This is a genomic window from Vibrio sp. Vb1554 (genome assembly GCF_033344235.1).
The window spans coordinates 57,672-115,342 of sequence record NZ_JAWPOJ010000005.1 but is presented as its reverse complement, the minus strand read 5'-3'; the positions used below and the strand labels follow the sequence as shown (position 1 = coordinate 115,342).

General features: G+C 44.4%; 45 protein-coding genes (2 of these 45 cut by a window edge). 23 read left to right on the top strand and 22 right to left on the bottom strand.

Annotation, left to right across the window (positions count from 1 at the left end):
• A protein-coding gene (locus R8N28_RS06485) for a phosphoribosylaminoimidazolesuccinocarboxamide synthase (protein WP_065274403.1) crosses the window boundary here: on the top strand, positions 1–118 show its 3' portion. The gene continues 986 nt to the left of window position 1, outside the view; the window shows 118 of its 1,104 coding nt (coding positions 987–1,104); its start codon lies off the left edge, out of view; the stop codon is at positions 116–118.
• Positions 119–196: 78 nt separating this feature from the next.
• Here R8N28_RS06485 and R8N28_RS06480 read toward each other — a convergent pair whose 3' ends face one another.
• The 3 genes from R8N28_RS06480 to R8N28_RS06470 all read right to left on the bottom strand — a co-directional run bounded on the left by R8N28_RS06480 (position 197) and on the right by R8N28_RS06470 (position 5,220).
• On the bottom strand, positions 197–1,870 hold the full coding sequence (locus R8N28_RS06480) for an alkaline phosphatase D family protein (protein WP_065274402.1): 1,674 nt from the start codon (positions 1,868–1,870) through the stop codon (positions 197–199).
• Positions 1,871–2,199: 329 nt separating this feature from the next.
• Positions 2,200–2,577 (bottom strand): hypothetical protein, encoded by a 378-nt coding sequence (locus R8N28_RS06475; protein WP_005388859.1) that lies wholly within the window; start codon positions 2,575–2,577, stop codon positions 2,200–2,202.
• A gap of 288 nt (positions 2,578–2,865) precedes the next feature.
• The gene (locus tag R8N28_RS06470; RefSeq protein WP_065275067.1) at positions 2,866–5,220 is read right to left on the bottom strand and encodes a helicase-related protein; all 2,355 of its coding nucleotides are present in this window, start codon (positions 5,218–5,220) and stop codon (positions 2,866–2,868) included.
• Between the two features lie 213 nt (positions 5,221–5,433).
• On the opposite strand from R8N28_RS06470, the gene R8N28_RS06465 reads away from it, so the two are divergent.
• The 3 genes from R8N28_RS06465 (at position 5,434) to R8N28_RS06455 (ending at position 9,601) form a co-directional block, all read left to right on the top strand.
• Positions 5,434–7,122 carry an NAD-dependent malic enzyme gene (locus tag R8N28_RS06465; RefSeq protein ID WP_005377977.1) on the top strand — a complete coding sequence of 563 codons (1,689 nt, stop codon included), beginning with the start codon at positions 5,434–5,436 and terminating at the stop codon, positions 7,120–7,122.
• Between the two features lie 154 nt (positions 7,123–7,276).
• Positions 7,277–8,011, top strand: a complete 735-nt coding sequence (locus tag R8N28_RS06460; RefSeq protein WP_005388862.1) for a vancomycin high temperature exclusion protein — start codon at positions 7,277–7,279, stop codon at positions 8,009–8,011.
• A 219-nt stretch (positions 8,012–8,230) separates the two neighbouring features.
• The gene (locus R8N28_RS06455; protein WP_065274401.1) at positions 8,231–9,601 is read left to right on the top strand and encodes an SLC13 family permease; all 1,371 of its coding nucleotides are present in this window, start codon (positions 8,231–8,233) and stop codon (positions 9,599–9,601) included.
• Positions 9,602–9,744: 143 nt separating this feature from the next.
• On the opposite strand, the gene R8N28_RS06450 is transcribed toward R8N28_RS06455, so the two are convergent.
• Positions 9,745–11,082 carry a GGDEF domain-containing protein gene (locus tag R8N28_RS06450; RefSeq protein ID WP_065275066.1) on the bottom strand — a complete coding sequence of 446 codons (1,338 nt, stop codon included), beginning with the start codon at positions 11,080–11,082 and terminating at the stop codon, positions 9,745–9,747.
• A gap of 336 nt (positions 11,083–11,418) precedes the next feature.
• On the opposite strand from R8N28_RS06450, the gene R8N28_RS06445 reads away from it, so the two are divergent.
• Positions 11,419–12,261, top strand: coding sequence for a DUF2797 domain-containing protein (locus tag R8N28_RS06445; RefSeq protein ID WP_262635300.1), 843 nt, complete (start codon positions 11,419–11,421; stop codon positions 12,259–12,261).
• A gap of 90 nt (positions 12,262–12,351) precedes the next feature.
• Here the strand turns inward: R8N28_RS06445 and R8N28_RS06440 are convergent, their stop codons facing one another.
• Positions 12,352–13,587, bottom strand: a complete 1,236-nt coding sequence (locus R8N28_RS06440) for a cysteine desulfurase-like protein (protein WP_065274399.1) — start codon at positions 13,585–13,587, stop codon at positions 12,352–12,354.
• A complete protein-coding gene (locus R8N28_RS06435; RefSeq protein ID WP_005377989.1) occupies positions 13,571–14,227 on the bottom strand; it encodes a 2OG-Fe dioxygenase family protein in 657 nt (218 codons plus the stop codon). The genes R8N28_RS06440 and R8N28_RS06435 overlap by 17 nt, the downstream gene beginning before the upstream one ends.
• Positions 14,228–14,586: 359 nt before the next feature.
• Between R8N28_RS06435 and trxB the strand changes: the two genes are divergently transcribed.
• The 3 genes from trxB to cydC all read left to right on the top strand — a co-directional run bounded on the left by trxB (position 14,587) and on the right by cydC (position 19,151).
• Positions 14,587–15,546, top strand: a complete 960-nt coding sequence (gene trxB / locus R8N28_RS06430) for a thioredoxin-disulfide reductase (RefSeq protein ID WP_005377991.1) — start codon at positions 14,587–14,589, stop codon at positions 15,544–15,546.
• 103 nt (positions 15,547–15,649) lie between these two features.
• Positions 15,650–17,437 (top strand): heme ABC transporter permease/ATP-binding protein CydD, encoded by a 1,788-nt coding sequence (gene cydD, locus R8N28_RS06425; RefSeq protein WP_065274398.1) that lies wholly within the window; start codon positions 15,650–15,652, stop codon positions 17,435–17,437.
• Positions 17,430–19,151 carry a heme ABC transporter ATP-binding protein/permease CydC gene (gene cydC / locus R8N28_RS06420; RefSeq protein WP_065274397.1) on the top strand — a complete coding sequence of 574 codons (1,722 nt, stop codon included), beginning with the start codon at positions 17,430–17,432 and terminating at the stop codon, positions 19,149–19,151. Before cydD ends, cydC begins: the two co-directional genes overlap by 8 nt.
• 98 nt (positions 19,152–19,249) lie before the next feature.
• On the opposite strand, the gene R8N28_RS06415 is transcribed toward cydC, so the two are convergent.
• From R8N28_RS06415 to R8N28_RS06405, 3 genes are all read right to left on the bottom strand, one after another.
• Positions 19,250–20,581, bottom strand: a complete 1,332-nt coding sequence (locus R8N28_RS06415; protein WP_064353825.1) for a D-serine ammonia-lyase — start codon at positions 20,579–20,581, stop codon at positions 19,250–19,252.
• A gap of 90 nt (positions 20,582–20,671) precedes the next feature.
• Positions 20,672–21,766 (bottom strand): 3-phosphoserine/phosphohydroxythreonine transaminase, encoded by a 1,095-nt coding sequence (gene serC, locus R8N28_RS06410; RefSeq protein WP_005378000.1) that lies wholly within the window; start codon positions 21,764–21,766, stop codon positions 20,672–20,674.
• A 137-nt stretch (positions 21,767–21,903) separates the two neighbouring features.
• Positions 21,904–23,172, bottom strand: a complete 1,269-nt coding sequence (locus R8N28_RS06405) for a DUF945 family protein (protein ID WP_005378002.1) — start codon at positions 23,170–23,172, stop codon at positions 21,904–21,906.
• A 186-nt stretch (positions 23,173–23,358) separates the two neighbouring features.
• Between R8N28_RS06405 and R8N28_RS06400 the strand changes: the two genes are divergently transcribed.
• The 3 genes from R8N28_RS06400 to R8N28_RS06390 all read left to right on the top strand — a co-directional run bounded on the left by R8N28_RS06400 (position 23,359) and on the right by R8N28_RS06390 (position 26,633).
• Positions 23,359–25,299 (top strand): ATP-binding protein, encoded by a 1,941-nt coding sequence (locus tag R8N28_RS06400; protein ID WP_065275065.1) that lies wholly within the window; start codon positions 23,359–23,361, stop codon positions 25,297–25,299.
• Positions 25,296–25,793, top strand: coding sequence for a response regulator (locus tag R8N28_RS06395; RefSeq protein ID WP_017820839.1), 498 nt, complete (start codon positions 25,296–25,298; stop codon positions 25,791–25,793). Before R8N28_RS06400 ends, R8N28_RS06395 begins: the two co-directional genes overlap by 4 nt.
• Positions 25,794–26,084: 291 nt before the next feature.
• Positions 26,085–26,633 carry a hypothetical protein gene (locus R8N28_RS06390; RefSeq protein WP_005378006.1) on the top strand — a complete coding sequence of 183 codons (549 nt, stop codon included), beginning with the start codon at positions 26,085–26,087 and terminating at the stop codon, positions 26,631–26,633.
• 192 nt (positions 26,634–26,825) lie between these two features.
• Here R8N28_RS06390 and R8N28_RS06385 read toward each other — a convergent pair whose 3' ends face one another.
• On the bottom strand, positions 26,826–27,413 hold the full coding sequence (locus tag R8N28_RS06385; protein ID WP_005378007.1) for a TfoX/Sxy family DNA transformation protein: 588 nt from the start codon (positions 27,411–27,413) through the stop codon (positions 26,826–26,828).
• A gap of 369 nt (positions 27,414–27,782) precedes the next feature.
• On the opposite strand from R8N28_RS06385, the gene R8N28_RS06380 reads away from it, so the two are divergent.
• From R8N28_RS06380 to R8N28_RS06360, 5 genes are all read left to right on the top strand, one after another.
• Positions 27,783–28,703, top strand: a complete 921-nt coding sequence (locus tag R8N28_RS06380) for an HDOD domain-containing protein (protein ID WP_005388643.1) — start codon at positions 27,783–27,785, stop codon at positions 28,701–28,703.
• Positions 28,704–28,849: 146 nt separating this feature from the next.
• Positions 28,850–29,755, top strand: a complete 906-nt coding sequence (locus R8N28_RS06375) for a lysine exporter LysO family protein (protein ID WP_033905125.1) — start codon at positions 28,850–28,852, stop codon at positions 29,753–29,755.
• Between the two features lie 208 nt (positions 29,756–29,963).
• A complete protein-coding gene (locus R8N28_RS06370; protein WP_017634875.1) occupies positions 29,964–30,476 on the top strand; it encodes a hypothetical protein in 513 nt (170 codons plus the stop codon).
• A 211-nt stretch (positions 30,477–30,687) separates the two neighbouring features.
• Positions 30,688–32,334: a pyridoxal-dependent aspartate 1-decarboxylase PanP gene (gene panP / locus R8N28_RS06365; RefSeq protein ID WP_025766849.1), complete on the top strand. Its 1,647-nt coding sequence runs from the start codon at positions 30,688–30,690 to the stop codon at positions 32,332–32,334.
• A gap of 311 nt (positions 32,335–32,645) precedes the next feature.
• The gene (locus tag R8N28_RS06360) at positions 32,646–33,500 is read left to right on the top strand and encodes a MurR/RpiR family transcriptional regulator (protein ID WP_005378021.1); all 855 of its coding nucleotides are present in this window, start codon (positions 32,646–32,648) and stop codon (positions 33,498–33,500) included.
• A gap of 76 nt (positions 33,501–33,576) precedes the next feature.
• Here the strand turns inward: R8N28_RS06360 and R8N28_RS06355 are convergent, their stop codons facing one another.
• A complete protein-coding gene (locus R8N28_RS06355; protein ID WP_054576427.1) occupies positions 33,577–34,821 on the bottom strand; it encodes an iron-containing alcohol dehydrogenase in 1,245 nt (414 codons plus the stop codon).
• A gap of 377 nt (positions 34,822–35,198) precedes the next feature.
• On the opposite strand from R8N28_RS06355, the gene R8N28_RS06350 reads away from it, so the two are divergent.
• A complete protein-coding gene (locus R8N28_RS06350; RefSeq protein WP_005378026.1) occupies positions 35,199–35,465 on the top strand; it encodes a GrxA family glutaredoxin in 267 nt (88 codons plus the stop codon).
• Positions 35,466–35,640: 175 nt separating this feature from the next.
• Positions 35,641–37,323, top strand: a complete 1,683-nt coding sequence (locus R8N28_RS06345) for an aspartate:alanine antiporter (protein ID WP_005378028.1) — start codon at positions 35,641–35,643, stop codon at positions 37,321–37,323.
• A gap of 78 nt (positions 37,324–37,401) precedes the next feature.
• Here R8N28_RS06345 and fabV read toward each other — a convergent pair whose 3' ends face one another.
• From fabV to R8N28_RS06305, 8 genes are all read right to left on the bottom strand, one after another.
• The gene (fabV, locus tag R8N28_RS06340; protein ID WP_005378029.1) at positions 37,402–38,604 is read right to left on the bottom strand and encodes an enoyl-ACP reductase FabV; all 1,203 of its coding nucleotides are present in this window, start codon (positions 38,602–38,604) and stop codon (positions 37,402–37,404) included.
• Between the two features lie 174 nt (positions 38,605–38,778).
• The gene (locus R8N28_RS06335) at positions 38,779–41,061 is read right to left on the bottom strand and encodes an acyl-CoA dehydrogenase (RefSeq protein ID WP_065274396.1); all 2,283 of its coding nucleotides are present in this window, start codon (positions 41,059–41,061) and stop codon (positions 38,779–38,781) included.
• A gap of 71 nt (positions 41,062–41,132) precedes the next feature.
• The gene (locus R8N28_RS06330) at positions 41,133–41,768 is read right to left on the bottom strand and encodes a TetR/AcrR family transcriptional regulator (protein ID WP_005378033.1); all 636 of its coding nucleotides are present in this window, start codon (positions 41,766–41,768) and stop codon (positions 41,133–41,135) included.
• Between the two features lie 717 nt (positions 41,769–42,485).
• Positions 42,486–43,637: a Na+/H+ antiporter NhaA gene (gene nhaA, locus R8N28_RS06325; protein WP_005378034.1), complete on the bottom strand. Its 1,152-nt coding sequence runs from the start codon at positions 43,635–43,637 to the stop codon at positions 42,486–42,488.
• Between the two features lie 330 nt (positions 43,638–43,967).
• Positions 43,968–45,092, bottom strand: coding sequence for a lipocalin-like domain-containing protein (locus tag R8N28_RS06320; RefSeq protein ID WP_042521997.1), 1,125 nt, complete (start codon positions 45,090–45,092; stop codon positions 43,968–43,970).
• Positions 45,092–47,545 (bottom strand): ABC transporter permease, encoded by a 2,454-nt coding sequence (locus tag R8N28_RS06315; RefSeq protein ID WP_065274395.1) that lies wholly within the window; start codon positions 47,543–47,545, stop codon positions 45,092–45,094. Before R8N28_RS06315 ends, R8N28_RS06320 begins: the two co-directional genes overlap by 1 nt.
• Positions 47,526–48,197, bottom strand: coding sequence for an ABC transporter ATP-binding protein (locus R8N28_RS06310; RefSeq protein WP_005378040.1), 672 nt, complete (start codon positions 48,195–48,197; stop codon positions 47,526–47,528). The genes R8N28_RS06315 and R8N28_RS06310 overlap by 20 nt, the downstream gene beginning before the upstream one ends.
• A gap of 187 nt (positions 48,198–48,384) precedes the next feature.
• Positions 48,385–49,761, bottom strand: a complete 1,377-nt coding sequence (locus tag R8N28_RS06305; RefSeq protein WP_065274394.1) for an MATE family efflux transporter — start codon at positions 49,759–49,761, stop codon at positions 48,385–48,387.
• A 94-nt stretch (positions 49,762–49,855) separates the two neighbouring features.
• Here R8N28_RS06305 and R8N28_RS06300 point away from each other — a divergent pair, with 94 nt between their 5' ends.
• Positions 49,856–51,307, top strand: a complete 1,452-nt coding sequence (locus R8N28_RS06300) for a DUF2867 domain-containing protein (RefSeq protein WP_065274393.1) — start codon at positions 49,856–49,858, stop codon at positions 51,305–51,307.
• Positions 51,308–51,337: 30 nt separating this feature from the next.
• Here the strand turns inward: R8N28_RS06300 and R8N28_RS06295 are convergent, their stop codons facing one another.
• From R8N28_RS06295 to rsuA, 3 genes are all read right to left on the bottom strand, one after another.
• A complete protein-coding gene (locus tag R8N28_RS06295; protein ID WP_017820847.1) occupies positions 51,338–52,000 on the bottom strand; it encodes a DUF2913 family protein in 663 nt (220 codons plus the stop codon).
• Positions 52,000–53,202, bottom strand: coding sequence for a Bcr/CflA family multidrug efflux MFS transporter (locus tag R8N28_RS06290; protein ID WP_065274392.1), 1,203 nt, complete (start codon positions 53,200–53,202; stop codon positions 52,000–52,002). The genes R8N28_RS06295 and R8N28_RS06290 overlap by 1 nt, the downstream gene beginning before the upstream one ends.
• Before the next feature lie 436 nt (positions 53,203–53,638).
• The gene (gene rsuA, locus R8N28_RS06285; RefSeq protein ID WP_065274391.1) at positions 53,639–54,340 is read right to left on the bottom strand and encodes a 16S rRNA pseudouridine(516) synthase RsuA; all 702 of its coding nucleotides are present in this window, start codon (positions 54,338–54,340) and stop codon (positions 53,639–53,641) included.
• A gap of 121 nt (positions 54,341–54,461) precedes the next feature.
• Between rsuA and R8N28_RS06280 the strand changes: the two genes are divergently transcribed.
• From R8N28_RS06280 to R8N28_RS06265, 4 genes are all read left to right on the top strand, one after another.
• Positions 54,462–56,213 (top strand): DEAD/DEAH box helicase, encoded by a 1,752-nt coding sequence (locus R8N28_RS06280; protein ID WP_065274390.1) that lies wholly within the window; start codon positions 54,462–54,464, stop codon positions 56,211–56,213.
• Positions 56,214–56,368: 155 nt separating this feature from the next.
• Positions 56,369–56,734 (top strand): PepSY domain-containing protein, encoded by a 366-nt coding sequence (locus tag R8N28_RS06275; protein ID WP_372036143.1) that lies wholly within the window; start codon positions 56,369–56,371, stop codon positions 56,732–56,734.
• Between the two features lie 76 nt (positions 56,735–56,810).
• Positions 56,811–57,470, top strand: a complete 660-nt coding sequence (locus R8N28_RS06270) for a response regulator transcription factor (RefSeq protein ID WP_005378073.1) — start codon at positions 56,811–56,813, stop codon at positions 57,468–57,470.
• Positions 57,460–57,671, top strand: partial view of an ATP-binding protein gene (locus R8N28_RS06265; protein ID WP_065274389.1) — the start only. The gene runs 1,138 nt beyond the window's last position; only the first 212 of its 1,350 coding nucleotides appear in the window; the start codon lies at positions 57,460–57,462; the stop codon falls past the right edge of the window. The genes R8N28_RS06270 and R8N28_RS06265 overlap by 11 nt, the downstream gene beginning before the upstream one ends.

Here is a 57,671-nt window from a genome sequence, read left to right as displayed (position 1 = left end):
TTCGAGCACTTACATTGGTATTGCCGAGAAGATTACAGGCAAGCCGATTCATTTGAGTGAGAATCCGAAAGCGGAAATCATCGAAGTTCTGAGCAAAGAATACGGATTGATTGACTAGCACTGTCGCTAGATTGCTAAACGCTTTCCAATAAAAAGTCCGCACTAGCTTGCGGACTTTTTTCGTATTAGGCTCAGTTTAGCCGATATTTAACGTAGTGCCATCTGTTGTAGAGGCTGACTTGGTCGTCACCTGATATGTTTTGTCTTTAATCGTTGATACGAAATACCAGGTCGACTCTGCCTTGCCGGGCGTAAAAGTAACGCGCATAAAGCCACGCTGTTTGATGTCTGCCCACTGTAATTCTGACACTAAGTGCGGCAGCGTGTATTCCATTTGAGCGATCGCGACAGGGTCTAACGCGAGGTAGGCCTCTAACCCAGGGGAACTCACAGAGCTAGTCGCAAACTCTACCCCGATAGGATGCTTAGATACGTCTTTAAGCTCACTTGCCCATGCGTTGTGCGTATCTCCGGCCAAGCAGACAAAGTTACCACTGCTGGCTTTGACCAGTTGATAAACTTTCTCTCGCTCAACGTAGTAGCCATCCCATGCATCTAGGTTATATGGCAAAGCAATGGTATCTAAACTTGGGTCAGAGAGATAACCCGTAATCGCAGAGTTTACCGCTAATAACGCCTCTGTTTTTTGTTCTTCAGTGGCAGTAAACAATTGAAACATCGCGGTCATAACCGAACTTGGCAACTCCATACGAGACATTAACACTTGTTGCCCTAGCACATTCCAAGTTGCGTCGTGCGTACTGAACGCATCCATCAGCCAAGCGAGTTGGTCACCGCCTAACAGCTCTCGGTCTTGACTGCGCGACTGGGCAACTAAACCGCCAATAGCTTCCATCGTTGGTGAGCTGAGCGAGAAATAATCCAACGGTTTATCACGCCCCACAAGTCGCGTGTCGAGCATCATCAAATTGACTAAACTTCCAAACGAAAACTGACGGTAAATCAGCATGTTTGAGAAAGTGTTTTCACGAACGGGCAACCATTCTGTCCACGCGGCAGCCGCAGCTGCACGACGATCATTAAAACTGCCTTCCTCTTCTTGATGGTTTTCCGCACCATTTTTCCAAGTATCATTTGCAAGCTCATGGTCATCCCAGACAGCAATCATTGGTAGGCTCGCATGTAACGCTTGCAGATCAGCATCTTGGCGATATTGCGCATACCGTTTTCGGTAATCATCTAAGGTAATGCATTCAGTGCCTTTGCTTGGCTCTCGCCCTAGTGCCTCAGCATCTTCATTAGCGTAGCCACCAGCACCATACTCATATATGTAATCACCGAGATGAAGCACCACATCAAACGGGTCTTGCTCATGTTGATTTAAAATCTCTCGGTACACATGGAAATAGCCAGCAGGATAGTTTGCACAAGAAACAACCGCCATGGATGCCTTTTCTACACCATCTTCTGGTAATGTTTGAGTTTGCCCGACTTCGCTAGTGACATCACCAACCATGAATCGATAGTAGTAACGAGAATTTGCGTTGAGATTTTGAACATCGACTTTTACCGTGAAATCTCGGCTCGTGTCTGTGGCAAAAGTGCCACTTTGCACGATATCAGTAAAATTTTCGTTAGATGAAACTTGCCAGCTTACATCTGCGTAGCTCGCTGAGGTTGTAACACGAGTCCAAATGATTACTTGTGTTTGAGTAGGATCTCCACTCGCCACTCCGTGCTCAAAGGTAACCGCAACAGATTCACTAGCATCGCTACCACAGCCCACCAGCCCGGTAACAATCGCCGTTGAAGAGGCAGCTTTCATAAAGTCTCGACGAGACAAAGACATATTGACTTCCTTTCTTATTGTGTTTGTTTTTATGCCCAAATGACGTGGTGACTCAATCATCCTTGTGTGCCAATAAGGGACGTTAATTCGAACTTACAGTACCAACCACTTAGTCGGTAATTTGTCCTAAAAACACAAAGTTAGAAGCTAGTTATGACAATTGCATTTCCAAACGTTACATTTTTGTTAATTTAAGTGCAAATACTCTATATTCATCACACTTCCAAGACCTGTGACAAAAACCTCAAAATAAAAAAGCGACCTACTTTGAGGTCGCTTTTCATTGCACTATTGTTAAGTGGTACATCGACGAAGTGGAAATGCTCAGCCTAAAACTTGATGTTAAGGACATCTTGTTCTGACGTGTCCACTTTCAACTGACTGCGAGATTCTATGTACTCGATTTGCTGAACATCGAGCGAATATGGCATAACGACTCGCAATTCATTGATCCCTTCATGTTTAGCTAACTGGGTTAAGCGGACCAAATTGGATTCATCACTTTTACGAGAAGACATCGATTTTAATGCGGCATCCCACAACCGATCTTCAGGCTTGCGCAATTCCGCAATGTTCTGTTTCCACATCAAACCGAAAATAGGCGCGATGGTGGCAAATGCCTCTAAAAAGGTCCATTTTTTACTACCTGTCGCTCCTAAAAAGCTAGTGTAGTCGAATTCAATGCACGTCTTTCCTTGTTGATCCATTCTATGCCCCCGACACTCGAAAATGAGATATACCAAATATCGTTCAACTGTTTTGATATAGCAATGGGATATAAAACATTCGTCTTTTATGCCCTAATTTACATACAAAAGGAAATATTAAAACCAGCTTTGTAACAACTGATGTACAGCTTCGCCATATATAAGCATTCAATTGATTAATATTTCAATTAAGAAACTAAAAACAACACGCAAGTAACGCTATCAATATGAAATCATTATAGATTCACCAAGAAAATATCAATTCTTGTCACAACGTCATCCGCCGACCTACTTTACATCAATCACTCGACTGGCCTTTTTATACTGTATCTTCCAACCAGCCCAACGTGGCAGCTCCCAACGCTTCGGGTCTCCCTTACGGTTTCCCTCTCGATAAACGACCTGTACTAGCTTGCGAGACGCGTAATACTCAACATCCAGTTGGAGTTCTGGCAGCGAAAGTTCTAAAGGGTACTGCTCCGTGAAATCGTCGTATTCCCATTCTGGAACACCGTTAAATGTTAAGTCTTCTGGTTCAAACAACGCCATATCATCGGTGTTTTCAACGCCTAATGTTTCCAACTGATCCTTTAACCAGCGAGAAAATGTCAAGGAGGCCAAGTCGTTAACCTCTTCTCCTTCGACATTAAGGCCCAATGCGTTGTAGAGTTTCCAGTGTTGGATTTGCTGTTTTCTTTGAGAAGCAAAACCTGGTAACAGTGTCTCGTCTTCTATCATTTCGACAATAGACTGAACAGCAACATCACCTTGTAACGCTTGGTGTTCAGTACAGATTGTTCGTCCGGCGTAGACAAAATGCATCGTTGCTCTTGGGGTCTCCTCTTCATAATTCGTCTCACCTTGTTGCCATACCCCTAGCTCAAGTTCGCGTAATAACGTCAGCGGGATAGGCATCATAACCGATGCGAGGTTTAGTGTTTGCTTAACGCCTCGTCCTGGCACGCTATGGCTATCTAGCACGATGGCCGCTTCTTCTTTATCAGGAAAGCGGCTGTTACGCCCAACCAGCATCTCGACTACGCCATTTCCTAGAGCATCTCTTCGACGAGCTCGTCGGACAAACACAAGCTCAGGGTGCAATGAGGCGATGGAGAAAAAGAGCGCTTCACGTTTATATCGAGAGGCAACGTCAAGTTCCGGTAATTCAAATACTTCTCGCATTTGTTTCGCTAAACCTTGCGCCTCTTCGAGTGCGCTGGCATCAATGACAATGCCCGGAAGTCGCTCCCCCCGAACCAAACGGATAAGCAAAGAGGCATCACACCCGTATGGCTCCTCTTGAGATAGAAGCTCAGCAACTTCACCACTTTGTCGCTGATAGAGCTGCGCAGGCACAGATAAGGCGGCAGCCAAATCAATCATTGCTTCCTTCTCTGGCTTCGCTTGAATTCTGGTAACGAGATCGGCAAACAGTGCATCAATGGGTAGTGGATATACTTTTCTCCCATGCTGCGTGACATTGCCATCCTCATCAATCGCTTCCATAGATAACAACGTCGAATGAGATGCCTCTAGCGACTTTGGGGGAATTGAGTCGAGAAAATCGAGTGTTGAGAGACGGTACCCACAACAAGCCGCTGCCAGCATGGGCTCGACGAGCTCTTCTCTGTGTAATTCTGGAGGTGTCACCAACTCTAAAGGCGCGTGCTCACCATATAGACGAATACAAGCCCCTTCGGTAACGCGACCTGCTCGCCCCATTCGCTGCGCGGCACTGGCCTTAGAAATGTTGGTTAATGTCAGTGCTGTACGTCCATTTCGTTGTACAGTTCTGCGCTCTAAACCACTATCGATTACCACACGGATATTAGGAATGGTCAGAGAGGTTTCCGCGACGTTGGTTGCCAATACGACTTTCCGTTGCTTTTGTACCGTCAGCGCACGATGTCGTTCTTCATCACTGACCGAGGCATGAAGTTTAACCACCATGACATCACTGCTGCTTTGTAGCATCTGCGCGCATTGGGCGATCTCTTTACGTCCTGGGAGAAAAACAAGAATATCGCCATCTTCATCTTCCAGTGCTTCTTTTACCGCTCCGACAACTTCCTGTTCACATCCCTTTTTGTTCGGTAAATAGCGGCTGTCTGTGGAACGATGTGTCACCGTGACTGGAAAGCAACGTCCTTCCGAACGCAGACGCTTAGCATCCAGGTAACGCGCTAGCTTTTCGCCTTCTAAGGTAGCGGAAGTGACGATCAATCGATGTTGATTTTCTTGCTTCAAAATGGCGGTTAATAGATCAATATCCCAGCGTCGCTCGTGAAATTCGTCCACTATCACGACATCAAAGTCTGCTAGCTTGTTTTCCGAAAACCAACGCAGTGCAACCCCCGGAGTCACAAATACAACTTCGGTTTTTTCATCAAAGTAGGCATGAAGCTTGATCGCGTAACCGACTTTGCGACCTATTGGCTCTCCAGATTGCTCCGCAAGAAATTCAGCCAGCGAGGTACAAGCAATTCGACGTGGTTCAATAACCAGAACGCGTCCGTGTTTTGCCGCCCACATGGGCAAGCGAGTAGATTTACCCGACCCGGTTTCGGCTTCCACCACAAGATGGTTAAGGCTTACATGATGGTCAAACTCAGCTTGCAGGCTGTCGATAGGTAGTTGAAACATAGAAATTGGATTTGATTTGATGATGCAAAACATTATACCCAAGTAAAAAAATCCTGCTTTAGGTATCTCTAAACAACCAATATTGCCGATATTTTCGTCGGTATCTGAATTTTTTTGCGACATTACATTGATGTGCATCAACGCATGTTTACAACTAAATAGTGAACCCGTTAAAATTTGGTGCGCATCCTTCAACCCTACATAAGGCACCCAATGAACAACGATAAACGCCCACTATATATTCCATATGCGGGTCCGGCTCTTTTAGCAACCCCTCTTTTGAACAAAGGCAGTGCATTCTCTGCTGAAGAACGTAGTTCATTCAACTTAGAAGGTCTGCTTCCAGAGTCGACCGAAACTATCCAAGAGCAGGTGGAACGTGCCTACCAGCAATACAAAAGTTTCGAAAGCGATATGGATAAACACATTTATCTGCGTAATATCCAAGACACCAACGAAACATTGTATTACCGCCTAGTGCAAAATCACATTTCTGAGATGATGCCAATCATCTACACGCCGACTGTTGGCGCAGCATGTGAAAACTTCTCTAACATTTACCGTCGTGGTCGCGGTCTGTTCATTTCATACCCGAACCGTGACCGTATTGACGACTTGCTGAACAACGCAGCAAACCACAACGTTAAAGTGATTGTTGTGACAGATGGCGAACGTATCCTTGGCTTGGGTGACCAAGGTATCGGCGGCATGGGTATTCCTATCGGTAAACTGTCACTATATACCGCGTGTGGTGGTATCAGCCCTGCTTACACGCTACCAATCGTGCTTGATGTGGGTACCAATAACCCGCAACGCTTAGCTGATCCGATGTACATGGGTTGGCGTCATCCTCGTATTACGGGTGCAGAATACGATGCATTTGTAGAAGAGTTTATCCAAGCGGTACAGCGCCGTTGGCCTGATGCTTTGATCCAATTCGAAGACTTTGCTCAGAAAAATGCGATGCCTCTTCTTGAGCGTTACAAAGACCGCGTGTGTTGCTTCAATGATGATATTCAGGGTACTGCTGCTGTTACTGTTGGCTCTCTACTTGCAGCTTGTAAAGCAGCAGGAACTCAGCTTTCTAAACAACGTATTACCTTCCTAGGCGCAGGGTCTGCTGGTTGTGGTATCGCAGAAGCGATCATCGCACAAATGGTATCGGAAGGAATTTCTGACGAGCAAGCTCGCTCACAAGTTTACATGGTTGACCGTTGGGGTCTGTTACAAGAAGGCATGCCTAACCTTCTTGATTTCCAACAACGCTTGGTGCAAAAGCATACCAATACGAAAGAGTGGGAAAATGAAGGAAATGGCTTCTCACTACTCGATGTTATGCGTAACGCCAAGCCAACGGTACTAATTGGTGTTTCTGGTGCTCCTGGCCTATTTAGCCAAGAAGTCATCGAAGAAATGCATAAACACTGTAAGCGTCCGATTGTCTTCCCACTGTCGAACCCAACAAGCCGCGTGGAAGCGACACCGAACGACATCATTCGTTGGACAAATGGTGAAGCACTGGTTGCAACAGGTAGCCCATTTGAGCCAGTGGTTCATGAAGGTCGCACTTACCCTATTGCACAATGTAACAACAGCTACATCTTCCCAGGCATTGGCCTTGGTGTACTTGCTGTCAATGCAAAACGTGTCACTGACGAGATGCTAATGGAATCAAGCCGCGCGCTCGCAACATGTTCTCCTCTAGCAATCAACGGTCGTGGGGCACTACTTCCACCACTGGAAGAGATCCACTTAGTATCGAAAAAAATCGCATTTGCCGTTGGTAAAAAGGCAATTGAACAAGGTGTCGCATTAGAAATTACTGATGAAGCATTGAACGTGGCGATTGAACAGTCGTTCTGGCAACCTGTTTATCGCCGCTACAAGCGCACTGCGTTCTAAGCTTGAGACAATTCGTTTAATAATTAGCCCCTACCATGTAGGGGCTTTTATTTTTTTATCATCCTAACCAGATTTTGGCATAAATGGGCTTCTCTCTTTTTGTTTCTATCAGATATGATGAGAACTACATTTTTAGTTAAGGATATAAAACGTTTTGTTGTTTTCTCGCATAAGATCAAAGTGGAAGCTGAAATTTTCCTGGAAGCGATTTGCTTTGATTTTGTCGATCTCTGCACTTAGTCTGCTTGTTTCTGTTATTGCCATCGACCGGTGGGTGGTTTTACAAGCCAAAGAGAGCATTTTCACTGAATACGAGCAAATCCCTCAACATGAGGTTGCCGTAGTTCTTGGTACCAGTAAATACATCGGAAAGATCCTCAACACTTACTACACTCATCGCATTAATGCGGCGATTGAGCTTTACAACCAAGGCAAAGTAAAACAGTTTTTATTGAGTGGTGATAACGCCCACCGTTCATACAACGAACCGTGGACAATGAAACGCGACTTACTTAAAGCAGGCGTGCCTGAAGAAGTGATTCACCTTGATTATGCTGGCTTTCGTACCTTAGATTCGATTGTACGAGCAAAAAAAATTTTTGCTTCGGAGCGATTTCTGATTGTGACTCAGCGCTTTCACTGTGAACGCGCACTGTTCATCGCTGATGCTTACAGCATTGATGCGCAGTGTCTCGCGGTAGCAGGGCCGACGGCCAACAAGCAAAAAACATCGATGCGTGTTCGAGAACTGCTAGCCCGTGTGAAAGCGTTTTTAGACCTGTATATTATCAATACGCAGCCTAAGTTCCTTGGCCCTCAAGAACCTATCGTTGCAGTAAAAGAGCCAAATAAAGCAGCTAACGAGCCTCTTCAAGTCCCCGTCGAATAGAGGAATAACGTGGCTCACAAGCCTAGTAACATTTCTATAAAACAAATGGGTAGTTTTCTACCCATTTCCAATTCTCAACATCACACTTTCTAATTTGCTCTACGATTCAGGCAAAACTCTTTTTCGCATTCAAAGTAACATTTCATCAATAAATAACTACAAGTCAGTTACTTTGCCATAAAAAAACCGACAAAAGGCAATGCAAAAGGAGCACTACCCATGACCGCACTCGCTGTGACATTGAAGAATTGGTTCTTCACTCGCAACAGCATGATTTTGAACGCGAATATCCTATTGTTCATTATCTTGTTTAATACCTTACCCTTTGAACCACAAGTAGTAACCGGCCTGAGCATCTTAGTTTTTGTTGCTATTTTGTGGCTAACCGAAGCGATTCACGTCAGCATTACTGCGCTGCTCATACCACTACTTGCGGTATTTTTGGGTGTGTTCAACACTCAAGCCGCACTGAATAACTTTTCCAACTCCATCATTTTTCTATTTTTGGGTGGTTTTGCACTAGCTGCGGCTCTACATAAACAAAAGTTAGATCAAGCTATTGCAGATAAAGTACTATTGCTGGCAAGAGGAAAAATGTCTGTCGCTGTATTCATGCTATTTGGTGTGAGTGCTGGCCTGTCAATGTGGATTTCAAACACCGCCACCGCCGCGATGATGTTACCGCTTGTGCTGGGTGTGATGGCAAAGCTAGACGCCAAGAAAAACCACAACACCTTTTTGTTTGTTCTACTCGGTATAGCTTACAGTGCTTCAATTGGTGGTATTGCAACACTGGTTGGTAGCCCACCAAACGCAATTGCAGCAGCTGAAGTTGGCCTTAGCTTCACTGAATGGATGAAGTTTGGTGTACCTATTTCCCTAGTATTAATGCCAATCGCTATCCTCGTATTGTACACGATGACTAAGCCTGACCTTAGCCACAAGTTTGACCTTGACCATCAACCAGTCGAATGGACAAACGGCAAAATGATTACGTTGGCGATTTTCTTACTGACCGTGACGTTGTGGATATTCAGTAAGCCTATTAACGCTATGCTGGGTGGCTTCGCGAAGTTCGATACTCTTGTAGCTATTGGCGCCATCCTTCTACTTGGTGCTTCTCGCGCCGTCGAGTGGAAAGATATTGAGAAAACAACCGACTGGGGTGTGTTAATCCTATTTGGTGGTGGTATCTGTCTGAGTAACGTCCTAAAAACAACCGGAACAAGCGTATTTTTGGCTCATAGCTTGTCAGGCTTCCTTGAGCAAGCCGGTATTCTCTTAACGATTCTTGCAGTGGTTGCTTTTGTTGTCTTCTTGACTGAGTTTGCGAGTAACACCGCCAGTGCTGCGCTACTTGTCCCTGTATTTGCGACCATTGCAGAAGCCTTGGGTATGTCTCCGGTTATTCTTTCTGCACTGATTGCCGTCGCTGCATCTTGTGCATTTATGTTACCAGTTGCAACACCTCCAAACGCGATTGTGTTCGGTACGGGTCATATCAAGCAAAAAGAAATGATGCGAATTGGTTTCGTATTAAACATTGCCTGTATTGCTGCACTAACGCTTTTCGCTTGGTTGTTCTGGTAAAAATAGCAAGTTCGATTAGCATTACACTGCTGCTCACGGTAATCGTATCGATAACCCAAACTTCCCCCCCTAAGTGGTGTTCAGCAGTTTCCCTCTTGGTGGCCAGTTGGCCACCTTTTTTCTTTCCTTTTAGTGAACGACTATCAGGCTTGCTTCTTTTCGCAAGCAAGTAAACCATAATGAGCTTCCACTCGGTTGCGACCATTGCGCTTCGCCTGATACAACACTTCGTCAGCTCTCGCCATGGTTTCTGAGACGCGTTCATTCTGCATTTGGGCAACGCCAATACTGCAAGTTAATGATTCACCGTGCACCCACAAATGATCCTCCACATTTTTGCGAATCATTTCTGCCTTCTCTAGCGCTTGTTCAATATTGGTATCAGGGCAAAATACGACAAACTCTTCGCCGCCCCAACGAACGAGTCGATCGTCTGAGTAAATAGAAGTCGCTACCACCATGACAAATTCGCGCAATATGTCATCCCCCATTTGGTGCCCAAATTTGTCGTTCACCTTTTTAAACTTATCCAAGTCCAAATAGAGAATACTGAAGGTGTTATGCCCCCAGCGAACCTGACGAGATTGTTGTTCCAGCCAGTGTTGCACAGCATATCGGTTCATCGCGCCCGTCAAAGCATCTCGATGCGCTAACTCTGCAAACTCATAGTTTTGAGCTCGCAAAGTATCATTCACCTTTTCCAAATGACGGTGACGCTTTTGCGCTTTTTCATAAGCCACTCTATTTTTTCGTAACTCATGCAGTGAAAAAGCCAGTCCAAGCGCCATCCAAGAGAGTAATAATGCATACAACAATGTTTCTTGCGCAAGGTAAGCGCCTTCAAACTCAATTCTATCAATCACAATTCTATGTTTACCAAGTGCCGCACCAGACCCAGTTGCAATATCAATACGTGTGATGTTTGAAAATTCAGGTGCAGAGTGCTCAATCGCGACTCCGTTATCCGCTAACCACCAGGTCATCACCTGAAGATTTTTAATCGGAATTTCGACAATATCGCTCGAACCCGACGGAGAAAACTGCATGCCATTATATTTAATGGTGTACTCGTCGTCCGGCTTGGAATACTCAGAATTATAATTGCGAAGATACAAACGTAGGTCGTGGCTAGGGTTAGCCCCTATTCCTGCCTCTTCATATCGCACCTTCAATCGAATCGTATGGTAGTTGGAAAGGTCAATACCCTGTGTTGGCGTTGCTGAATCGGTATAAACCGAGATTCCGCAGTAAGGCCAAGCATACGAGCTCTGCTTTAGTTCACAGCTAAGAACTAGGCTTTGCCGATCGTATGTGATATCAGCCTCACTCACACCTCCTTCACTGGCATCTTTAGTTGCATAGATATTGAAATGCTCAGGTGTAATGGTCAGCTTTCGCGTATCGCCAAGCACACTATAAAGGGCAACCAAACTGATAGTGCAAATAGAAAGAGCAAAGATAAAGTTATGGATCCACTTCATGAGCAAGTGACCTGCTGAGATTATATGCAATACGTGAGGTTCAATAATTTCAAAAAATGAAATCAAGGTGATTCATCAAGAAATAAAATCACTTTCTCATTCAATTCTTAGTTTCGACACATAGTAACGGATTTTGAACCGTTATCACGTTTTAAAATTTCTAAAAAGTGCAGCTCAACTTCTATTTGCGAAGCATTTCACAGCCATAATTTTTAGAAAATAAAACACGATGCATAATAATTTAGTGCAAGACATTTACTTTAAAGCTCCTGTCAACCCTGCATCTCTTCTCCACTTCAGTATATACTGTGCAAAAACACAATAATGAGTAATGTCATGTCATTAATTGCAACTGGCACGCTAAACAAAATGCGTGCTTCTCTGGACGGTGCCGTCAACTACCGTCTTCCTGTCGGTGAGGAAGAAATCGACTTAACTCCGTTTCTGGGTAAAACGCTCACACTGACTCACACTGGCAATATTTTTTGTTGCTCATGTGGAAAGAAAACGAAAAAGAGTTATTCGCAAGGCCACTGTTTTGTATGCATGAAAAAGCTAGCAAGCTGCGACATGTGTATCATGAAGCCAGAGACCTGCCACTACGATCAAGGGACTTGTCGCGAACCACAATGGGGTGAAGAGAATTGCATGGTGGATCACTTTGTCTACCTGTCCAACACATCCAGCTTAAAAGTTGGTATTACTCGTCATACTCAAATCCCGACTCGTTGGATTGACCAAGGCGCGACTCAGGGCTTGCCAATTTTTAAAGTAAAAACTCGCCATATCTCCGGTTTAATTGAAGTTGAACTGGCGAAACATATCGCAGACAAGACCAATTGGCGCACACTGCTTAAAGGTGACGGTGAACCTATGGCATTGCAGGACCGTTTTGCTGAGCTATTGCCTTTAGTCGAAGAGAAAATTGCCGAGATAAAACAGCAATTCGGCGAAGATGCCATTGAAGTATTAAACGAAAGCATTACCGACCTTAGCTACCCGGTACAACAGCACCCAACGAAGATCACTTCGCATAACTTCGATAAAAACCCGGTTGTTACTGGCACTTTGCAAGGCATTAAAGGTCAATACCTCATCTTTGATACTGGCGTTATTAATGTAAGAAAATTCACTTCCTATGAAGTTGAAGTTGAAGTTGAAGTTGAAGTTAGTGAGTAATCGCTTGTAAAACGCGTTGATTCAAATAAAAACGAAAAAAGCTCGAGTTTGACTCGAGCTTTTGTTTTTCTATTAGGAAGAAATCGTTAGTTATGCGTCAAGGATGCTTTCTAGCACATCGAATAACATATCGACTTCTTCTATTGTGTTGTAATGCATACAACCAATTCGCACTACACCACCCGATTCTTCTAAACCAAGTTGACGAACTAAGCCCAACGCATAAAAGTGACCATTCCATACACAAATGTTATGTTCACCCAGTGTTTTCGCGATGAATTCTGGAGAATATCGGTCAAACGTTAGCGCAAAAGTTGGCGTGCGGAGTTGGCTATCTTCCTTTGCGATACCGAATAGATTGACACCATCTAATGCATTCAAACGCTGTAAGAAACGCTCACTCAAGCGCTGCTCATGTTGTTCATACAGTTGGTAGCTTTGCTCCAACCGTTGGCGAAGAGGTAAACCGACTTCACCAAATTGAGCCAGATACTCAACCGCAGAAACGACACCAGCAAGACCTTCAAAACTTTGCGTTCCTGTTTCAAATCGACCTGGACCTATATTAGTGGCAGGCTCGACTTTGTAAGGGCGAATACTGTGGAGCCACTGATCGGCTATGTAAGCAATACCAACGTGCGGTCCGAAAAACTTGTAAGCTGAGCAAGCTAAAAAGTCACAACCTAACGCTTGAACATCAACCAAATGATGAGGCGCATAATGGACGGCATCCACATAAACTTGTGCCCCAACATTGTGCGCCATGCTGACTACTTGCTGTACATCCACAATAGAGCCCGTCGTGTTCGATGCATAAGTCACAGCGACAAGGCGCGTTTTATCAGAAAGAAGGCGGCTTAAATGCTCCATATCCAGCGTACAATCTTCTTCGTTGATACGAACTTGATGAACCGTAACGCCTTTATCTTCTGCCGCTTGCTGCCAGCTGGATACATTTGAATAGTGATCCAAAGCGGAAACAATGATCTCATCTCCTACTTGCCAATCTCGACTAATCGCGCGACTAAGCTGAAAGGTTAGTGAGGTCATATTGGCACCGAAGACAATATTGCCAGATGAAGGGGCATTAAGTAGAGCCTGAGCCGACTCACGCGCATTTTGCATTACGTCAACGGTCACTTGGCTAGAAAAATAATGCCCGCCTAAGTTAGCGTTGAAACGACCTAAATACCCTACCATGCTGTCTAGTACTAATTGAGGCACTTGTGAGCCACCTGGACCATCAAAAAACGTCACGGGCTTGTCGTTGTGGTATTGAGCCAACGCCGGAAATTGCTCTCTGATCTGATTAAGATTGAAGTTCATTACGCTTATCCGTAGCCGTGAGTACAAATACATCCATATGGCCCGCTTCGTCATCAATAACAGAGCGGATTGGGCACGCGTTATGCCACAGCTTGCTATCAGCCAAGATTGCGACCTCTCCGGTTTCTAGCACTTTACGGAAAAATGGGGCTTGGTTATGGCTGCTGTACAGCATGATGTCGCCACCGATGATGTTATGGCGTCCCACACCAACCATTGCAATGTGATCAAAACCGTCTTGGTGCACACCTTCAGGTGCTACTTGGGTTTCTTCTTCCAGTGCCCTGATACGGATTTGGTGAATTTCTATTTCTTGACCGTTTGGCAGATGATTCGCATTGACAAACAATTCACACATTTCTCGAAATCCATCGCTGGTAAGAATATCCTTCTCAATTGGCTCGAATTGTCTTACAACATCACCTTGAAATCGGTTGATATCAGAGGATTGAACAAAGCTATTTTTATTTAAGTCGATGACTTTGCCGTTATCAAAACCAACCACAGAATAACGTCGTAGTCGATACTGACCATCTGCATGTTCGGTACGAGGCAGTTCTTCAAACGATGGGGAAAGCTGCTCAATTGCTGCCATGCTGAGCTGTGTTAAATGTAGAGTATTCTCACGTGAATGTAACATCATTTGCTCCTTTAATGAGGCACATTAATTAACATTTAATTTACACACTAGGTTACGCAAATATTCTGCAATTACCAGCTTTTAACGTTGATAGCTTCAACAAAACGACGAAAACAACATAACAAACCAAATCAAACCACAAAAACAGAGCCATGTTTCAGTTTTACGCTTTGACAATATTTGAAACTAGACTTCTCTACTACGAATAGAATTTTATGCTAGAAGTCAACGTTCTCTATCAATATTTAGTGGGTTCTAATCTATAACCAATTATTCGATCACAATCGTTGTTTATGCTTTTAAAGCACTAAGAATTTCCATACAATCGAGGGAAATGTTACGCCCTTTTTGGAGCCATAATGAGCGACGTAAAACACTGTAAATTATTAATTCTTGGTTCTGGTCCTGCAGGATACACAGCTGCCGTCTACGCAGCGCGTGCAAACTTAAACCCTGTGCTTGTGACGGGAATGCAACAAGGTGGTCAGCTAACCACCACAACTGAAGTTGAAAACTGGCCAGGCGATGCTGAGGGACTGACAGGTCCAGCATTGATGGATCGCATGAAAGAACACGCCGAGCGTTTTGAAACTGAAATCGTATTTGATCACATCAATGAAGTAGAGCTATCACAACGCCCATTTCGTTTAAAAGGCGACTCAGGTGAGTACACTTGTGATGCCTTAATCATATCTACCGGCGCATCAGCAAAATACCTTGGCCTTGAGTCTGAAGAAGCATTTAAAGGTCGCGGCGTTTCTGCTTGTGCAACCTGTGACGGTTTCTTCTACCGTAATCAGAAAGTTGCAGTTGTGGGCGGTGGTAACACGGCTGTTGAAGAAGCGCTATACCTATCTAACATTGCGTCAGAAGTTCACCTGATCCACCGCCGCGATTCATTCCGCGCAGAGAAGATCCTTGTGAAACGTCTGATGGATAAAGTTGAAAGCGGTAATATCGTTCTTCATACCGATCGCACTCTCGATGAAGTACTGGGCGACGATATGGGCGTAACGGGCGTCCGCATTAAAGACGTGAACAGCGGTGCGACAGAAGATATCGATGTAATGGGTGCATTCATCGCAATTGGCCACCAGCCAAACACACAAATCTTTGAAGGCCAAGTAGACATGAAAGATGGCTACATCATCGTTCAATCAGGTCTTGAAGGCAACGCAACACAAACTAGTATCGAAGGTGTATTTGCAGCTGGCGACGTAATGGACCACAACTACCGTCAAGCGATCACCTCTGCAGGTACAGGTTGTATGGCTGCATTAGATGCTGAACGTTTCTTAGACTCACTTGGTGACAAATAACTTTTCACATTTGTGTCATATCCTTAAAGCCCAGCGGTATTCCCGCTGGGTTTTCTTTTGTATACTACCGCCTCATTAAAACAATTATCATTAAGCCTTCACGATGGATAAGAAAAAGCAAAGCAGCTTGAATAAGTGGCTGAAGCAACAAAGTAAGTTAGCCAAGCGCTGGCTTATGATTGCGATAGGCCTAGGCGTACTTTCAAGCGTGTTTTTATTGGCTCAAGCAGCCCTGCTCGCCTCCATTCTGCACCAGTTAATCATTGACCAAGTCGACAAAGCCGACCTCATTTGGCATTTTGTTGGGCTCGGTGGCACGGTTATCGGTCGAGCTGCTTGTACCTGGGGTCGAGAGCTTGCCGGTTACCGTTGCGGGGAGCAAATTCGAGTTTATATTCGCCAACTCATTTTAGATAAAGTTCATAAACTTGGGCCAGCTTACATCAAAGGCAAACCTGCTGGCAGTTGGGCAACGCTCATCTTAGAGCAAGTAGAAGATATGCAAGATTTCTTCTCACGCTACTTGCCTCAAATGTCATTATCGGTACTAGTGCCTTTCATCATTTTGGTTGTCGTATTCCCAGTAAACTGGGCAGCAGGCTTGATCTTCCTGGTCACTGCACCACTAGTGCCTATTTTCATGGCACTGGTTGGGATGAAAGCCGCAGAAGCAAACCGTAAAAACTTTAAAGCGATGCAGCGTTTGTCGGGTCACTTTTATGACCGCTTGCAAGCAATGACAACCATTCGCTTATTCGATAGAACAAAATCTGAAACTGAGACGCTAAAGGGTGCTTCAGAAGTCTTTCGTACTCGTACCATGGACGTTCTGAAAATCGCGTTTCTGTCTTCCGCGGTGTTAGAGTTTTTCACTTCTATTTCTATCGCAATTACCGCTGTCTACTTTGGCTTTAGTTATATCGGGGAGCTGGACTTCGGCTACTACGGCACAGGTGTTACGCTCTTTGCTGGTTTGTTCATTCTGATTCTTGCTCCAGAGTTTTATCAGCCATTACGTGATTTGGGCACGTTCTATCATGCGAAACAGCAAGCGGTTGGGGCAGCAGAAAGCATTGTCGAGTTTCTGGATTTGGAAGTCGATCAAATCAAAGATGGTACCCAAGCGTTAGATAAAAACAGCCCTATCCATATTGAAGCGGACCAGTTAACCATTTTTAGTCCGGAAGGTAAGCAGCTCGCAGGTCCCCTATCCTTCTCTCTTGAAGCCAACAAAAGTACGGCTTTAGTTGGACCAAGTGGCGCAGGTAAAACAAGCTTGGTAAACACCATCCTCGGTTTCATGCCTTATCAAGGTAGCTTGAAGATTAATGGTTGTGAATTGTCGCAACTGGATCTAGCCACATGGCGAGAGGCAGTAAGCTGGATTGGTCAAAACCCGATGCTATTACACGGTAGCATTCGAGATAACATCACACTAGGTAAGCACAATATTCAGGATGCAGACGTACATTCTGTGTTGAATGACTCTCACGCTGCTGAATTTGTTGAAATGCATGGGTTGGATTATCCGATATCTGATCGTTCTGGTGGTTTATCTGTCGGCCAAGCGCAGCGTTTAGCACTGGCTCGCGCCATGCTACAAAATGGTCGTTTTTGGTTATTAGATGAACCAACCGCAAGCTTAGATGCTCGCAGTGAAAAACTCGTGATGGAAGGCATTAACAAGTATGCGCATGCCACAACGAATTTGATGATTACTCACCAACTTGCGCCTTTACAAAACGTATCGCAAATTCTTGTTATGCAGGACGGCCGGATTGTTCAACGTGGTGATTACGCCACACTGTCGACAGAAGATGGCTTATTTAAAGACATGTTGGAAGCGAACCTCGCACAACGTGAAACAGACAAGGGGAACTTAGATGCGTGATTTACTCCCTTATCTAAAACTCTATAAGAAACACTGGTTTGGTCTTTCGCTAGGTATGCTACTGGCATTTCTGACCTTAGCGGCATCTATTGGCTTATTAACGCTATCAGGTTGGTTTATTTCAGCCGCAGCGGTGGCAGGCTTGACGGTTGCTCGTGAGACCTTCAACTACATGTTACCAGGTGCCGGGGTACGCGGCGCTGCAATGGCTCGAACCGCAGGTCGATGGGGAGAACGTGTCGTTAGCCACAATGCAACGTTCAAGCTGCTTACCGATCTACGTATCTTCTTCTTTAAGAAACTTGCACCACTGATTCCGGGTCGTGTTTCTACGATGCGTGATGCCGATCTGCTCAACCGCCTAGTAGCGGACGTAGATGCGATGGATCACGTTTACCTTCGACTTATCAGCCCTGTCGTGATTGGTATTTTTGGCATATTGAGTTTAACGGCTATCCTGGCGTTCTTTGATTGGCATCTCGCCCTACTGCTTGGCTCGATTCTTACCGTCATGTTGTTTGTATGGCCAGTACTGTTCTATAAACTGGGTAAAAACAATGGCGAGAATCTCACTCATCATAAAGCGCAATTTCGAGTGGCGACACTGGACTGGCTTCAAGGCTACAGTGAACTGAGTATCTTTGGAGCAGAAGAACGTTATCGTAATCTCATTCTAGAGAAGCAGAAGCAGTTGCTGTCTAACCAATTTGTGAACGCGAATTTAACGGGCATGGCTTCAGGCCTGCTTATGCTGGTGAACGGCCTTACACTGGTTGTGATGCTTTGGTTTGCTGCAGACGGCGTAGGTGGTCGTGCTCCTGATCCTTGGATTGCGCTGTTTGCGTTTGCAACCATGGCGAGCTTTGAGATTCTGATGCCTATCGCGGGCGCATTCCAGTATCTCGGTCAAACGTTGACCTCTGCTCGTCGTTTAAATGAAGTAATTTTGGCTGAACCTGACGTTGTCTTCCCTGAGCAGTCGAAACATAAAGACACAACGTTAGACATTGAATTCGACAACATAGATTTTACTTACCCTGACGGTCAGCAAAAGGTACTGAAAGACTTGTCACTCTCACTACCGTTGGGCACTAAAACTGCAATTGTAGGTCAAACAGGTTCAGGTAAATCAACACTGATTCAGCTTCTTTGCCGCTACTGGGATGTTAACCAAGGTGAAGTTCGAATCGGTGGTGCAAAACTGCAAGATTGGAGCGAGTCTGACCTGCGAACAGCAATGACTGTGGTCAGTCAACGCGTAGATGTACTAAACGGGACACTACGTGACAACTTACTCATGGCCGCTCCGGACGCAAGTGATGAGCAACTGTCTACTATTTTACAAAAAGTCGAGCTTGGCGGACTTCTTGAAGAGCCGGGTTTAGACGCTTGGTTAGGCGACGGCGGTCGTCAGTTATCTGGTGGTGAGAAACGCCGAATCGGTATTGCTCGAGCATTGCTACGTGATGCCCCAATCCTACTCTTAGATGAACCGACTGAAGGCCTCGATAAGCGTACGGAACAAAAAGTGATGGCGCTTTTCAATGAACACTTTGCTAATAAGACAGTAGTATTCATTACACACCGACTGATAGAGTTAGAAAGTATGGATAGCATCTGTTTGATGGAACAAGGTGAGATCATCGAACAAGGCGACCATCCAACGCTACTCGCTCAAAAAGGTCGTTACTACCAGCTATTACAATCTCTATAATTCGATTTTCAGTGACGAGAAGGGCTCATCAAACGATGAGCCCTTTTGTTATTCCTGTATTAATTAGTTACCTAATTAAGCACGTATACAGTGCTGATTTACCGACCAGATTTTTTGAGATAAGCCGCCATTTCATCTTCCGGAACCATGCCCCCACCAGTTGCCCAAACAAGATGTGTTGCGTTTTTGAGTTTTTCTTCGTCAAATTTCATTTGAGACTGATAAGCATGGTTATTCGAGACGTGCACTGCCCCAATCATACCGGCTAATGCAGAAGGCTCTAGATTAATACCTTCCAGTTCACTTAACTCACCCAAGTGGTGATACATACGAGCGTCATCAATGGTGTAAAAACCATCAAGTAGCCTTTCCATCGCTCTTCCGACAAATCCCGAGGCACGCCCGACTGCCAAACCATCAGCGGCGGTGATGTTATCGATACCCAAATCTTGTACCGAAATATCGTCATGCAAGCCTGTATGTACGCCCAACAGCATGCACGGTGAGTGCGTTGGCTCTGCGAAAATACAGTGGACATGCTCGCCAAATGCTACCTTCAAACCAAATGCCACCCCACCAGGTCCACCGCCAACACCACAAGGAAGATAAACAAACAATGGATGATGCTCATCAACCACGATTCCCAAGTCATCAAATTGCTGCTTAAGACGCTCACCCGCAACAGAGTAACCTAGAAACAGCGTCCGTGAGTTTTCATCATCGATAAAGAAACAGTTGGGATCTTTTTCTGCCTCTTTACGACCTTGCGCGACAGCAATACCATAATCTTCTTGGTGCTCTACGACATTAACACCATGTGACCGGAGCTTATTTTTCTTCCATTCCCGCGCATCCGCAGACATGTGGACTGAAACTGAAAAACCCAGCTTCGCACTCATGATACCGATGGACATACCAAGATTGCCGGTTGAGCCAACTGCAATACTGTACTGCTTAAAAAACTGCCGAAACTCATTGCTGAACAATTTGCTGTAATCATCGCTTTCACAGAGCAAGCCGGCTTCAAACGCCAACTTTTCTGCATGAGTGAGCACTTCATAAATACCGCCTCTCGCTTTGATCGAACCAGAAATTGGCAAATGACTGTCTTTTTTGAGCATTAAATGGCCCAATATTGGTGTGTCGTATTGCTGCTCCAAACGCACTTTCATATTGGGAATATCCACCACTGCGGACTCAATAACGCCACGCGACGTTTCCGTTTCGGGAAACGCTTTCATCAAATAAGGCGCAAATCGTGCTAGCCGTTCACTCGCCGCTTGAATATCTTTTTCATCTAACCCGACATGAGGTAAGCCTTCCTCCAAGGAAGTGATATGGGGGTTAAACCAACAAACCTCTTCAAGATCAATAAGTGCTGCCAAGAGTGGGAACTGCTTAGTCAGCGCTTCAATATTTGCCTTGGTCATTTTACCTTCCTGGAATGATGTGAGTTGAGATAAACAAAAGCGCCGCAATAGCGACGCTTTGGAGAACAAATATCAGTTATCAGTTTGAGCTTACGCGTAGTTTTTCTCAAACTCTTGCATAAAATCGACTAACGCTTGAACGCCTTCAAGCGGCATTGCGTTATAAATGGATGCTCGCATACCACCAACTGCTCGGTGACCTTTTAGCGCTTTCAGCCCTTTAGAGTCTGCTAGCTCAAGGAAGGTTGCATCCAGTTCAGGCTTAGCAAGTTGAAATGGCACGTTCATCAAAGAACGGTTTGCTGAGTGCACGCCATTACGGTAGAAATCAGACTGATCGATGTAATCATACAGTAGCGCGGCTTTAGCGCGGTTCACTTGCTCAATCGCTTTTACTCCGCCCTGTGCCTTCAGCCATTTGAAAACAAGACCAGACAGGTACCATGCAAAGGTTGGTGGCGTGTTGAACATTGATTCTTTTTCTGCCAAAACAGTGTAATCCAAAATACTTGGTAGTACCTGCTTCGCCATACCTAATAAATCATCGCGCACGATAGCAATAGCAATGCCGGAAGGACCAATATTTTTCTGAGCGCCCGCGTAAATCACACCGTATTTCGACACATCAATTTCACGAGAAAGAATTGTCGAAGACATGTCAGCAACAATCGGTTTGTCGGTGATAGGAAGATCGTTAATCTCAATACCATCAATGGTCTCATTTGGACAGAAGTGAACGTAAGCCGCTTCTGGAGCAATTTTCCATTCACTTGCAGGTAGAACCGCGACTTTCCCGTTGATTTCTGTTTTTGCATCAAACACGTCTGGTTCGCAGTATTTTTTCGCTTCAGCTACCGCGCTTTCAGCCCAATAACCACCATCGATGTAAGTTGCCGTATCGGCATCACCAAGTAAGTTTAGAGGAACAGCAGCAAACTGAGCACGAGCACCACCTTGGCAGAACAGTACTTTATAGTTGTCCGGAATATTCAGAAGATCACGTAAATCCTGCTCGGCTTCTTCTGCAACTTTGATGAACTCTTTGCTTCGGTGGCTGATTTCCATGACCGAAGTACCAAGGCCTTGCCAATCGATTAGTTCCTGTTGTGCTTGCTGCATAACTGCTTTAGGCAGACCTGCTGGCCCTGCACTGAAGTTAAATACGTTGTCCGTATTTTGTTCCATGATGCTCATTGCTCCTGCTATGTAAATATTACGAAATTAATATCACGTTTTCGCAGTGATAAAAACAAGAAAAGAGGTCTTACGACCTCTTTTTAAAGACTAAGCGTTGAATTGGAACAAATTCGCAACAACACGAATTACTGTTGTTGCATCAAAGCAGGCATAAGTAGAGCCACCAATGGGAACTCATGCCCATTTTCGAACTTCAATTTGCCTTCACCAATTTCTGCTTTTAATTGATAACCGCCCTCTACTTTTTCGATCAACTCCATAATAAGGAGCTCATCAATCCCTTCTTGAATAAATGGGTAATGCGTTACTAATTCATCAGAGAAGTAAGTGCTAAGTTCACCAGTAGTGGCCGTCACCAACTTCATTGGATCTTGAGAAATATGCTCAGTACCTTCAGGGATGGATAGTTGCCACTCATTGTGGAACTTGCCGTCACCGAACGCGAGTGAAAGCTCGTTCACGGATAAATCAAAACCTTTGCTAAACAGCGTATCGACATGCGGCAATAAATTCGCAATTTCCTGTTCATCTAGCATAGGAGAGCTTTGATAGATAGACATAATTTGATCAAAAGACTGGCTATCCACATCTGCAATTGAGAAATCCAACTTAAAGTTATCGACATCCGTCCCATCAGTTAAACGTAGTTTCTTAGCATCTAGGTTTAATTGACTGTTCAGCTTATCACCAGACTCACTCATCGTAGTGTTACCACGGTAGCTCGCATTTTCAATCAAAAAGACAGGCGTCAAGTTCGCATCAACCACATCCAGCTTCTCTAGAGAAAAAGATTGCTCACCCAGCCAATAGCCTTTTGCTTGCTTTCCTTTACCTTGCCCTGTCAATGCATTCAAATGAAGCTCTTCACCGTTTTCAAAATCCACTTGAACAGAAGGAACGGAAACTTGGTAATTGAGATCACCCAATACCGTCACATCACCTGTTACTTTTGCAGGGCTTGTAGAAACAGAAACACCTTGCGCTTCGTTACGATAATGCCAACTGTCTAGGTCGAGGATAAATGCTGTATTGCCATTTAGTTGAGTCTGGCTATGCATCGTGAGAGGCAAAAAGTCATTGTCCACCAATTTTGAATCTGCTGTTAGGCTTGTTAGACCGTGGCTAACATCACTGGTTACGTCAAACGTCGTTGGCATACCATCACGCTCTAACTGCGTTTTAAGCTCAGGATCAACAACTGAATAACGAGTCAGCACGACTGAAGACAAATAGCCACGCTGATACTCGACCACTTCGCCTTTAATCATTTCATCATTCATATTGGTAATACCATCTTCAATGATGGACTGACCAATTTGTCCGACAGCCAATGGCCAACACAGTGCTAATGAGATAGCACCACCAATGGCGCCGATTTTTTTAAGATTTTGCATAACGTCACTTATTAGATATTTTCGGTCAGTCTACCCCAAACCACCTGCGGAGAAAACATTGAGACAAATCAGACTATTGATGCTTATTCTAGTCCATTAATCAGGAATCATACTTGGCTCCCACTCATCATGTCCTTTTATTGTTAAAGTTTGCGTGGCGAAGTTTTAACCGGAGCTAAAACATCTGTGAATCGTTATGCTGTGTTGTGTCTCGACAACAACCCAATCAGTGCTGAACAGTTTCGATTGGAGCTGTCTGCCTTCTCAAGTAAGTTTGATATTTTTTCTGTCGAATCGATAGAAGAGGCTCAAAGCGCTTTAGAGTATCTAGAAGAAAGAGAACAGACTGTTGCTTTAGTTATAGCGAGCCATCACGCTCATTTTAACGGCGTGGATTTTCTTATTGGTTTAGACCGGATGCCACATACCGAGCAAGCAAGAAAAATTCTTATTAGCTGCTCGTCTGATATAGAGGCAATTCTCACTGCCGTTAATGAGGGCAGGCTCGACCACTGCCTCACTAAACCTTTGCCAGATCACGTCTTATTTAACACAGTGCAAAAAGAGCTGACCCAATTTATCTTGCGAAATGGCAAAGAAGACCTGCTAAGTTACAGTCAGATATTGGATCATCACAGCTTGTTGCGAGCGCACATCAATAACCAGATGAGCCATTATCAAGCCGGATTCTTACACGACTACCACTCGATGTCTGATGCCGAGTTAGCCGAGCAAGTGATCTCCGCTCTCCAGCAATTTTTCAAAGATAATGACGAAACAAGAGCGTGCCGTACATACTCACCTGAACACTTATTAACCGTGGAAGGCGAGCCAAATTGCTTTTTGTGGTTTATCACCGAAGGTGAAGTGGCTCTGTACAAGCGCGATGAGCAAGGCATGCAGCGAGAGGTTGTACGCCATAACAAAGGGAATATTGTCGGAGGCATGTCGTTTGTTACTGGGGAATGTTCTTTCTCGACAGCTCTAACACTAACCAAAACAGAAGTTATCAAACTCGATCGCAACGTATTCAATAAAGTGATGCAAAGCGACTCAAACTTACTGCCTCTTTTTACAAACTTGCTTTTACGCCACTTCAACCGCCGATTGCAAAGAAGCATCAACACCAAACTGCAACTTCAAAAAACGCTCGAATCTTTAGAATCAGCCCACCAGCAGCTCATTGAAAGAGAAAAAATGGCGATGCTTGGTCAATTGGTTGCAGGAGTGGCACACGAACTAAACAATCCAGTAGCCGCGATATTGAGGGGCGTAGAGAATTTAACGCATACGCTAGAACGATTACTTAACGATGCGCCCAGTTCCGATATACAAACCAAAGGCATTGAATTACTGAGCAAAGCGCAAACCTCAAAACCCGCTTCAACCGCCGAGCTCAGATCACGCGTAAAAGCGCTTAGCCATACTTTTCCAGACCGAGCATTGGCAAAAAAAGTGGTGAGCCTTGGATTAGAGTCCGATCAAGAGCTACTTACCCAACTAATGAGAAAGCAGCAAGCGTCTTATCATGCTCTCAATACACTAGAGCAATACCACAAAGCAGGTTCTACACTTCGCTCAATTAATGTCTGTGCAGCACGAATTGCTGATATGGTAAAAAGCCTGAAAGGATATGCTCGGTCAGATGATGAAACCCTGCACTATGCCGATATTCATGAGGGTATTGAAGACACCTTGGTGATTTTCGAGAACAAATTAAAAATGCACCAAGTTTCAACCGACTATGCAAACTTGCCTTCCATCCTTTGTCAACCGATCGCACTCCAACAGGTGTGGACGAACTTGGTCTCTAACGCCATTGACGCATTTCCAGAGAAAGGTGTGTTAAACATACAAACACGCCTTGTAGAAAAAGAGCACACACATTATGCCGTTATCTCATTTGAAGATAATGGATGTGGCATTCCTGAATCGCAAAGAGACGCCATTTTCGAGCTGAACTTCACCACAAAAAAAGAAGGTAACTTTGGCTTAGGCATCGGGCTGTCCATCTGCCAGCAAATCGTAACAGCACACAGAGGGTGGATTGACGTCGAATCAGAGATCGGCCAGTTCACAAGAATGACCGTCTGGTTACCAGTCATCGAAGAAGGAGATGAAACATGACCAAGTATCTAATTTTATGTGTCGATGACGAACGAGAAGTCTTGGATAGCGTGCTCCAAGATCTTGCTCCCTTCGAGGAGAACTTTGTTGTCGAAGGAGCGGAATCAGTGACTGAAGCTCGGCAAGTGATTGAGGAGATGGCGGAAGAAGAAGTTCAGCTTGCTCTCATTTTATGTGACCACATTATGCCGGAACAAACTGGGATCAGCTTCTTAATCGAACTCAGTCAAAATGGTGACACAAAAGCAGCGCGCAAAGTTTTACTCACAGGACAAGCCGGTTTGGAAGACACCGTAGAAGCCGTAAATAACGCGAGTCTCGATTATTACATTGCCAAACCTTGGAAAGGCGAAGCGTTGAGAAAGGCAATCGTGTCTCAGCTTACCGCGTTTGTGATTGAGAATGATGATAACCTGCTATCCTGGACTCAAATCCTTGATTCTGAGGCAATCCTCAACGCCATGGCAGATAGAAGAGCAAGCTTTGGCGAGTAATAAAGTGTTTAGTTCTAACTTGAACTCAACGATGGTCATTGAACCACCTTACCTCGCATAGTAGAACGAGGTTAGAAAAACATCGTTACTTGTCCGAGTGAAATCCTCGGACACTACGTATATGGCGTAGTTTTTGCTTAAACCAAGGAACTATTAAGTTAATTGACAAAACATCGACACATTTTTGTTGGTCGTGGACCTTCCTTTTTATTATGATGTCGGACAAATCAGATTACGGTTCAAGTGGTTGCTTGAATCCATGGAAATAATGAACAAGGTTTATCGTTAGTTATGCGTAAAACACTATTAGCCGCTGCCTTACTAGTGGCATCAAGCCATGCCCTAGCTGCAAACGATCGCAATGCGCCAGCAACTATGAGCAACTTTAGCTACGACTATTTCGAAGCACGTATTGGCGCAAGTCCTGTGACATTTGGTGCTGGATTCAGCAAATCAATTCACCCGAACGCGCATGTTATTGCTCGTATTGACTCTGAGTTTGAAAGTGATTTTGACTCAGCTGCAGGCTTTGGCTTCCATTCTCCGCTAAACAACTGGGCAGATCTTACTGGTGAAATGCTAATGCGCGTTGTGCAACCTTCGAACGAGAGCAGCACAGATGTTGGTATGGAGCTGAACTTAGGTGTTCGCCAATGGTTGGGCCCTCAATTAGAAGTAGGCGGCAAAGTCGGCTACGTTTCTATCGATAACGATGACGATTGGACTGGCTCTGCCTACGCTCGATTCCACTCAACAGAGCTTTTCTCTTTGGGTGCTGAAGCACGTATCAACGATTTTTACGGTGATCAGGTAATGTTTACTACGCGTTTTAAGTTTTAAGATTTGTGCTGTAAGAAAAGAGCAAATTAAAAAAACAAAAACCGAGGTCTCTGCCTCGGTTTTTTGTCTAATTTAATGACTAACTCAATGAAGTGGTAAAAAACTTCAACGTCCTTTTTCCGCTTTTCACACTTGCCTTTACGACCCGCTAACTCCATCGAAACGAGTCAATCATTGTGCGATCAGCTTCGCTTAGTCACACAGTGCCAATAACTGTTTTTTACGCGGCTCTTGGATCAGTTTCCAATGTACGCCATCAGTTGCACCAGCAAATTTCCACAGTAGCTTTACATCAACATCATTACCGTAAGCCGTTTTAACTTTGTTGAAGACTTTTACAGGTCCAAGTTCTAAAAAGGTTTCTACGTCATCAACACCGGCTTTCTTGACCATACGTTCAAGGGTTAGTTGCATGTTGGGTAAGTCTCTTAAGCGTCTACTGGCAGAGGACTTTTGATATTTCCGTTCCTTAATTGAGTATTCAATTGATTTCTGTACCAGTTCATCAAGCCCTACATATCCGGATTCGAATAAATCGGTTACATCATAATAATTTACGGTTGCCGTCGTCTGTTTTTTGACGTGCTTATACTTCTCACAGCTCAGTTGAGTAAACACTTCATCTAGCCCATTACCACCACGTAAGTAGCAGCAATCATTGCTGACAAGCGCAAACATAGCATCATCGGTGAATAAACCAATACCACCGAACATAGAACGTTTTTGGTACTCACTGAAGGTGCGTACATATTTAAAAAAAGCTTGGTCTGTCATGTCCATTGACCTCTTTAATCTGAATAAATTACCCCGATTAGCGATGTCACCAGATAAACAGCAGCTTATAGCGAATTATAAATGTCGATTTGTTGGCGATATTTTTGTGAGTTGTGCTCACCAACTTGCTTAATCATACTTAACGTTGAAAAATAAATTAGGACATAGGTCACATATAAAAAAGTATAAATTCTGCATACGTGATTAGTTTCACACTTATTATTCGTGTGGTGATATTTTTTTGACGCATAGCATGCCTAAAACGCGCCATCATTATGATCTCGCTGGCAATTACGGGCACATAATACGCATTTAATTGATAAAGAATACGCTGTAAGGGTACACTGTACGAAAGATCTCAAGTACAGCGTCACAATGGAACATTTATCATTTTTTTGGCTGCCAAATAATAAAGATAAGCTTATAAACGCACTGGAATCCGAGTTTGCTCAGCTGGTAGAACAGTCCATCGCCACGGGTAAGATTTCGTTACCTCCTATTCCTGATGTCGTGCTTAAAATTCAGCAGTTATGTGTCGAAGAACACACCACGATTGCCGATGTTGCTACCTGTTTATTGGAAGATCCCGGATTAGCAGCGGTCGTTTTACGAGTCGCTAACTCGGTGATTTTCAATCGCAGAAATATCACCTGCAACGACTTAACTACAGCGGTATCTCGTCTCGGAATACTTCGTGTACGTGATATTGTTACCGCACAAGCGATCGAGCAACTTAAACACTCAGTTAATCTCACTAAAGAATGCAATGCCATCTTGGTGAAGAGTGCAGCGATATCGCGTGAGCTCGGTGCCGTCATGGTGATGTTGGTTCAATCGTTTCGTAGCCACGAGCCAGGCACTTATGGTCATCTAGAGCAAGAAAAGGCGTTATTGGTCGGTCTATTAGCCGATATTGGGTTATTTTGCCTAATTAATGAGTACCACTTGTACTTAGATAGGGGCAATTACTTAGACCCAGATATTGCATTGCAGATCTTCCAAACACGTTGTTCTGCCACAAGTAAACTGGTACTTGAGCGTTGGGGGTTTGACAACGACTTCAGAGAAGTATCCTCAAACGAAAAATACGAGTTAACGCGACCAGAAGTGAGTTATCTCGACATCGCTAGAATTGCGCATCATTTATTGATGTTCCGCAATCACGATGAACGCATTGACGAACATGAAGTTGAATTCAACTTAACTGGTGCAGAAGTCTTGTATGAACTTAGTAACATGAGTGATACTGACTTCAATGATCAAATCCGTGCTGTACTCAATGCTAGCGGTTTGTAATTTATCGCTTTCTGATAATACCTTATCCGCGATAAAACGATTCGCTCAAGGCTGAGCTGTATGTGGTGAAATGTCTCTAATTTCAACCGATAGATAATTTGATTTATGCGTGTTGATGTTATCTCAAAAAGGAATCATTGAGCTTTATGTTTTCAGGGATGCTATTTATTTTCGCTCCGCTTGTGGTGGGGTATCTAATTCCTATATCTCGATCTTCGTTATTGGAGAAGATCAATCAGTCAACGTCCTACCTTATTTACGTCATTTTGTCGTTGATGGGTCTTAGTTTGGCGGCGCTCGATAATTTAAGCAGCAACTTACAAAGTATTCTCCTCTATGCGAGTACGTTTTTTTTGTGTCTAAGTGCCTGCAACCTGTTGGCTCTGCCTATTATTGATAAAATTGTTCCACTCCAGACCAATCAGAATCAAAAGAAACTACCGTTATCTTCGATGGCTTTAGAGTCTGTTAAGCTTATCGTGGTCGTTGGCGGAGGGCTAGTGGTTGGCCTGCTGTTACCCATTGATTTGAGTTGGGTAGATACAGCAAGCGAATGGATACTCTTTCTACTTCTATTTTTTATTGGTATTCAGCTGCGCAATAGTGGACTTACTCTGCGTCAAATCCTATTAAATAAACAAGGAATGGCCATTGCGGCTGTTGTCATCGCAACATGTATGCTTGGTGGCGTTCTTGCAGCGGTGCTTTTGGATCTTCCTCTTTATCAAGCACTCGCAATGGCTTCAGGTTTTGGCTGGTATTCACTCGCAGGTATTTTAATGGGTGACGCTTTTGGTCCGGTATTTGGTGGCGCGTCGTTCTTGATTGAATTGATGAGAGAGTTAGTCGCACTGGTTGCCATTCCTCTCTTTATTCGTAGCTATCCGTGCACCGCAATTGGTTATGCCGGTGCAACAGCAATGGACTTCACCCTACCCGTTATTCAAACTACCGGTGGTGTGCGTTGTGTTCCTGTTGCTATCGTTAGCGGCTTTATTTTGAGTTTATTGGTACCAGTTATGATGCTTTTCTTTGTATCACTTGCTAGCTAGATCTCAGGTTTTCGCTTTAACATCCATTACAATACGGCAAAAATTTAAATACCCAGTTAACGTCAAAGTGGTCAATATTTTTTGGCAAGACCCCTCTTTCTTTTCGTCATTCAGCCCAACGATTTGTCACGACCAAATAGAAAGAAGGGAGAAACATCAACTGATGTGCATTGCGTTAATAAAGGGATAACAACCAGAAGGAAGAAGAATGAAACGCTTTGTCGTTGCAGCGCTCCTCGCTACAAGCTCAACTTTTACGCTTGCCGCAGATCAACAATGTCTTGCTAGCAAATACGATGGCTACGTCGATGCCTCACTACAGTGGTATCAAGATCTTGTTGATTTGACGGTTACCCAATATCCAGATCTGAAAGAAGTTAGTCAATGGTTCTTGGATGGACGTAAACATCACTTTGAATTAAACCGCGAAGCGGTTCACTACTTTCTAGAGAACGACCCTAGCCGCGTTGCGACGGAACAGCCAATCGAAGCATGGTTAAAACTAGAGCAACATGACGTTAAGCAGTTAGCGACCCGAAGCGATAAGTTAGGTGAAGTTGCAAAACAGACATTTAGCGACCGTCAATCAACTAACCACCCAAAAAACTACGAGCTTCGTTCAGCATTCGCTGATCTGCTTAGTCATCCCCAACAAATTGATACCGCACTTAATAAGTACAATCAGTCAATAGAAAAGATTGAAAAGCAGAAATGTGACTAAGATTGCTCGCATTAGTCGTTGATTAGCATTCGAAAACACTAGAATGTTTTAACGTACTCAATCTAGAATTTTTTAATGTGAATATCGTAACCTTCACCTAAAATTTTCATTTCTACAACTTGGGTTTCAACAATTAAAACGGGACTTTGCGCCCGTTTTAGTTTAGATTGTGCCGCTCGCATTACCAAAATAACTACAAAGATTCTTTGCTATGGTTAAGGAACAAAAAACCGCTGATGTTAGCTTTGAGAGCTTGCTAAAGATCTTCACTGTCCCAGAAGGTCCGGACTCAACGTTAACTAAAATTGACGAGAGCCTCTCGCGAAATCTAAATCAATTTCTTCGTGAACACATCGTGGCAGAAGAAAAGCCTTTACGCGAAATCGAAAAAGACTTTTCTTCTGCTCAGATTCCTGAGCAGCCAGAGTTCGTGTCAGATCATACAGAGCACTTACTCGACACTTTGGTGTCGCACTCAGTTCACACATCTTCACCAAGCTTCATTGGTCATATGACATCGGCACTGCCTTATTTCTTGATGCCACTGTCAAAGATCATGATCGCCTTAAACCAAAACCTGGTAAAAATAGAGACTTCCAAAGCCTTTACGCCACTTGAGCGTCAAGTTTTGGGTATGCTGCATCGCTTGATATATGGTCAGAATGATACGTTTTACAATCAGTGGATGCACAGTGCAAACCACTCATTAGGCGCATTTTGTTCCGGCGGCACCATTGCCAATATCACTGCGCTTTGGGTAGCACGTAACAAAGCGTTAAGAGCCAATGGCTCATTTAAAGGCGTTGAAAAGGAAGGCCTTTTTAAAGCCATGAAGCACTATGGCTATGATGGCTTAGCGGTGCTAGTGTCTGAGCGTGGTCACTACTCCCTTAAGAAAGCAGCCGATGTATTAGGGCTAGGCCAAGAGGGCTTGGTTGCGGTTAAAACCGATGCCAACAACCGTATTATTGTCAACGACCTGAAAGCGAAAATTGTTGAGCTCGAAAAACAAAACATCAAGCCTATTGCTGTTATTGGTGTGGCTGGCACAACAGAGACAGGTAATGTTGATCCATTGCCTGAAATCGCTGAAGTCTGCCAAGCTCACAGCTGTCACTTCCATGTGGATGCCGCATGGGGTGGCGCAACACTGATGTCTAACCATCACCGTCATCTTCTTAAAGGTGTGGAAATGGCAGACTCAGTAACTATTGATGCACACAAGCAGCTCTATATCCCGATGGGCGCTGGTATGGTTCTGTTCAAAGACCCTGACGCAATGAAATCCATAGAGCATCACGCTCAATATATATTGCGCAAAGGTTCAAAAGACCTAGGCAGCCATACACTAGAAGGCTCACGTTCGGGCATGGCGATGTTGGTCTACGCCGCAATGCACATCATAAGTCGCCCAGGTTACGAGCTTCTGATTGACCAAAGCATTGAAAAAGCTCGATACTTTGCGGATTTAATCAAACAGCAAGATGATTTCGAGTTAGTTTCTGAACCAGAGCTTTGTCTGCTCACATACCGTTATTTGCCGCCATTCATCCGTGAAGCATTAGCACAAGCAGAAGGCTCACAAAAAGAACAACTGAATGAGCTGATCAATGAGTTAACACAGTTTATTCAAAAGCGTCAGCGCGAAACGGGCAAATCGTTCGTTTCACGTACAAGACTGAACCCAGACCAATGGCAACGCATGAATACGATAGTGTTTCGAGTGGTTTTGGCAAATCCACTGACCACAAAAGAAATTTTGAGCTCAGTGCTTGATGAACAACGCGAAATCGCCAAGCAAGCACCAAATTTGATGAAAAGAATTCAACAGCTGGTTGTTGATATTCAATCGTCTTAACAGCCAGATCGAGTTACATCAATTTGAAATTTTTTTTCGTTTTGATGTAACTCAAACATCATTATCGTGCGACTAGCGCAACAAAACTTCGTTTACACATCCAATTCTGTAGTTTTTACAACATTTTGTTTGAGGCCTGTCAAATTCTCACTAAATAGTACCCGTTATTGGTTTAGACTGATTGAAGATCAGGTTTATACTGATTCTATGGCGCTGGTTGTTTTCGTTAACGCCCCACTCTACTCCGGAATCTTCGTGTTTCCTTTCGTTAGCAGAGCCAGCGAGTTGTTCTCTATACCCTCGTGAACACTATGAATACATTAGAAAAAATTCAAAAAAACCTGGAGAATTTCAGTAAGTCAGAGCGCAAAGTTGCGGAAGTAATTATGGCGTCTCCACAAACTGCAATTCATTCAAGCATTGCAACGCTGGCTAAAATGGCCGACGTTAGTGAGCCCACTGTAAACCGCTTCTGTCGTCGTCTGGACACCAAGGGCTTTCCAGATTTTAAGCTTCACTTGGCACAGAGCCTAGCCAACGGCACCCCTTACGTTAACCGTAATGTGGAAGAAGACGATGGCCCAGACGCGTACACCCATAAGATTTTCGAATCGACGATGGCGTGTTTAGATGTCGCGAAAAATAGCCTAGATCCAATGCAAGTGAACCGTGCGGTCGATTTGCTAACGCAAGCGAAGCGCATTTCATTCTTTGGCCTTGGTGCATCATCTTCTGTTGCCCGAGACGCACAAAACAAGTTTATTCGCTTTAATATTCCAATTACTTGTTTTGAAGATATTGTTATGCAGCGCATGAGTTGTATCAACTGCAGTGATAATGATGTTGTGGTTCTTATTTCTCATACCGGTCGAACAAAGAGTCAGGTAGAAATAGCGAACCTTGCTCGTGAAAATGGCGCAACGGTTATTGCGATTACAGCGAAGGATTCTCCTCTAGAAAAGGCAAGCTCGCTGGCCATCACGCTCGATATTCCAGAAGATACCGACGTTTACATGCCAATGGCAAGCCGAGTTGTACAAATGACAGTGATTGATGTGCTAGCAACTGGCTTCACTCTTCGCCGTGGTACAGGTTTCCGTGAGAACCTAAAACGCGTAAAAGATGCGTTGAAAGACAGTCGCTATGACAAACTAAGCCAGTACTAAGCACTAAAGCTTAGTCAATACTTTATCTAGGGGAGCTCAAGGCTCCCCTTTTGTTTTAATGCTGCTAAGGGAGCAATCACCCTAAGTCGTTGACACTCGATAAGTCCGTTCTTGATTCCAGTACTTCAACAGAACTGACATGTTGTGCACTCTCTGCTACACACTCTCCACTACAATCACAGACTTGCTGCAATATGTGTATCAAACGTTCCTGATTAAGAGGTAAAGGATTCCCTTTGATTGCCATTGATTTAAGCGCATCATTCGCCACTTGCTCAAAAGAGGTTTGGCATACTCCAAATTGAGCCAGTAGCGGTAACGCTAACTTATCTAGCACCATATTTACCCAAAGAATTCCATCGTGTTCGTTAGCATTTACTCGCTCAGTGACTAATTGGGCCAGCTTACGATAACGACTTATCACATCATTCCTACCCGCGAGTTTAGCAGCGTTAATGTTCTCCTGCATCACGTGCGGAGCTAGGCGAGCCGTAATAACGCTATGGGGGGCGTCTAACTTGCCTCCTAACGCCGATGCTAACCCATGAGCAGCACCTAATTTGGCATTAGTAATCGCCATACCACCAAGCAATGCAGCGAACGATAAATCAGAGCGCGCCTTATGATTATCTTGCTTACAAGCGGCAATCACTGAACGGCTTAAACGGCGTAGCCCCTCTTCGCAGACCATATCAGTAAGAGGGTTTGGCTCACCACACACATACGCTTCCATTAAATGAGTGAACGCATCCATTGCGCCACGTCCAGATGTGTATTGGTCGGTCCCGTAAGTAAGTGTCGGGTCTACAATGGCAACGTCTGCGAGCATATCAGGGCTTCGAAGACTCACTTTCACTTTATCTTGTCCAGATTTCAGCACAGCATTTCTGGTCACTTCTGAACCGGTGCTTGCTGTCGTAGGAATTGCAATAAAATGAAGAGGCTTTGCTTTTAAAGGGACGCTTCTTCCTACCACTTCTACGTAATCGTAAACATTGCCTTGATTGGGAATAATGGCAGCTAAGGCTTTGCCCATATCGATGACGCTGCCACCACCTATCGCAACCACCATATCAGGTTGGAATTTTCTACCGAGCACTGCGGTCTCTTCTACCATCGTGATGTATGGTTCACCAACGATAGCTACGTGCTGGTAACGCATATTTTGAGCTTTAAGATATTGGATAATGGGGGCGGCTCGTTGGGTATCCTGCCCAGTAACCAGCAAAACACTGTAGCCAAATTGGTTAATAACGGACAATGAAGATTGAAGTGCACCTTCACCAAATATAATCCTTGTTGCAGTCATAAACTGAAACATACACACCCTCCCAAAAGAATATACCCAAATAACCTCTCGCCCTCTGATTTAACACTTATGTAAGAGTTGAAGTTATTTGCGTATAGCCAAAATAGATTGCTATTTTTTTAAACAAAAAAAATTGACCAATTCCACCTTGCCATCATTAACCCTTTAGAATGTATGTTTTTTATGCGTCACTTCACATACTTCAGAGCCGTAAAATAAGCACGCGCGTTTAGTTTTTATTCGATAGATTTCACCTATAGAACCAAGAGGTAATTGCCGCTTTATTTCCGTATCTGGATCGGGCATAGTTACTCCAACAAAAGAAAGCGCACTCAGCCGCTATGTTTTGTACGCTTTCAAAAAAGAATAGATTTAGGAGAAATAAGATTATGTTCGTTGTTATCTTTGGTCGCCCTGCATGTCCTTTCTGTGTTCGTGCAAAAGAGCACGCAGAAACGCTAAAAGCAAAACGTGATGACTTCAACTACCGTTACGTTGATATTCACGCTGAGGGTATTTCTAAAGCAGATCTTGAGAAAACAGTTGGTAAACCAGTTGAAACCGTTCCTCAGATCTTTATCGACCAAGAGCACATCGGTGGCTGCGACGAATTCGAAGCATACGCGAAAGAGCACCTAGGTCTATTTGACGAGTAATAAAGACTGTTTTCAAAAAAGCCGCTTCATGCGGCTTTTTTATTATTTTTCAGCTGGTTATTACGTTAAGTCAACTAATGGTAAAACCTAAAAAAATTCACTTATCTTTTTGCTATATTTAGTTACAATTCACAGTTCTTAATCTTTTTTGGCACACACTCTACCGAGCCACACAGTGAACATAGACGTCGTATACCTTCTTGAGCAAAACCCTATCCTTCTAATCTTCGTCGTATTAGCCATTGGCCTTGCCATCGGAAAAATTCGATTTGGCAAATTACAATTAGGCAACTCTATTGGCGTTCTTATTACCTCTTTGGTAATGGGCCACCTTGGTTTCTCATTTAATGCAGAAGCTTTAACCATTGGCTTTATGCTGTTTATCTACTGCGTTGGCATTGAAGCTGGACCAAACTTTTTTGGTATATTCTTCAGAGATGGTAAGCATTATTTTATTTTAAGCATGACTGTTCTCGTGTCTGCGGTCAGCTTAACGTATGGTTTGAGTCACTATTTCGGCCTCGATTTTGGCTTATCCGCCGGTATGATGGCAGGCGCATTGACCGCAACGCCAGTACTGGTTGGTGCACAAGATGCTCTTAACTCTGGCCTTGCGACTATACCGCGGAATATGGAATTTTCTCTGGTATTAGAAAATCTATCCGTAGGCTACGCGATGGCTTATCTGGTCGGCTTAATTAGCATGATCATGTTTGCTAAATTGTTGCCAAAACTGCAAAAACAAAACCTTTCTGATTCCGCGCAGCAAATCGCACAAGAGCGTGGCCTTGGAAATTCAAGCCAGAGAAAAGTGTATTTACCCATTATTCGAGCTTACCGAGTGGGCCCAGAGCTAATTGACTGGACTGATGGTAAAAACTTACGAGAACTGGGTATTTATCGTCAAACTGGCTGTTACATTGAACGAATCCGCCGAAATGGTATTCTCGCCCACCCAGATGGTGATGCTATCTTGCAAGAGGGAGATGAAATTGCACTGGTTGGCTTCCCTGACAGCCATGCTCGCTTAGACCCTAGCTTCCGTAATGGTAAAGAAGTATTCGACCGTAACTTGCTTGATTTACGCATCGTTGAAGAAGAAATCGTCGTAAAAAGTGACGCAATCGCTGGTAAGCGTTTATCGGATTTGAATTTGTCTGAGTTTGGCTGTTTCTTAAACCGCGTAGTTCGCGCTCAGATTGAAATGCCTATGGACTTAGACATTGTGCTCGCTAAAGGGGACGTCCTTCAAGTGAGCGGCGAGAAAAGCCGAGTACATGGACTGGCGGAAAAAATCGGTTTCATCTCGATCCACAGTCAAATGGCCGATTTGCTCGCTTTTTGTAGCTTCTTTATTTTGGGTATTCTGTTTGGCCTCATCACAATGACGTTCGGTCAGGTGTCTTTCAGTTTGGGTAATGCGGTGGGTCTTCTGTTGTCCGGTATTACGCTTGGTTTCTTACGAGCAAATCACCCTACTTTCGGTTATGTCCCACAAGGGGCGCTGAATATGGTCAAAGATCTAGGGTTAATGTTCTTTATGGTCGGAATTGGTCTAAGTGCAGGTGGAAAGATGTTCGAGCACCTAACGCAAGTAGGACCAAAAGTCATTGGTTTGGCATTTATTGTCAGTGTTGTGCCTGTAGTTCTGGCTTACTTAGTTGGCGCACACGTACTCAAGATGAACCGTGCCCTGCTCTTCGGTGCCATTATTGGCGCCCGTACTTGCGCTCCGGCTATGGATGTCGTTAACGACTACGCTAAGTCCACCATCCCAGCCCTTGGTTATGCGGGTACCTATGCGATTGCGAATATTTTAATGACGCTAGCTGGTACGATTCTGATAATACTAAGTTAATACTCACTTTGACTATGAAATACAAAAAGGCGCTCAATGAGCGCCTTTTGTTTATTGGTTATCTAGTCTGTGATTCGATTAGATTTGAATGAAGTCTGCTTCAACTGCTGGATTCACATCCGCTTCGTAATCTACGCCTTCAACGCCGAAACCAAATAGTTTCAAGAACTCTTCTTTGTACTCAACGTAGTCAGTCAGCTCTTTTAGGTTCTCAGTCGTAATTTGAGGCCATAGCTCACGACAGTGCTGCTGAATGTCGTCACGAAGTTCCCAGTCATCCAGACGTAGGCGGTTCATCTCATCAACTTCTGCCGCGCTACCGTCTTCTTTGTATAGACGTTGGCTGAACATACGGTAGATTTGTTCCATACAACCTTCGTGTACACCTTCTTCGCGCATTTTCTTGAATACCATTGCGATGTACAGTGGCATAACAGGAATTGCAGAACTCGCCTGAGTTACAACAGATTTAAGTACCGCAACATTGGCACTACCACCTGTTACTGCTAACTTGTCGTTTAGCGCTTTCGCTGCACGGTCTAGGTCCATTTTTGCTTTACCTAGTGCACCATCCCAATAAATTGGCCAAGTTAGCTCAGTACCAATGTAGCTATACGCGACGGTCTTACAACCTTCAGCAAGAACACCAGCATCAGACAACGCATTGATCCAAAGTTCCCAATCTTCACCGCCCATTACAGTGACAGTGTCTTTGATTTCTTCTTCTGTTGCAGGCTCAACGCTAGCTTCGATGATCACATCTTTGTTGGTATCAACAGCCGTTGATGTGTAAGTTTCACCGATAGGTTTAAGAGATGAACGAACTAATTCACCAGTTTCTGGCATTTTACGTACTGGAGATGCCAGTGAGTAAACCACCATATCGATTTGACCTAAGTCTTCTTTGATGAGCTCGATAGTTTTCTGTTTCGCTTCATTTGAGAAAGCGTCGCCGTTTAAGCTTTTTGCGTACAGACCTTCTTCACGCGCTAGCTTTTCAAAAGCAGCGGCATTGTAAAAACCTGCTGTACCTGGTTTCTTCTCAGTACCTTCTTTTTCGAAGAAAACACCGATAGTTGATGCACCGCCACCAAATGCCGCAGCGATACGAGAAGATAGACCGTAGCCACTTGATGCACCAACAACAAGAACACGCTTAGGTGCGTTTTTGATTGGACCTTGCGCTTTGGTGTACGCAATTTGTTCTTTTACGTTAGCTTCACAACCAACAGGGTGCGTTGTAGTACAGATAAATCCACGAATTCTAGGTTTGATGATCATATTCAACTTCCTTTAAAAAACCTTGTTAGGATAAAAGTTTCGTTGGGATTTCGCATCTAATTTCTGTAAAAATGCTCTTAAAAGGCAAGTGGTTGGAGCACTATCCCACCATCCACTCCCCAAGAATACAAAAAAGCACCTCATTGAGGTGCTTTTCTTAACATTAGTTGTCTATTATGCCGCCGGATTCAACTGCGACTTTTTTGGGCTATGAGTTCGCACTTCAGAAAAGTCATGACTAAAGTGGTCAACTTGAATCGCCTTGTAGCGCAATTTATCTGCAGCCATGATTTGATCAATTTCTTGCTCAGTTAACACGCCTGCTTCAAATGCTTGCTGCAAACGGTCATGCAGCAGACCTTTACGAGCCACTTTACCATCCTTCGCAGCCTTCATAAGTTTACGCTCCAAAGGTTTAATGTCGTACATTGCAAGGAATGCATTCTCCATTAAGCCTACGCTGTCATCCTCTGATTTTCCGATGTAGCACAGATGCGTGAGGCGATCACGTTGCGCGCCTGGTGTCATCATCGCTTCAGCCAAATTCACACACAGCTCATCACTTGGCTTATTGAAATGATTACCAAGCGGGAACAATAGCCCCTTAAGCACACCGCCAACGTATTTCACAGGGAAGTTGGTGTAAGCCTCATTTAATGACTTAGAAGCGTTATACAAACAGTGTTGAACAGCGTAATGAACGAAGTCTAGATCGCCTTGTTGACGGCCTTCATCTTCATACTTTTTCAAGGCAGCAGATGCCATGTATAGATAGCTTAATCCATCACCCAAACGTGCTGAGATCATTTCTTTACGCTTCAAGTCTCCACCTAAGGTTAACATCGCAAAGTCTGCACTTACTGCAAGTGCACGACTGAGACGAGTAATGTCTTTGTAGTATTGCTGCGTTGGGCCACTCATGTGCGCGTTAACAAATCGAGAACCAGTTAGTGCTGCACCAAATGCACCGAATGTATTACCGAGAGCGTGCTTGATGTGTTTAAAGAGTAAGTTGTCAAATTCTTTCGCACCTTGTTCAGAATCTGGATTCGCCGCAGCTTCCATTTCTTTTAGAACATATGGGTGACATCGAGTCGCACCTTGACCAAAAATCATCAGGTTACGAGTCAGAATATTCGCGCCTTCAACAGTGATAGCAACCGGGATACCAAGGTAATGTTTAGCAAGATAGTTCATTGGACCATCTTGAATCGCACGACCCGCATGGATATCAAACGAATCATTTAGAATGGTACGCGCGATTTCCGTCATGTGGTACTTGGCAATCGCGGTTACAATCCCAGGTTTTTCTTTCATATCGAGAGAAGTCGTCGTTAGCGTACGCGTCGCTTCTAGTAGGTAAGTAAGACCACCAATGCGCCCCATTGCTTCTGCAACACCTTCAAACTTACCGATCGACATTCCAAACTGTTTACGCACGTAAGCATAAGCACCTGTTGTACGTGTAGTAAGGTGACCAATCGCTGTGCCAAGCGCTGGGAGAGAGATACCGCGACCAGCAGAAAGACACTCAACCAGCATACGCCAACCTTTACCTGCATAATCAGCGCCACCGATCAACCAGTCCATAGGGATGAAGACATCTTCACCACGAGTAGGACCATTCATAAACGCAGACCCCAGAGGATCATGGCGTTCGCCTATCTCGACACCTTCATGGTCAGCGGGAATCAACGCACATGTAATGCCAACCTCTTTCTTGTCACCAAGTAGCCCTTCAGGATCCTGCAGTTTAAATGCTAACCCGAGCACTGTCGCAACTGGCGCAAGCGTGATGTAGCGTTTATTCCAACTAACTCGCACGCCAAGCACTTCTTTGCCTTCATGGGTGCCGTAACAAACCACGCCTTGATCAGGTATGCCACCCGCATCAGAACCCGCTTCAGGGCCAGTTAGGGCGAAACAAGGGATGTCTGTACCATCAGCTAAACGAGGCAACCAGTAATCTTTTTGCTCTTGCGTACCATAGTGCGATAGCAGCTCACCAGGACCAAGAGAGTTCGGTACCATTACCGATACCGCGGTACTGATACTTCGAGTCGCAATACGAGAAACAATGGTTGAGTTCGCCAAAGCGGAAAATTCACGACCACCATATGCTTTCGAGATGATCAAAGAGAAAAATCGCTCTTTACGTAGGTACTCCCATACTTCAGGCGGTAAATCCCTGTCTTCTTTGACAATCTTCTGGTCATCAAGCATTTTTAGCAGAGTTTCAAGCTCATTATCCATAAATGACTGCTCTTCTGCCGTCAGTGTAGGCGTTGGATAATGATGCAATGTTGTGAAGTTTGGCTTGCCTGAGAATAGTTCGGCATCCCACCATACACTACCCGCTTCCATCGCCTCTTTCTCTGTGCTAGACAGAGGTGGCAATACTTTTTTGAACACTTTAAAAGCCGGGTCACTAATCCATTTTCTTCGTAGAGAGCTCATAGTTCAGATCCTTTTGTTCACGTAACCGCTCGGGGTATAATCTTATTATTGGTTTAACTTTCTTATTTGTCTTATGCCAACTGCTTTGCTGACATTCCTGCTGACAAATATGGAATCAGTAAATCTACGACAGATTTCACATCGACTTCCTTTTCAAACTTACTTTCTGCCAGCTCCGAAAGAGCTTGGCTTGAAGCCATCGTAAATACACAGGTTCCTAACGTGAAGTGCAGTCGCCAAAACAACTGTTCTTCACATAGTTCCGGGTTCGCCTTCATTATCGAGAAAGTGAAAAGGTTCAGTACCTCTTCGTATCTGGTGGTAATGAACCAGCGTAGATGACCTTGAACGTCTGTATAACCGCGGCCAATTAACAACATAAATAGCGCAGTACCATTTGGGCGTACATCATTTAATGTACGTAAAGGTAATCGCAATGACTCAAAGACATCGTCCATGTTGTAGCTATCGCGCGTGTTTAACTCAATTAATGAAGTCTTAATGCTCGGCATTAGTGCTTCTAAATACCTATCTAAAACCGCTCTAACCAGCGTTTTTTTATCGCCAAAGTGATAGTTTACCGATGCTAAGTTAACGTTAGCTTTACCTGTTATCGTTCTTAGCGAAGTATCATTAAAGCCATGTTCAGCAAAGAGTCCTTCTGCGACATCGAGTATTTTTTCTTTTGTTGATGTTCTCGGGGCCATTTTAATCACTCGTATTAAACAACTGTTTGAAAATATACTCCCGAAACTTAAGATTAACAAATGATTAACATCACACTTTAACCAATTGGTCTGACCAGACAGTAAAAGGTGTGATCTAATCTTTTGAAATTCAATCGAATACTCCAGTGAAGCTTGTCAGAAGAAAACGATCAAATTTCTCAGACCATCGCAATTGAAACGCTAACAATAGCCTTGACGGCTCGGAGTAAGCGACGAGAGTATGAAATACATCTTCGGTTCTAGGGGATATAAAATGAGAAACACCGAAGTTAGTCACTTCACCAAGTTGGTAATCCATCTCGATTTTTCTATTACTTTCGGGTGTGTAAGAAGCTAGAAAGCATTAAGTAGAAATTTTTTGAAAAAAAATGGAACTGTTTGGAAAAGGCTCGGTCTGAATATACGTAACAGTTAGGGCATTTGAAGTTTCACTGGCCGTCAAACTTGTTTCCATCTAATTGTTACGTTGCTGCTTTTTTCTTATTAACTCCTATGTTTGTATCCGCCCAGTCAAATTTTCGGCTGGGCTTTTTTTCGCCTATAGATTTGCCAAGCGCCTCTTTCGATGATTTGCCCCAACTCCATAAGCTAGACCTTAGCTGGTCACAAAAGTAACCAGCCTGAAGTGGTTGATGTGCCGATCTGCAGACATAAAAAAGCCTCCCGAATGGGAGGCTTTACTAAACAGTGTGTATCTTACGCTTGCGCTTTCTTAGGCAAAGAAAAGTGCAGTAACGCGTAGCCAAGTAACGCGGCTGTCGTCGAGCCCATTAAGATACCTAGTCGAGCATAGGTATCAAACTCAGGGCTTACATTTCCAAACGCTAAAGAGGAAATGAATATAGACATTGTAAAACCGATACCACACAACACAGATACCGCAAAGATATGCTTGAAGTTAATGCCTTCCGGTAGCTTAGCTACACCCATTTTTACAGCAGCCCAACTAAAGGTGAAGATACCTAGAGGCTTACCAACCAGTAGCCCCAAAGCAATACCTAATGGCAGCATTGAAGTTAGGCCTGACATCGATACGCCTTCTAGCGAAATCCCCGCATTTGCAAATGCGAATAGAGGTAAGATACCAAATGCCACGTATGGATGAAGTGCATGCTCCATGTGCTTAAGTGGGGAATGTTCGCCCTGTTTACCCTTAAGAGGAATAGCAAAGCCGATCACTACGCCTGCAAGTGTTGCGTGAACACCAGATTTAAGTACCGCAAACCATAAGATCGCGCCGACTATCATGTATGGCGTCAGTTTCGTCACTTCCTTCGCATTCAACATGAACAGGACACCAGTCATGATGAAGCCAACAAGCAGCGCCATGCTAGAAAGATCACCTGTGTAAAACAGTGCAATAATAACAACCACGCCTAAATCGTCGATGATAGCGAGAGCTAACAAAAATACTTTAAGGCTTACTGGTACACGCTTACCTAGTAGCGCCATGATACCTAGAGCAAATGCAATATCCGTCGCAGCTGGAATGGCCCAGCCAGAAACCGCCTCTGGGTCGTTAGCATTAAACGCAACGTAAATAAGAGCAGGGGCTAACATACCACCAACCGCTGCAATCGCAGGGAAAATTGCGGTTTCTTTTGATTTTAGCGCTCCTTCAAGTAGCTCTCGCTTCACTTCAAGGCCAATAAGTAAGAAGAAAACAGCCATTAGGCCGTCATTAATCCAGTGAGAAACTGACATACCGAATACATAAGTATGCAGTACAGATTGATAAGTTTCGCCCAGCGGTGAGTTAGCAATGGTCATCGCAATTGCCGCTGCAATTACGAGAAGAATACCACCTGCTGATTCCATTTTGAAAAAGTCACGAATGACATCGTTCATGGTTTCGTCCTTATATTTATTATCTTAATAAACGATTAACAAAGAGTGATAAGAGTGTATAGCTGTCGAAAACTTTAGAATAATCGCTTCTTCAGAGTATAAACTTCGGTTTTTTCGATGTTAAGTTTACTATACATCGTATTTTCCAACATGACACTCAATTTTGATCGGAGATCGTATTTGTACTTGTCGCACCAAATATTTATCAAGATGATGAGAAAATCAGCATAACACGGCTTGTACCATCATGATAACCCCGTACTTTTGAGAAAAAGCTAGGAAGCTTCGCGCACCAAAAAACCACCCGTAGGGGGTGGTTTTCTTCACAACTCAATAGCCTGTCAGCTGCATAAAGCCCCAAGCCTCATTGGAGCCGGAAGCTAAAGTAGGCCCTTCCCAGTAAGGTATTACAAAGGGTAGCCACATATCTGACTTGATAATGCGGGTAGTCAAATTAATTTGATGCTTCGGAATATTGATAATCCACTGCAAAGGTAACCTTCTTCCATTGGATAAACTGGTCACTTGCATTGGTTTAATACTGATATCATCGTCTGAGAGGTTGATGACTTTACCTGAGCGTGTCGACAACGTGCCAAATACGTGCGGTGTTTGCCCATGGTGACGATAACGGCTAACAGTTAATGCTCGACCATCATCTAAATTGAAAACAAACCAATCCCAGCCTTGTTGCCCCTCACCAATTAAGCCGCTGCCCCATTCTTTTTGCGCCCATGCAGAACCCGTCACTGAGAATCGCTTACCATTTAAGCTTAAGCTGCCTTTTACTTTTAAAAATGGAGCACTGAAGCTAAAAGAAGCAACAGATTGCAACGCATGTTTAACTTGGAAGCCTTTGTCTCCATTCACCACAAAGGGGCCGCTTGTCATGGTATTGAGCTCAAGTCCAAACGTATCAGTATTCACATTCAAGTTGCCCGGGAAAGGCGTCGCACCGAGTGATCGCCAAGTCCAATTATCAATCCATAACCTGAAAGGACGATTGATCATACCAGCTTGGCCTATCCCACCTCTAGCTACCCGTTGCTCTTTCCATACATGCGAGCCATGACTGACGACAACATGTGAAATGTACAATTGAGGGTTCTGCCAACCGCTGGTTTCTCGCTCGTCCGTCGCAACCCTGAAATAGCTCCATTGAACATTGTAGATCTTGCCTTGCTCATCTTTTAGCTTCGCAAAGTAGTGCCACCATTCATGCTGATACTCGGGATGAAAGCGAAAGTCTGAGGGTAAAGAGACATGCTCATTAGGTAGTACAGGCTCGAAAATCGTTTGATTTTCACGCGTTAAGATAGAATCAAGTTCGCTTTCTCGTGTTGCTGTCGCCTCTAACCAAAAAGTTGAGTAAAAAGCAGCCCCAGTCAGAAAAGCGAACGTAACAACAATGAGCGTTGAAACCAACAAGCGTTTTTTAGAGCCCATTTTTTTCATTACAACGCGTCCCTTAATGACTTCATCGGTGTACTTTTGATCATTCTAATAACTGGCAATGCGCCAGCAACCATGATGGCAAGCATCGCCCAAGCAATGGTTTGAGCATACTCCCATGGAATCGTTTGAAGCTCTAGAGACCAGCCAAATGATTGCTTAATGATAATATCAACGATCAAATGTGCGAGCGCCAAGCCGAGCGGCACTGCAATAATCGCAGAAATGGCTCCGAAGACGAATAGCTGCAAACCACCTAATACGACAAGTTCTTTTCCGGACACACCCATGCACCTTAATAAGGAAAAATGCCGCTGCCGTGAAAGTTCTCCTGCCAACGTCGCAAAGAATAAACCAAACACTGCAATAATCAGCGTGATATTGCCCAAGGTTCCTGCTATCGCAAAGGTATGATCAAACACTCTCATTGCTTGGCTATAAATATTACCGTTATCAAACACACGATCTTGCTGGAGACGGAATACATTCTCTAAGCGATTTTTCAGCCCTTCTCCATTGACGTTATCTTTTAATACTACGCCAAGACCAACATTACCCGTACCTGCAAATGCATACAGCCAATTCCGGTGCGACATCATCACCTGGTTATATGGGTTTCCATAATCGTAGTAAACGCCTACGACTTGCCAGTCACCACCAAGCGGTTCTTGCAAGTTAATGAAATCGCCAGGGCGGATATCCAGCTTCAAGGCCATCGACTCACTGACCATTAAGCTCTTGGTAGCGTGCAGTTGATACCAGTAATTTGGGACACCTAACTTGACGGTAAGTGAGTCTAACTCACCTTCAGAAGAGCCCGTACTCACAACTTGCAGAGCACCATGCTCGGTCGGCATATCTTTTTCCCAGCGCCACCAAACCGAGTTCACCTCTGGCTGATTCTGGAGCCATGCGCTCATCCTAGCGGCTGAATTGTTGGTCGGATAGATGTACACATCAGCCGCTAATCGCTGATTTAGCCACTTATCGGTTGTATCTCGAAAGCTTCCGACCATTGTTTCTACACCAATGTTTGCCGCCAGCGCTAACATAAACGCCATCGTAGCCACACCGCGATAGCTCATGCTGGCTGCTGCATCAGCAAAAAACCAACGGACACGAACCCATCGCATGGTATAAGAAAAACTTTGGAACATATGCCACATAATAAATGGCATAAACAACGCCACACTAACCAACATCAGAGCAATAATAGCAAAGCCGGTTTCTTGTGTTTTCGGCGCCTGATATACCGCTATTGCAGCGACACAAAACGCACATGCCGCAAGCGCCTGCCAAGAGAACTCTCTTCCAGCAAATCGCATTAGCGACAGTCGAGAAGAAAGGCGGATTGGTTGTGACTTCAACAAACGGATTAATGGCCACAGACACGATATCAACGCACCCATCGCTGCCATGATTAGACTGTATAAGCTAGATTGCCATGACCATCCTATGGTTAAGCCTACGTTGGCATCATACAAATCACTCAGGCTCGAAGACACTGCTGGGATAAGTTCATTTGCTAAGATCAAGCCAAAAAAGTTACCACACGCCCACGCAATAAAGACGAGCAAAGACAACTCTAGTAATAAAGCTTGCGCTAACTGTGTTCCGTTAACACCAGTCTGTCTCAAAATACCGACCAAACGTTGTCGCTGGATGAAAGACAGAGACATCGCTTGATAAAAAATAAACAACCCGACCAAAAACGACAGCATTCCCATCGCGGTGAGATTCATATGGAATGCGTTAGTTAGCGACTCAAGCTCTGTACGCGTATTCCTAACGAGCGTCATTCCGTTTGGCAGCATGTTTTTCAGTGCTATTAGCTTTTCCTCTGGCATTTCACCACAAGAAATCGCAGACAAACCTGAGCTCCGCTTGAGCATACGCAACAACGATATATCAGTAACCAGCCGAGTACCCGAAAGCATCTTGTCCTTATCTACTTGAATAGGCCCAAGACGGCTTCCGTCATTCATCTCAATGAAGTCCCCATCCTGCCAACTCATGTAAGCGGCCAAATCTTGACTAACAAGAATAGGATAAGGAGGCTTCATTAGTGATAAAACAGGCATCTCACCTAGCGATTTTCCTTGTTGTAGTGGGATCATCGCGACAGGATCTATCCCCACCAACATCAGGCTCATATCGGTCTTGGCATCTAGATGAAGCACGTCAAACGGTGCACATTGGTTAAACCCAGCTCGACGTAACTGAATATAGAAACCTTGAGGAATTTTATTGGCAGAGTGCTTCGTTCGGATTCGGTATGGCAAAGGATTGGAGAAAAGCTTTTCCCCAGTAGCATAACTTTGTTTTGCATGCTGGTTGATAGAAGTAACACCAACAAGGAGGGACACGCCTAAAGTTAATCCCAGCCAGACAAGAATAATTTGTAGAGGGTAACGACGGTAATGACCGAGTAGTGCCTTAACTACGGGCCATAACATGTAACTGCCCTCCTTGAAGTCGAATCTTTCCTTCCATATGGGCGGCCACTTTTTCACTGTGCGTCACTAACAGCAAAGTACACTCCAATTGGCGAGCGAGACTCGTTAATAAGCGCATTACTGCTTCTGCGTTTCGCTCGTCTAGGCTACCAGTTGGCTCATCAGCAAGCAGGATTTTGGGTTCCATATAAAGGGCGCGAGCAATCGCCGCACGTTGTTGCTGACCACCAGACGCCTCTTCCGGATAACGTCCTAGCAATGGCATTAAGTCCAAAGCAGAAAGAATTTGACGCCACAACTCTTTATCTTCCGGCAGACCTTTTAACTGACGACAAAAACGAATATTGTCGGCAATATTAAGTGTAGGAAGCAGGTTGAATTGTTGGAAGATATTACCAATATTGTTGCGGCGATAAAGGGTTCTTAAATGCTCCGGTGCTTCATGCATAGCAAAATTTGGAAACTGCACTTCACCAGAGTCGGCAGTATCTAATCCGGCGATTAAATTCAGCAGAGTACTTTTACCCGAACCACTTTCTCCCATCAGAGCGACTTGGTCACCTTGCTGCAATGTTAATTCTGCCCCTTGTAATACAGGGTGAAACTCTCCCCCGTCTACATAGCCTTTACATAGGTCTGACAGTTTTAACATTGATTATGCCGCTCGGATGGTGTTTAAAAATTGGGATCAGAATCTACACTAAAATCCTGTTAGTAGAAAGTATTTTGAATGCTTGATCACACTATGGAAGTACAAATGCAACTCGATTCACTTTCTGTTGCTAATTTTGTTGACGTTTTGAGCAGATTTTTGCAGCCAAAATAAACTCTGTTCCTCTTTACTGGCCAATCAGGTTTCTCATCCATTTTCGGCTAACCATTCTTGGCAAGCAAATCGCCCCCTTCACAACTTCTTCCGTCAAAAAGAGTAAGTAAACCCATTGTGGATCCCAATTGAGATAAATCGCTGCAAATGCTGCGAGTGGAATCCCGATCACCCACTGTGCCAAGATGTCTTGATACAAACAAAACTTAACATCACCGCCCGCACGTAATACACCAACAATCGCCATCATCGGCACCGAGCGTAGCACAACACCCAACGCAAGAATCACCATAAACTGTTCAGCTAGCTCGCGAGTGTCTGTTGTCAGTGCACTAAACGCATTAAGGATCCATTGATTTGACACTATCAACAAGACGGCGACCACAAATGCGATAAGCACATTCAAAATGACCGTAGCCCATGCTTGATAATAAACGGGTTCAAAATTACGAGCGCCGAGCTGGTTCCCGACTAGAACTGCAGCCGCATTCGATAAACCAATCATCATCGCCAATGCGATCGACTCAACAGGTGTCATTACGGAAAGTGCCGCCAAACCTTGTACACCTGCTTGCCCCATGATGGCGTGATAAGCAAACAGCCCACCAGCCCACGCCAAGAAGTTAAATGTGGTGGGCAAAGAGAGGCTCAAGAAACGCGTAATTTTATCTAAGACCAATCCTGCGCGTATATCATCCCAACCAAATGCGATTATGTGCTTTTTCAACCATAGATAACCAAACAAGCAACCTACTTCGATCGCGCCACTGATTACCGTTGCGATCGCTGCTCCCGTAATACCCAGAGCAGGAAAGCCTAATTGACCAAAAATTAAAACCCAGTTAAGAAACACATTAGATAAAATGCCTATACCACTAAAAAAAGTGCTTAGGCCTGGTTGGTGCATCGCCCTTAGGCCCACCGACATACTGGCCACACATGCAACAGCAAACATGCTAACCGACGAAATAATGAGATAGCTGGCCCCTAGCTCAATCACTTCTTGTGAATCGGTAGTCAAGCTCATGATGAGTTGTGGAAAAACAACAAACAAAGCAACAGCAATCGCAGCAAACATCATTGCGATCATCCATGTTAAAGCGGTACTGCGACGCACCCCAACTTTATCGCCAGCCCCCCAATATTGAGCGGTTAACAACGCACCGCCCGTTGTCACCCCAACTAACATGATGGTGGTGACGAAAGTCGCGCGCGCAGCAACTCCAACAGCGGCAATTTCAGCTTCACCAAGTTGACCAAGCATAAGAACATCGACGAGGCTTCTGCTAGAAAACATCATGCTTTGCAGTGTAATTGGTAACGCGATTGCAAATAAACGACGTAAGAATGCTTTATCTACGTGTATTGAGAGTTGAGAAAGAAAAGTCACAAGCGCTCCAACGACAACTTATTGATAGAATGGGGAAAGTGTCTCATGATTATACTCTGTGGTGTTTATTCCACCAACGATAAAAGGACAGATAATGAAAAAGGTGTTGGTGCTAGGCGCCTCGGGTTACATTGGCTCTCAACTTCTTCCGTTACTTTTAGATAAAGGTTACGCCGTCACAGCAGCGGCGCGACATATTGATTATTTAGAGTCAAGAACTCAGCCTCACCCTAATTTAACGTTAAGGTATCTCGACTTGGCTGACGCAGAGACCACGAAGGCTGTAGTGAACGATTTTGATTTAGTCTTTTTTCTCGTGCACGGGATGGCTCAAGGTGATGACTTTGTTGAGTACGAACTAAACCTTGCTTTGAACTTCAAATATGCGTTGGAACAAAGCTCCGTCGAGCATGTTATCTATTTGAGCGCTATTCAACCTCAAACCGGAAACTCTCGCCATTTAGCCGCTCGTAAAGCCACGGGAAAAATAATTCGACAGTCTGGTATTCCAGTAACTGAATTGCGTGCAGGCGTTATCATCGGCCCCGGCTCTGCTGCTTTCGAAATCATGCGTGACTTTGTCTACAACTTACCTATTTTGATCGCGCCTAAATGGGTCGACTCAAAAGCGAACCCTATTGCCTTGCCCAATCTCAACCACTATTTGTTGAAGTTAGCAGAAGCCCCCTCTCCAGAAGAAAGTCAAATTTATGAAGTTGGTGGGCCAGATACACTTAGCTACCGCGAACAGTTCAAAGTCATTTGCCGAATCACGAACAAGCCGTATCGACTGTGGTCGACCCCGCTACTTACTCCGAAAATGGCATCGTACTGGCTAGGTTTAGTTACCTCAGTGCCAACTAGTATCGGTAAAGCATTACTTGCGGGCTTAGAGCACGACTACATTGCAAACTCCAAAGCGATTGAAGAACGATTTCCTCAAACGCTGATCAGCTACGAGCAAGCGGTAACTGATACCATTCAAGATGAAGGCACATTTGTACGCAGTAATGTCTGGGGGTTTGAACCCGCAGCGCTTCGTCGATGGCAACCAGGATATGGCTATTACCCAAAACAAGCTGGAGCGAGCATTAAAACTCATGCCTCCGCTGCGGCATTATGGAAAGTGGCGCAAAAGATCGGGAGTCGCGAAAAAGGCTATTACTTTGCCAACATCTTGTGGCGTACACGTGAATGGCTCGATATCTTTTTTGGTGGCGGAAAACCGATTCGCGTTTCTCCTCCTGGACCAGAGCTTAAAGTCGGTGATTTTATTGACTCTTGGAAAGTGATTCGCTGCGATAATAATCAGTTTCTTTCACTGTTTTTTGGTATGAAAGGCCCAGGCCTTGGGCGTTTAGAAATTACCATCAAAGATCTCGGTGACGAACGAGAGCTGGATATTACCGCCTGGTGGCACCCGCAAGGGTTTCTTGGGCTGCTTTATTGGTTTGCAATGATGCCAGCCCATCTTTTCATATTTAAAGGCATGGTCAAAGCCATCGCGAAAGAAGCAAACCGTTTAGAAAACAAAAAGCCCCAATAACAGGGGCTTCTAAACACTCAAAATGTCACTTTAGTCAGCTTTGAACGAGAGTGGAATTTCGGCTAACTGGTTGCCTTCGTTTGCTGGAAAAATAAGGTACTCGCCATGGTATTTCACCATCGATTTGTAGTCTGTTACCTTATGAACCATAAAGCCCGCTTGCGCTGCTTTCTCAACAAACTCAGCATGATTGCCACGCACAAACCAACTCATTGGCTTTACGAGCAACTCGCCATCAAAACAGCTTTCGCATTGGTCTGCACATAACGCTAAAGAGTTTTGACCTTCAGTGAAGATTTGTACTTTGCCGCACCCAATCAGTTGCTCAGATGTTGAGACTTCCCAGCCTGCTTGCTCCATCAAATCAAGAAAAGACTCAATATCTGAATCTTTGAACACTTTGGAGTCTTCACCTTCAGGGAAGAATTGCGCATAAAAAGAAGAAATACGTTTAAAGATAAACAACAAACCAGCATCGTTCCCCTTTGAGCGACCTGCTTTTTGCCAACGCGTTAAGTCATCGCCTACCGTACGTCCGAAACGTTGTGATTTTAGCGCCTTTGTTACCCAACGCACTAAATAATGGTTATTCGCAACAGGGGCATTGGCTAACTTACCTGAGCGATGCTCTTGATCTAACTCTTCAAGTGCTGAGTTAACCAAGTTTTGAATTTCTTTGGTGTAATTCGACATTACGCCTTTCTTCCTAAAGTCCAATAAAACAGTGCTGAAAGCACAGAACAAGCAAACATTACGATGATCATCGGCCAAGCAACATTCCCGGGCAGTGATGCCACCAGCGCACCAACCAATGAACCGATACCGAATCTTAATGTCCCCGCTAGAGACGACGCCGTACCCGCCATTGATGGGTAACCACTTAAAAGCAGCGCCATCGCGTTACTACCTATCGTCGACAATGTACCGATAAACAGCACAACAAAAGGTACAATGCCCCATAATCCGAAGTCCATTAACCAACTTACGAATAAACCAATCCCCGCCAAAAGTTGCACGAACAACCCAAAACGAAGCATGGCATGGGAACCAACTTTCTTCACCAAGCGACCATTAATACTGGTCATGATGATCATCGCCACAATGTTCAAACCAAATAGGTAACCAAAGTGGTCTGGTCGAACACCATATAAATCAATATAAACAAAAGAACCCGCCGTCAAAAATGCAAACATTCCGGAAAATGAAAACGCACCTGAGAGCATCAAACCGATCGCTTCAGGATTGGAGCATAATCTGGCGTAGTTTCTCAGCGTCGTGCGGAAACGAAGAGGCTGACAATTTTCAGGCTGTAACGTTTCAGGGATTTTCCAAAGTACGAGAAAAATCACAACTACAGCGAAAATAGCTAGTACCCAAAAAATGGAACGCCAACCAAACCAAATCGCGAGATGGCCACCGATCATCGGTGCCACCAACGGCGCAATAGTAATGACCAGAGTAACGAAGGACATTGCGCGTGCAAAGTCTTCACGGTCAAACATGTCACGCACGACAGCTTGGATAATGACCGCCGCTGCCGCGCCAGCAAAACCTTGTGCCGTACGTACATAGGTCAGCGCATCAATGCCATTTGTTGTCGCACTCACAACAGCAGCCAAGCCGAAGAAAAGTACGCCTAAAATCAACACAGGTCTGCGACCAAAGCTATCGGCAAGCGGCCCGTGAATTAACTGGCCGATCGCAAAACCCGCGGTATAAGCCGTCAACGTAATCTGAACCGCGCCAGGCGCGACCCCCAAATCTTTCGCAATTGTTGGCATCGCAGGCAAATACATATCGATCGCCAAAGGCGTCAAAGCACCAATCGCTCCTAGTACCAGAAACAATAGAAAACTGATTTGGGATTGCGGAGCACTTTGAGCTTTTTCTGTCATTCTTTTACCTCTTGTTGGAGCCCTACCGTCAATACTTGCAGAACAAAGTGAAAATAACGGAAGTTCTCATATCGCTGAATGTAGAAGCCAAAAACCTGTTCTATCCAACGTTCGAGAATCATAAGGGCAAATATGTACCAAGGTGTGACCTTGACGAACTCGACATAGAAAAGCATGTGAAAGCGAAATGTGTTTATGGGAAACAAACACAATGCAGTAAAAATGATGGCGTTGACACCATCATTCCATTCACCGTAGCCGAAGGCTTTGCAATAAGAGTATGCATGCATCAGCTAAATGCAAAGGCATATCACTGAGATGAGTAAGCACACCGGAATTGTCTAGGCACTAATTTTGGTAGGAAAATTTATTTTGAGCCAATTCCTACCAAAAGACTAGTTCCTATTAGGAACTAAAGAATTTCCCATGCCGACAATTAATTCCAAATAGAATCAATTTCTTCTTGCGTGAGGTAGCGATAATCACCTGGTTCTAGTGCCTCATCAAGTTCGATAGAACCAATACGCTCACGATGTAAGTACTCAACTTTATTTCCTAACGCCGCGAACATACGTTTCACTTGGTGATACTTACCTTCCACGATAGTTAAGAATACTTCATTCTCGGCCTCGTTCACGATTTCCAAACGAGCGGGCAATGTTGCTTCTGATTCATTGCGCAAAATGATGCCTTGTTCGAGCTTTTCCGCGTAATCTGGCTGAATAGCATCGACGAGCCAAACACGGTACGTTTTCTCACACTTATGCTTAGGTGAGGTAATACGGTGAGACCACTTACCATCATCCGTAATCAACACTAAACCAGTTGTGTCGACATCTAATCGGCCCGCAAAGTGAAGGTTTTCAATTTTAGGCTCATCAAGCAATGCGAATGCAGTTTGGTTGTAGCCATCTTCATGTGAACAAACAAAGTCAGCAGGCTTATACAACATAATGTAACGAGGACCAGGAGCACCAATAACACGGTCTTCCCACATCACTTCCGCACCTTCAGGTACTTTAAATGCACCACTTTTTTGAACCTCACTGTCTACGGTGATGTCTCCACTTTTGATGATCTTTGTTGCCTGTTTGCGTGTTGCACCCAGAGCGTCACACAAATATTTATCTAAACGCATGAATACCTCATTGAATTATACCCAAGTGATCTCTAAATCTTGGTTTAAAGGTCACTTGGGTATAAAAGTCAGGTATTATAGCGTTCCTCGTTCGAATAGTTGAGCAATTTCACATATTTTCATGTACACACTTCGTCCTTATCAAGCCGACTCGGTTAAAGCCGTTATTCATTACTTTCGTAAACACTCGACACCAGCAGTGATCGTGCTGCCAACCGGTGCAGGAAAAAGCTTGGTGATCGCAGAACTTGCTCGCCTTGCGAAAGGACGAGTGTTAGTCCTCGCCCACGTAAAAGAACTGGTCGAGCAAAACCACGCAAAGTATGAAGGTTATGGTTTAAAAGGTTCCATCTTCTCAGCAGGATTGGGACGAAAAGAAACTGACCAGCAAGTCGTGTTTGCTTCGGTTCAATCGGTCGTACGTAACTTAGATTCGTTCAAAAACCAGTTTTCTCTGCTCGTTATTGATGAGTGCCATCGTGTGCCAGATGACAAAAACAGCAGCTACCAAAAAGTTATTACTCACTTACGAGAACTGAACCCTGGCATTAAGGTGCTAGGACTAACTGCAACGCCCTATCGTTTAGGAATGGGCTGGATTTATCAGTATCACACCCGAGGTCAAGTGCGAACCGAAGAGCCTCGATTCTTCCGCGATTGTATTTTCGAACTGCCGATCCGTTACTTGCTCGACGAAAACTTCCTCACTCCAGCCCGCATGATGGATGCGCCCGTTTTGTCTTACGACTTCTCTCAGCTGAAGCCCGCTAACACCGGACGCTACAAAGAAGCAGAAATGGACATGGTGATCGATAAAGCCAAACGTGCGACTCCACAAATTGTTGAGCAAATCATGCAATATGCGAAAGAACGTCAAGGTGTCATGATCTTCGCTGCAACTGTTCGACACGCACAGGAGATACACGGTTTATTGCCAGAAGGCGAAACTGAAATCGTCATTGGTGATACACCTACGCCGGAGCGCGATGCGATCATCCAAGCGTTCAAGAATCGTCAAATAAAATACTTGGTCAATGTTTCGGTACTGACAACCGGGTTTGATGCGCCGCATGTCGATTTAATCGCGATTTTGCGACCAACAGAGTCAGTCAGTCTGTACCAACAGATAGTAGGACGAGGATTACGCTTATCAGACGGAAAATCAGAATGTTTAGTGCTTGATTACGCAGGCAACAGCTACGATTTATACCAACCTGAAGTCGGTGATCCCAAACCAGACTCTGACAGTGAAATTATCACGATTCCTTGCCCGGCTTGCGGATTCAATAACAACTTCTGGGGTAAGTTGGATAGTAACGGTTTCTTGGTTGAACATTTTGGCAGACGTTGCCAAGGTTACTTTGAAGATGAAGACACAGGCGAACGTGAACACTGTGGCTACCGTTTTCGTGCCAAATACTGCGGTGAATGTGGTGCGGACAACGATATCGCTGCACGAATTTGTCATGAGTGTGATGCGACGCTCGTAGACCCAGATAAAAAGCTAAAAGAAGCCCTTAATCTCAAAGATGCATTAATCTTTGAATGCACAGAAATGGACCTATCTGTATTTAAGTCCAGTGATGGTAAATCTCAGCTAAAAGTGACGTATTCTGGTGAACCATACCAAGGCGAAGGCAATGCGTTAGTTCATGAGTTTTGGTCATTGAGTACCAAAAAACAAAAACAAACGTTTAAAGATCAGTTCGTACGCCCCCACTTAGCAGACAAGCATCGCCCTTTTGAAGAGGCTTCACCGACACGTGTTGTTGCCAATCAACATCGTTTCCGTTTACCTCAGTTTGTTATTGCTAGAAAATCTGGTCGCTTTTGGAAGCTGCGAGATAAAATTTTTGAAGATGAGTTGAAATAACATCCACAACACATGGCAAAACTTAATTAGCTGATTCACTCTCTGTTCATCTATATCCGATATACTGCGGCTAACGCTCCAGAAAAGGTTTGACTATGTATAAAGCAACGACTTCTCTACATTCTGCGTTACTTTTCGGCCTTATTGCGACATTCATGTGTGCACCAAGTTTTGCCAAGCATGACAACGAGTACACATCACAAAATGGCCACGCCATCGTGCAAGATGTCGAAAAGCCAGGAACACGCATCGAATTCGATGAAGATCAAGATGAGGTCTACCGCGCGGTTCAACAAGGATATATACGACCATTTTCGGAACTTTACGCCGCAGTAGAAAACGACTTATACGGCCGCATCATCAAGGTCGAGCTTGAAGAAGATGATGATGCTTGGGTGTATGAATTGAAAATTCTGTACAACAATAGCGTCCTGAAAGTTGAGTACGACGCCGCCACGCTGGAAATGCTTGAGATCAAAGGTCGCAGCTTTAACAAAGCGTTAAAGCCGCAAAACAACTAAACTTGTCTAATGCGTAATCCAGACACGATGCGTAACTTACTTCGATAAAAATCCAAACATAATAAGAATCATCAATATGAAAATACTTGTTGTTGAAGATGATCCTCGTTTAGGCGAGCAAATCATCGAAACATTAGAAAGTACCGGCTGGGTACCAGAATTGTCCCAAGATGGCATAGACGCTCTGTATCGCGCGACTTCGGAAGAATGGGACGCCATTGTTCTCGACCTCGGCTTGCCAAAACTGGATGGTCTTACCGTCCTAAAAGGCATCAGAGATGAAAACATTAATACTCCTGTCGTGATTCTAAGCGCTCGCGACACCCTAACGCAGCGAGTTGAAGGCTTAAACGCAGGTGCAGACGATTACCTAACTAAACCATTTGAAATGGTTGAGCTTATCGCTCGTATTCGTGCACAGCTGCGAAGAGCCTCTGGTAATGCCTCTCCTGTGATGCAAATTGGCGACTTGAGCTTGGATACACGCACTTCTAAAGTCATGTGGCAAGGGCAAGCGGTAAGCTTGACGGCGCTAGAGTATAAAGTGGTCGCTTACTTTATGCATAACCCGGAAAAAGTGATTTCTCGAACCGAACTCGTCGAGCACATTTACAAACAAGACTTTGATCGTGACTCCAACACAATCGAAGTTTTTATCGGCCGAATTCGCAAAAAAATCGCACCAAAGATCATCAAAACTGTCCGAGGGTTGGGATACCAATTAAATGCCGAATAGAAACAGGCTACCGTTGAACGCAATAAAACGACTGAGTATCAAAAGTCGCCTCGTTTTAGCGGCGATCGTTTGGTTAACGGCAATGATCCTCGCCGCTGGTGTGACGATACCGACGCAGGTCTACAACTATATGGTTGATGACACTCGCTCACAGCTCAGCATTTTTATGGATGAAGTCGCCGCACAGTTAGAAGTCGATAA

Excerpts from the sequence above, each read along its gene's own strand:
- panP (WP_025766849.1), top strand. The coding sequence starts at position 30,688 with ATGGTTAAGGAACAAAAAACCGCTGATGTTAGCTTTGAGAGCTTGCTA.
- R8N28_RS06440 (WP_065274399.1), bottom strand. The coding sequence starts at position 13,587 with ATGAACTTCAATCTTAATCAGATCAGAGAGCAATTTCCGGCGTTGGCT.
- R8N28_RS06320 (WP_042521997.1), bottom strand. The coding sequence starts at position 45,092 with ATGAAAAAAATGGGCTCTAAAAAACGCTTGTTGGTTTCAACGCTCATT.
- R8N28_RS06380 (WP_005388643.1), top strand. The coding sequence starts at position 27,783 with ATGGAACATTTATCATTTTTTTGGCTGCCAAATAATAAAGATAAGCTT.
- R8N28_RS06355 (WP_054576427.1), bottom strand. The coding sequence starts at position 34,821 with ATGTTTCAGTTTATGACTGCAACAAGGATTATATTTGGTGAAGGTGCA.
- R8N28_RS06385 (WP_005378007.1), bottom strand. The coding sequence starts at position 27,413 with ATGGACATGACAGACCAAGCTTTTTTTAAATATGTACGCACCTTCAGT.
- R8N28_RS06315 (WP_065274395.1), bottom strand. The coding sequence starts at position 47,545 with ATGTTATGGCCCGTAGTTAAGGCACTACTCGGTCATTACCGTCGTTAC.
- R8N28_RS06270 (WP_005378073.1), top strand. The coding sequence starts at position 56,811 with ATGAAAATACTTGTTGTTGAAGATGATCCTCGTTTAGGCGAGCAAATC.
- R8N28_RS06390 (WP_005378006.1), top strand. The coding sequence starts at position 26,085 with ATGCGTAAAACACTATTAGCCGCTGCCTTACTAGTGGCATCAAGCCAT.
- R8N28_RS06470 (WP_065275067.1), bottom strand. The coding sequence starts at position 5,220 with ATGTTTCAACTACCTATCGACAGCCTGCAAGCTGAGTTTGACCATCAT.
- R8N28_RS06370 (WP_017634875.1), top strand. The coding sequence starts at position 29,964 with ATGAAACGCTTTGTCGTTGCAGCGCTCCTCGCTACAAGCTCAACTTTT.
- R8N28_RS06395 (WP_017820839.1), top strand. The coding sequence starts at position 25,296 with ATGACCAAGTATCTAATTTTATGTGTCGATGACGAACGAGAAGTCTTG.
- R8N28_RS06350 (WP_005378026.1), top strand. The coding sequence starts at position 35,199 with ATGTTCGTTGTTATCTTTGGTCGCCCTGCATGTCCTTTCTGTGTTCGT.
- rsuA (WP_065274391.1), bottom strand. The coding sequence starts at position 54,340 with ATGCGTTTAGATAAATATTTGTGTGACGCTCTGGGTGCAACACGCAAA.
- R8N28_RS06450 (WP_065275066.1), bottom strand. The coding sequence starts at position 11,082 with ATGAAGTGGATCCATAACTTTATCTTTGCTCTTTCTATTTGCACTATC.
- R8N28_RS06335 (WP_065274396.1), bottom strand. The coding sequence starts at position 41,061 with ATGAGCTCTCTACGAAGAAAATGGATTAGTGACCCGGCTTTTAAAGTG.
- R8N28_RS06455 (WP_065274401.1), top strand. The coding sequence starts at position 8,231 with ATGACCGCACTCGCTGTGACATTGAAGAATTGGTTCTTCACTCGCAAC.
- R8N28_RS06475 (WP_005388859.1), bottom strand. The coding sequence starts at position 2,577 with ATGGATCAACAAGGAAAGACGTGCATTGAATTCGACTACACTAGCTTT.
- R8N28_RS06405 (WP_005378002.1), bottom strand. The coding sequence starts at position 23,172 with ATGCAAAATCTTAAAAAAATCGGCGCCATTGGTGGTGCTATCTCATTA.
- R8N28_RS06435 (WP_005377989.1), bottom strand. The coding sequence starts at position 14,227 with ATGTTACATTCACGTGAGAATACTCTACATTTAACACAGCTCAGCATG.
- R8N28_RS06290 (WP_065274392.1), bottom strand. The coding sequence starts at position 53,202 with ATGACAGAAAAAGCTCAAAGTGCTCCGCAATCCCAAATCAGTTTTCTA.
- R8N28_RS06375 (WP_033905125.1), top strand. The coding sequence starts at position 28,850 with ATGTTTTCAGGGATGCTATTTATTTTCGCTCCGCTTGTGGTGGGGTAT.
- R8N28_RS06445 (WP_262635300.1), top strand. The coding sequence starts at position 11,419 with ATGTCATTAATTGCAACTGGCACGCTAAACAAAATGCGTGCTTCTCTG.
- fabV (WP_005378029.1), bottom strand. The coding sequence starts at position 38,604 with ATGATCATCAAACCTAGAATTCGTGGATTTATCTGTACTACAACGCAC.
- R8N28_RS06415 (WP_064353825.1), bottom strand. The coding sequence starts at position 20,581 with ATGACCAAGGCAAATATTGAAGCGCTGACTAAGCAGTTCCCACTCTTG.
- nhaA (WP_005378034.1), bottom strand. The coding sequence starts at position 43,637 with ATGAACGATGTCATTCGTGACTTTTTCAAAATGGAATCAGCAGGTGGT.
- R8N28_RS06300 (WP_065274393.1), top strand. The coding sequence starts at position 49,856 with ATGAAAAAGGTGTTGGTGCTAGGCGCCTCGGGTTACATTGGCTCTCAA.
- cydD (WP_065274398.1), top strand. The coding sequence starts at position 15,650 with ATGGATAAGAAAAAGCAAAGCAGCTTGAATAAGTGGCTGAAGCAACAA.
- R8N28_RS06465 (WP_005377977.1), top strand. The coding sequence starts at position 5,434 with ATGAACAACGATAAACGCCCACTATATATTCCATATGCGGGTCCGGCT.
- serC (WP_005378000.1), bottom strand. The coding sequence starts at position 21,766 with ATGGAACAAAATACGGACAACGTATTTAACTTCAGTGCAGGGCCAGCA.
- cydC (WP_065274397.1), top strand. The coding sequence starts at position 17,430 with ATGCGTGATTTACTCCCTTATCTAAAACTCTATAAGAAACACTGGTTT.
- R8N28_RS06275 (WP_372036143.1), top strand. The coding sequence starts at position 56,369 with ATGTGTGCACCAAGTTTTGCCAAGCATGACAACGAGTACACATCACAA.
- R8N28_RS06330 (WP_005378033.1), bottom strand. The coding sequence starts at position 41,768 with ATGGCCCCGAGAACATCAACAAAAGAAAAAATACTCGATGTCGCAGAA.
- R8N28_RS06480 (WP_065274402.1), bottom strand. The coding sequence starts at position 1,870 with ATGTCTTTGTCTCGTCGAGACTTTATGAAAGCTGCCTCTTCAACGGCG.
- R8N28_RS06280 (WP_065274390.1), top strand. The coding sequence starts at position 54,462 with ATGTACACACTTCGTCCTTATCAAGCCGACTCGGTTAAAGCCGTTATT.
- trxB (WP_005377991.1), top strand. The coding sequence starts at position 14,587 with ATGAGCGACGTAAAACACTGTAAATTATTAATTCTTGGTTCTGGTCCT.
- R8N28_RS06360 (WP_005378021.1), top strand. The coding sequence starts at position 32,646 with ATGAATACATTAGAAAAAATTCAAAAAAACCTGGAGAATTTCAGTAAG.
- R8N28_RS06295 (WP_017820847.1), bottom strand. The coding sequence starts at position 52,000 with ATGTCGAATTACACCAAAGAAATTCAAAACTTGGTTAACTCAGCACTT.
- R8N28_RS06310 (WP_005378040.1), bottom strand. The coding sequence starts at position 48,197 with ATGTTAAAACTGTCAGACCTATGTAAAGGCTATGTAGACGGGGGAGAG.